At 33.0% G+C, this 40,968-nt stretch carries 36 protein-coding genes, 1 tRNA gene and 1 pseudogene; 14 read left to right on the top strand and 24 right to left on the bottom strand.

What is annotated here, in order from left to right; all coding sequences use genetic code 11:
* Positions 1-4: 4 nt before the first annotated feature.
* From AAC053_RS03535 to AAC053_RS03490, 10 genes are all read right to left on the bottom strand, one after another.
* On the bottom strand, positions 5-937 hold the full coding sequence (locus tag AAC053_RS03535; protein ID WP_339752873.1) for a DUF547 domain-containing protein: 933 nt from the start codon (positions 935-937) through the stop codon (positions 5-7).
* An 11-nt stretch (positions 938-948) separates the two neighbouring features.
* Positions 949-1,851: a sterol desaturase family protein gene (locus AAC053_RS03530; RefSeq protein ID WP_339752877.1), complete on the bottom strand. Its 903-nt coding sequence runs from the start codon at positions 1,849-1,851 to the stop codon at positions 949-951.
* A 12-nt stretch (positions 1,852-1,863) separates the two neighbouring features.
* On the bottom strand, positions 1,864-2,721 hold the full coding sequence (locus tag AAC053_RS03525) for an inorganic phosphate transporter (RefSeq protein WP_339752876.1): 858 nt from the start codon (positions 2,719-2,721) through the stop codon (positions 1,864-1,866).
* Positions 2,722-2,762: 41 nt separating this feature from the next.
* The gene (locus AAC053_RS03520; RefSeq protein WP_339752871.1) at positions 2,763-2,975 is read right to left on the bottom strand and encodes a hypothetical protein; all 213 of its coding nucleotides are present in this window, start codon (positions 2,973-2,975) and stop codon (positions 2,763-2,765) included.
* 182 nt (positions 2,976-3,157) lie between these two features.
* Positions 3,158-4,126 (bottom strand): arsenosugar biosynthesis arsenite methyltransferase ArsM, encoded by a 969-nt coding sequence (arsM, locus tag AAC053_RS03515; protein ID WP_339752868.1) that lies wholly within the window; start codon positions 4,124-4,126, stop codon positions 3,158-3,160.
* An 82-nt stretch (positions 4,127-4,208) separates the two neighbouring features.
* On the bottom strand, positions 4,209-5,021 hold the full coding sequence (locus AAC053_RS03510) for a purine-nucleoside phosphorylase (protein ID WP_339752865.1): 813 nt from the start codon (positions 5,019-5,021) through the stop codon (positions 4,209-4,211).
* Positions 5,014-5,643 (bottom strand): TIGR04282 family arsenosugar biosynthesis glycosyltransferase, encoded by a 630-nt coding sequence (locus AAC053_RS03505; protein WP_339752863.1) that lies wholly within the window; start codon positions 5,641-5,643, stop codon positions 5,014-5,016. The genes AAC053_RS03510 and AAC053_RS03505 overlap by 8 nt, the downstream gene beginning before the upstream one ends.
* The gene (locus AAC053_RS03500; RefSeq protein WP_339752861.1) at positions 5,636-6,130 is read right to left on the bottom strand and encodes a rhodanese-like domain-containing protein; all 495 of its coding nucleotides are present in this window, start codon (positions 6,128-6,130) and stop codon (positions 5,636-5,638) included. Before AAC053_RS03500 ends, AAC053_RS03505 begins: the two co-directional genes overlap by 8 nt.
* A gap of 31 nt (positions 6,131-6,161) precedes the next feature.
* Positions 6,162-7,217 (bottom strand): arsenosugar biosynthesis radical SAM (seleno)protein ArsS, encoded by a 1,056-nt coding sequence (gene arsS / locus AAC053_RS03495; protein WP_339752859.1) that lies wholly within the window; start codon positions 7,215-7,217, stop codon positions 6,162-6,164.
* Between the two features lie 56 nt (positions 7,218-7,273).
* Entirely contained in the window at positions 7,274-7,609 is a 336-nt protein-coding gene (locus tag AAC053_RS03490; RefSeq protein WP_339752857.1) for an arsenosugar biosynthesis-associated peroxidase-like protein, read from the bottom strand.
* A 190-nt stretch (positions 7,610-7,799) separates the two neighbouring features.
* On the opposite strand from AAC053_RS03490, the gene xdhC reads away from it, so the two are divergent.
* From xdhC to AAC053_RS03475, 3 genes are read left to right on the top strand one after another with little or no spacing between them, the layout of a single operon-like run.
* Entirely contained in the window at positions 7,800-8,579 is a 780-nt protein-coding gene (gene xdhC / locus AAC053_RS03485) for a xanthine dehydrogenase accessory protein XdhC (RefSeq protein WP_339752856.1), read from the top strand.
* 35 nt (positions 8,580-8,614) lie between these two features.
* On the top strand, positions 8,615-9,622 hold the full coding sequence (locus AAC053_RS03480; RefSeq protein ID WP_339752854.1) for a hypothetical protein: 1,008 nt from the start codon (positions 8,615-8,617) through the stop codon (positions 9,620-9,622).
* Positions 9,619-10,107, top strand: coding sequence for a nucleoside-triphosphatase (locus AAC053_RS03475; RefSeq protein ID WP_339752852.1), 489 nt, complete (start codon positions 9,619-9,621; stop codon positions 10,105-10,107). The genes AAC053_RS03480 and AAC053_RS03475 overlap by 4 nt, the downstream gene beginning before the upstream one ends.
* Positions 10,108-10,111: 4 nt before the next feature.
* Here AAC053_RS03475 and AAC053_RS03470 read toward each other — a convergent pair whose 3' ends face one another.
* From AAC053_RS03470 to AAC053_RS03430, 9 genes are all read right to left on the bottom strand, one after another.
* Positions 10,112-11,545: a hypothetical protein gene (locus AAC053_RS03470; protein ID WP_339752850.1), complete on the bottom strand. Its 1,434-nt coding sequence runs from the start codon at positions 11,543-11,545 to the stop codon at positions 10,112-10,114.
* Positions 11,546-11,563: 18 nt separating this feature from the next.
* Complete coding sequence (gene uraD, locus AAC053_RS03465; RefSeq protein ID WP_339752848.1) at positions 11,564-12,433, bottom strand: 2-oxo-4-hydroxy-4-carboxy-5-ureidoimidazoline decarboxylase; 870 nt, start codon at positions 12,431-12,433, stop codon at positions 11,564-11,566.
* A gap of 109 nt (positions 12,434-12,542) precedes the next feature.
* Positions 12,543-13,946, bottom strand: coding sequence for a urate hydroxylase PuuD (locus tag AAC053_RS03460; protein ID WP_339752846.1), 1,404 nt, complete (start codon positions 13,944-13,946; stop codon positions 12,543-12,545).
* A 5-nt stretch (positions 13,947-13,951) separates the two neighbouring features.
* The gene (gene alc / locus AAC053_RS03455) at positions 13,952-14,950 is read right to left on the bottom strand and encodes an allantoicase (RefSeq protein ID WP_339752843.1); all 999 of its coding nucleotides are present in this window, start codon (positions 14,948-14,950) and stop codon (positions 13,952-13,954) included.
* A gap of 93 nt (positions 14,951-15,043) precedes the next feature.
* Complete coding sequence (gene allB, locus AAC053_RS03450) at positions 15,044-16,381, bottom strand: allantoinase AllB (RefSeq protein WP_339752840.1); 1,338 nt, start codon at positions 16,379-16,381, stop codon at positions 15,044-15,046.
* An 84-nt stretch (positions 16,382-16,465) separates the two neighbouring features.
* Positions 16,466-18,790, bottom strand: coding sequence for a molybdopterin cofactor-binding domain-containing protein (locus AAC053_RS03445; protein ID WP_339752838.1), 2,325 nt, complete (start codon positions 18,788-18,790; stop codon positions 16,466-16,468).
* Positions 18,783-20,195, bottom strand: coding sequence for an FAD binding domain-containing protein (locus AAC053_RS03440; RefSeq protein WP_339752836.1), 1,413 nt, complete (start codon positions 20,193-20,195; stop codon positions 18,783-18,785). The genes AAC053_RS03445 and AAC053_RS03440 overlap by 8 nt, the downstream gene beginning before the upstream one ends.
* Positions 20,196-20,198: 3 nt before the next feature.
* Positions 20,199-20,678 carry a nucleoside deaminase gene (locus AAC053_RS03435; RefSeq protein ID WP_339752833.1) on the bottom strand — a complete coding sequence of 160 codons (480 nt, stop codon included), beginning with the start codon at positions 20,676-20,678 and terminating at the stop codon, positions 20,199-20,201.
* Positions 20,679-20,790: 112 nt separating this feature from the next.
* Positions 20,791-20,863, bottom strand: a tRNA-Phe gene (locus AAC053_RS03430).
* A gap of 102 nt (positions 20,864-20,965) precedes the next feature.
* Here AAC053_RS03430 and AAC053_RS03425 point away from each other — a divergent pair.
* The 7 genes from AAC053_RS03425 (at position 20,966) to AAC053_RS03395 (ending at position 28,741) form a co-directional block, all read left to right on the top strand.
* Complete coding sequence (locus AAC053_RS03425; protein WP_339752831.1) at positions 20,966-21,694, top strand: type III pantothenate kinase; 729 nt, start codon at positions 20,966-20,968, stop codon at positions 21,692-21,694.
* Positions 21,694-23,016, top strand: a complete 1,323-nt coding sequence (locus tag AAC053_RS03420; protein ID WP_339752828.1) for a hypothetical protein — start codon at positions 21,694-21,696, stop codon at positions 23,014-23,016. The genes AAC053_RS03425 and AAC053_RS03420 overlap by 1 nt, the downstream gene beginning before the upstream one ends.
* Positions 23,017-23,030: 14 nt before the next feature.
* A complete protein-coding gene (locus tag AAC053_RS03415; protein WP_339752826.1) occupies positions 23,031-24,395 on the top strand; it encodes a hypothetical protein in 1,365 nt (454 codons plus the stop codon).
* On the top strand, positions 24,395-24,967 hold the full coding sequence (lptC, locus tag AAC053_RS03410) for an LPS export ABC transporter periplasmic protein LptC (protein WP_339752824.1): 573 nt from the start codon (positions 24,395-24,397) through the stop codon (positions 24,965-24,967). The genes AAC053_RS03415 and lptC overlap by 1 nt, the downstream gene beginning before the upstream one ends.
* Before the next feature lie 36 nt (positions 24,968-25,003).
* Positions 25,004-25,195 carry a hypothetical protein gene (locus AAC053_RS03405; protein ID WP_339752821.1) on the top strand — a complete coding sequence of 64 codons (192 nt, stop codon included), beginning with the start codon at positions 25,004-25,006 and terminating at the stop codon, positions 25,193-25,195.
* 3 nt (positions 25,196-25,198) lie between these two features.
* Positions 25,199-26,488, top strand: coding sequence for a hemolysin family protein (locus tag AAC053_RS03400; protein WP_339752819.1), 1,290 nt, complete (start codon positions 25,199-25,201; stop codon positions 26,486-26,488).
* 105 nt (positions 26,489-26,593) lie between these two features.
* The gene (locus AAC053_RS03395) at positions 26,594-28,741 is read left to right on the top strand and encodes a SurA N-terminal domain-containing protein (protein WP_339752817.1); all 2,148 of its coding nucleotides are present in this window, start codon (positions 26,594-26,596) and stop codon (positions 28,739-28,741) included.
* 179 nt (positions 28,742-28,920) lie between these two features.
* Here the strand turns inward: AAC053_RS03395 and AAC053_RS03390 are convergent, their stop codons facing one another.
* Complete coding sequence (locus tag AAC053_RS03390; RefSeq protein WP_339752815.1) at positions 28,921-29,844, bottom strand: GYDIA family GHMP kinase; 924 nt, start codon at positions 29,842-29,844, stop codon at positions 28,921-28,923.
* A 1-nt stretch (position 29,845) separates the two neighbouring features.
* Complete coding sequence (locus tag AAC053_RS03385; RefSeq protein WP_339752812.1) at positions 29,846-31,147, bottom strand: hydroxymethylglutaryl-CoA reductase, degradative; 1,302 nt, start codon at positions 31,145-31,147, stop codon at positions 29,846-29,848.
* Between the two features lie 240 nt (positions 31,148-31,387).
* Here AAC053_RS03385 and AAC053_RS03380 point away from each other — a divergent pair, with 240 nt between their 5' ends.
* The 4 genes from AAC053_RS03380 to AAC053_RS03365 all read left to right on the top strand — a co-directional run bounded on the left by AAC053_RS03380 (position 31,388) and on the right by AAC053_RS03365 (position 37,773).
* Entirely contained in the window at positions 31,388-33,619 is a 2,232-nt protein-coding gene (locus tag AAC053_RS03380) for a S9 family peptidase (protein WP_339752811.1), read from the top strand.
* 33 nt (positions 33,620-33,652) lie between these two features.
* Positions 33,653-35,215, top strand: a complete 1,563-nt coding sequence (locus AAC053_RS03375) for a peptide MFS transporter (RefSeq protein WP_339752809.1) — start codon at positions 33,653-33,655, stop codon at positions 35,213-35,215.
* A 69-nt stretch (positions 35,216-35,284) separates the two neighbouring features.
* A complete protein-coding gene (locus tag AAC053_RS03370) occupies positions 35,285-37,036 on the top strand; it encodes a peptide MFS transporter (RefSeq protein WP_339752807.1) in 1,752 nt (583 codons plus the stop codon).
* A 176-nt stretch (positions 37,037-37,212) separates the two neighbouring features.
* Entirely contained in the window at positions 37,213-37,773 is a 561-nt protein-coding gene (locus AAC053_RS03365; RefSeq protein ID WP_339752804.1) for a thioredoxin fold domain-containing protein, read from the top strand.
* Between the two features lie 6 nt (positions 37,774-37,779).
* Here AAC053_RS03365 and AAC053_RS03360 read toward each other — a convergent pair whose 3' ends face one another.
* From AAC053_RS03360 to AAC053_RS03350, 3 genes and pseudogenes are all read right to left on the bottom strand, one after another.
* A complete protein-coding gene (locus AAC053_RS03360; RefSeq protein ID WP_339752801.1) occupies positions 37,780-39,810 on the bottom strand; it encodes a ComEC/Rec2 family competence protein in 2,031 nt (676 codons plus the stop codon).
* Positions 39,811-39,851: 41 nt separating this feature from the next.
* Positions 39,852-40,361, bottom strand: coding sequence for a C40 family peptidase (locus AAC053_RS03355; RefSeq protein ID WP_339752799.1), 510 nt, complete (start codon positions 40,359-40,361; stop codon positions 39,852-39,854).
* A gap of 1 nt (position 40,362) precedes the next feature.
* Positions 40,363-40,968, bottom strand: a pseudogene (locus AAC053_RS03350) (lipid-A-disaccharide synthase); the annotation flags it as partial.

The following is a 40,968-nucleotide window of genomic DNA, read 5'->3' as shown; positions in this document are numbered from 1 at the left end:
AAAATTAATCATTCAAATCCCAATTATAATCTTTGAAATTTTTCTTTGCTTTGTCGGAAATTTCTACATCAGAATATTGATTTAGAAAATCAATCAAACTTCCATTTTGCTCAAAATCTCCTTTAAACCATTTAAAGATTTTAGAGAGTTTAATTCTATCTTTTGAAAGTTCGTTTTTGGACGTATCTGCCAAAAATTCTTTGGTAGCATTAGTCAGCTGTTCTTCTAAATTGGCTGCAGTAAATGCCTCATTTTGAAGTTTTGGACAAGATACTGAAGCACAAACAATTGCAAAATGAATACGTGGTTCATTCATTTTACGTAATATTTTATGCTCAATGTCATTAAGATTCTGCCATTTATCACCGAATTGCCATAATCGCTGATCCCAAGGGTCTTTTATATTTTTAATGCTTTTTGTTGGATGATTACGAATGATTAAATCTACAGTTAATGCATTGTAAGCGTTTATCCAATAGGCAAGTTTGTCGTTTTTTATCCACTTTTCAGTTGGTTGGTTTTCAGACAAATAATTGATGTACTCTTTCAATTCAGTTTTGTCTTTTTTAAACCCTAAATAATTGACATTACCTTTTTCTGAAACATTTTTTTGCAAGAGTTTTTGCCACTTATCATGACTTGCTACTTTGATAAAGTAAACACTATCGTTAAGCTTTTTGGTTTCTATATTTTTTAGAACCTCTATTGCTTCATCTTCATTCTCAACTTCTGCTATAGTATTTCCTTCGTTATCAACAACTTCAACCATTTGTTGGATTTCACCATCATCACTAGATGGTTCAGTTTCAACTACATCAGGTACTTCTGTTACAACAGCAATTTTTTTTACTGGTTCAGGCTGCGTTTCAGTTACATTTTTTGTTCCGTAACATGAAGAAACAAATAATATTAATATTAAAGTTGAAATATATTGCATGTTTTAATGTTCTATTCATCAGATTCCCGCTTTCGCGAGAATGCAGGATATAATTCCTGATTCACAAAATCTTTAGGAAATGTTTCATCACCTTCAAAACCTAACTCAATATCTCTGCCATTATAAGGCACAAAATTAGTTTTAAAGATGTAATCCCAAAGACTTAATGTTAGTCCGAAATTAACACCATACCTTACATGCTTTGGTAAATCTTTAGCGTGATGCCAAATATGCATTTTAGGATTATTAAATATGTATTTTAATAAACCATAATCCCAGCCTAAGTTAGCGTGATTTAAATGACCAATAGCAATGCAGAAGAAATAAACAATAGCTACATCTTGAGCATCAAAACCACCGATTATTGCAATAGGAATATATAATAAAGACTTATAGACTATAGGTTCCATCCAATGGTAACGTAAGTGCGCTGCAAAGCCCATTTCTTTTACTGAGTGGTGTACTTTATGAAAATTCCAGAGCCATTCTACACGATGTAAAAGACGATGTGTATTCCATTGTACAAAATCAGAAACTATAAAGAAGACTAAAAGACCTATCAATTTAGGTAATTTGTCTATATCGAAAATTTGAAAACTAGAAATAGTCAGCCCTATTTTAAACAGTATATCATTAAAAAATTCTGAAAAGGTATTTGATAAAACAATTAAAATAATGAGGTTTAGAATAAAAAAATTAAAGAACATATAGAATGCGTCTAACCAAAAATCTTTTCTAAATAAAGCTTGCTCTTTCCTCCAAGGGAATGCAACTTCTAGTATCCAAACTAAAATAGAGATAGCAATAAGTCCATAGAAAAAATTGTCCCAGTGATTAAGGTCTATCAGCTCGTATTTGAGATAGTTCCAATATCCCGAATATGAATTTTTTATTATGTCTATGTATTTTTCGATAAGATATAATTATTAAAGTGTTTCTAATAGTTTAAATAATAAACCACTAATAATTGCTGCAATTGGAAGCGTGAGCAACCAAGATAACAATATTTTACTTATCATTTTGTAATCAGCTTTTTTTGTAGCAGTTCCAATGCCAAAAATAGAACCTACAGAAACATGCGTGGTAGAAACTGGCAAACCATGAATACTTGCAGTGGTAACCAATAAACCAGTAATAATGTTTGCTGTAAAGCTTTGGCCAGCATTCATGGGTGTAATTTTTTTACTCATTGTAATGCCCACTTTTTTCGAATTCATTAAACCACCAATAGCCATAGTTATAGCTATAACAATCATGCTCCATTTTATGTCAATTACGTTAATGATTAATAATAATCCAACAATTTTTGGTGTGTCATTTAAGCCTCTTGCAAAACTCACAATTCCTGCACTTAAATAATGCAATACGTCTAACACTTTTTGAGAACTCAATCCTAAAATCTCACCTTCATAAGTTTCTACATTATTTTCTATAGTTGCCTCTAGTTTTGTTGTTGTTCTTAAAGTTGATGTGTTATCTATATTTAGTGTAGCTATTTCTACTTCTTGTTTTTTATGAATGTTTAGTTGTGTGTGTTTTGTGATACCCAATTGCTTTCTAAAGAATCTAAAAATTAAATACGCTACTAAACTTAAAATGGCAGCCATTAAAGGGCTAATTATAAGAGGTATTAAAAATGTGCTACCTAATTTCTCAAAGTTAAATTGTGAGCCAACAGCTACTACGCCAGCACCAAATAATGCTCCAACTAAACTGTGTGTTGTAGAAATGGGCATTCCAATTTTAGTGGCAAGAAAAACTGTTGAAGCTGCTCCTAAAGCTATTGATATAGCAAATATTGGTAGTGTGATAAGTTCGTCTGGTACTAATCCTTTCCTGAAAAATTCTTTACCAATTCATTGGCTAAAAATATTGCTGCAACAGAACCCGAAAGTGTAGTTATAGTTGCCCAGTTTATTGCTTTTTTATAATCAGTCGTTCCACTTCCAAAAAGCGTGGCAACACCTTTGAAATTATCATTTGCTCCATTGCTATAAGCTAAGAAACAAGCAGAAATAAAAAGAAGAATTAAAATCATAGAGATGTATATAATTAAGTTTGACGCATATGCCCTTAATTACTTACGAAGAATGTGAAATTTAGGTTCTAAAAAAGGCATCTAACTTGATAGATGCCTTAAAATTTTCGATATGCCTTTTATATTTTCAGACCTGCTAGGTTTTAAAAACCTGACAGGACTAAATAAATGGCGATTATCGCCTAGCAACAACCACCTCCATCATAATGAAATGTAGATTCTGAGAAATAAATATCATCTCTACCCAAATCTTGTAAAGCTCCTGCCGTTTTATCGCAAATAGCTAAAGGTTGATTCTTTAATAAGATATGACCAGCCTTATCATCAAAATAATCTTCATCTCCATAATAAATAGCTGCTTTACCAGTAAATATACAAGGGCCATCTGCTGGCATAGGATCTTTAATAGCTGCAACTTCGATAGATTCTATATAAATCAATTCATCAGTCGGATAGTTTTTAGTATCTAAAATTCTATACGGTTTTCTGGCTCTAATCTCAATAGTACCAAATCCAGCATCAGTTAAAGCCTTTACGTATTTAGCAATTGGTAAACTACCACTTAAGCACAATGCTCTAAGACGATCGTCATTGCGCAATTCGTCATTCATTGGTTGCTCACAAGTTGGATCACTCATTACCAATTTACCATGTGGTTTTAAAACACGATACATTTCTTCTATAGCTTTCTTTAAATCTTCAGCTTTAAAAATGTTGAATAAACAGTTTTGTGCGGCAACATCAACAGAATTATCTTCAACATTTAAGTTTAATGCATCGCCTTTTACAAGGTTTACAAATTCAGATTTAAACCAATCGTTTTGTTCTTCAGCTTCTTTAAAGTTTTTACGAGATGCTTCTAACATTTCATCAACCACATCAATACCAACAACTCCACCTTTTTGCCTGTTGAAATATGCGAATTGTAGTAATTCCATTCCTCCACCAACACCTACATAAAGCATTTTAGGGTTATTGGTTAAATCTCTTGCATGTACAGTAGAACCACAACCGTAGTTCATTTCTTGCATAATTTTTGGAATCTTTAAACCAGGCAATTCCCAAATAGGATTTGTAGTACAGCATAAACCAACATCTGGTGTTAATGCAGCTTCTTTATATAAATCGTTTGTAGCTTCTAAGTAACTCATAGTCTTTTTTTATGTCTTTGCGAGGAATGAAATGACGTGGCAATCTCATTAAAGAGATTCCTTCACTTCTTTCGGAATGACGTTATAACGTTTTTATTAATTCTTTAAATAATGTAATCATATTCGGTTCGGCTTTTCCTGCCATTGCAATAATTTCGCCTATATTAACTGGTTTTAAATTATTTGGGTCGCATTCATCTGTTAAAACAGAGACAGCAACAGCTTTTAGATTCAAATGATTGGCAACAATAATTTCTGGAACTGTACTCATACCAACAGCATCAGCACCAATTGTTTTAAGCATTCGGTATTCTGCTCTAGTTTCTAATTGAGGACCAACCACACTAGCATAAACACCTTTATGTAATTTTATATTATTGGCTTTAGCAATGTTTTCAAATTTTGCATTTATTTCAGCATTATAAGGAGCACTCATATCTGTAAAACGTTCACCAAGTTCTGAAACACCTTTAAAAGCTAAAGGAGAACCTCCTTGTAAATTGATGTGATCGTCAATAAGCATTAATTCTCCTTTTTTAAAGTCTAGATTAATAGCTCCAGAAGCATTTGAAACTAATAAGGTTTTTATACCTAATTTTTCCATGATACGAACAGGAAACGTAACATCTTGTAATGTATAACCTTCATAAACATGAAAGCGACCTTGCATTACCACTACTTTTTTACCTGCTAAAAGACCATAAATTAATTTGCCTTTATGAAACTCAACAGTTGCAGCAGGAAAGTTAGGTATATGATTATAACTCGCTTCTGCTAAAACTTCGATTTCATCAATAAGCTGCCCTAATCCGGTGCCTAATATGATGCCAATTTCAGGATTATTAAAGCCTTTGCTTTGTAGATATTCAGTGCTTTCTGTAATAATTTTAATCATTAAACTGTTGTATTTTTTCTTGTAATTTTAAATTTAATTTATAAAAGTTGGAAGCAATTAAATCTTCATAAGTGTCAATATCATTTAGAGGCTCTAAGGTACTAACCGTTATTTGAAGTCTTTGTAACTCTTGTAACGTTTGCTTTAGTAAATTTGGCTGACTCCAAGGTTTATTTTTAAAAATGGATTCTTCAATTTTTGATAAACCAATAAGATAGTAGCCTCCATCTTCCGCAGGTCCGAAGACAACATCATTTTCATTTAAGGCTTCGATACCTTTTGTTATGTAAGTCTCATTTAAGTCTGGCAAATCAGAGCCAATTAAGACTATTTTTTTATAGCCAACTTCAAATCCTTCCTTAAAAGCATTTAACATTCGTTCACCTAAATCAACGCCATTTTGAACTGTCTTAAAATCATTTTTCCATTTTGTATCAACTACAGCATTAGAAAAATAAATCCGTTTATCAATATCTAATTTCTCTGTCGCCTTTTCTGTTATTTTTACGAGTTCAGAATACACTTCAAAGGCACCAATATCTCCTATAGTTTTAGCCAGTCTTGTTTTTACAGTTCCTAATTTTATGTTTTTCACAAAAACAATTACTAGTGCATCAGTCATAAATCTTTATTCCTTTTAAAAGCCATTTACTCCATTCTTTTGAAAATGCATGCACATTTTCTGTTGGCTTATCTTCATTATCATAAACCGTAAAACCTTTGTTTTTCCATTCAAAAATGCCACCAAACAGATTATATACATTTGTGTACCCAGCTTTTTTAAGGCGTTCAGCAATATCTTCTGAGCGAATACCTAAAGAGCAATACACAACTATTTTAGATGATTTATTTGTAAATTTCTTAGTAACAGTTGAAATATCAAAATCATCATAACCAACATATATTGCATCTTGTAGATGGCTTACTTTATATTCAGAAATTTCTCTTGCATCTAAAAGAATAGCTTTAGTTTTTGGCATCGCTAATTCTTGTACTGAGATGTAAGGAATGCTTTCAGAATTGTGTTTTTTTAGTAATTCTGAAATGCTTTCTTGTGCGAACCCAGTGCTCGAAAGAAATATGAATATGTATAAAATTTTGTTTTTCATAGTAATGAGATTCCTGCCTTCGAAGGAATTTTTAAGCTACTGATCCTTGGCAACTACTTCCTGCTCCTGCAGTACAACCATAACAATGTTGTGAAATAACTATATCTCTACCTTCAAGCAGTTCTTCGTTATATTGAGAAATATGTTTCACTTTACTATTTACGGGTAATTCTAACATTTGATTAAAATCACAATCAAATAAATAGCCATCCCAACTAATAGAAAGTGTATTGTTACACATTACATTTTCTACAGCTGCAGGATTGTATGCTTCCACAAGAGAATACATGTAATCTTCGTAATTCTCAGAGGCAATTAAGTAATCTAAGAAACGCGCTATCGGTAAATTTGTAATGGCAAAAAGATTATGAAATTGAATATCAAAATCTTCAGATAATGCTTTTTTGAAATCCTTTTCCATAGACGTTTGGTCTCCGGGCAAAAATGCACCAGATGGATTATAGACTAAATCTAGTCGTAAATCACTATCTGGCATGCCATAACCAATTGCATTCAGTTCTTGTAATGCCTTAATTGATTTATCAAAAACACCTTCACCGCGTTGTTTGTCCGTTTTCCCTCTTGTCCAGTGCGGCATTGAGCTCACTACATGTACATTGTGTTTTTTAAAGAATTCTGGTAAATCGTAATATTTTTTATTAGCGCGAATAATAGTTAAATTAGATCTTACTATAAAATCTTTAATTCCTGCTTTTGCAGCTTCTTCTACAAACCATCTAAAATCCGGATTCATTTCTGGTGCTCCACCTGTTAAATCTAAAGTATGAGCTCCAGTATTTTTTATGACATCAAGGCACTGTCTCATGGTGACTCTAGTCATTATTTCTTTTCGATCTGGACCAGCATCTACATGGCAATGATTGCAAACTTGATTACACATGTAGCCTACGTTGATTTGTAAAATTTCAAGTTTTTTTGCCGTTAGCGGAAACTGACTCGTTTCAGAAATTTTGTTTTTAAAAGTTGGTAATTCACCACTTTGAAAAATACCATTGGACAGAATTTCTAGTTGTCTATTACTATTTGCTAAATCGCTATGTCTTTTTTTAAGGGACTTTGTTGCCATTAATTTGGGTTGTCTGTTTGTATTACTTGGGGATTAATTAATGGTTAGTATGGTTTCTAACTATCTAATTTATTAACCTTGTTCATCATTTGCACTCCATGTACTAATGTTGCACCACTTTTTATAGCAGCACCAACATGTATAGCCTCCATCATCTCTTCCTTTGTTACTCCACGTTGCAAGGTGTCTTTTGTATAGGCATCTATACAATAAGGACATTGTTCTGTATGAGATACGGCTAAGGCGATTAATGATTTTTCGCGTGCTGTTAAAGCTCCTTCTTCAAAAACTTTCCCATAATATTCAAAAAACTTGTTTCCAAGTTCTTCATTCCACTCTGTGATATTTCCGAATTTTCTTAGATCCGCTGGATCATAATAAGTCTTAGACATGTATTATTATTTATAAATTTTACGAAAAATCAATATAGTAATTTTTGTCGAAGTTAATTCTTAAAGATTACAGAAAAAAGGCAAAATTTTTCAATTCTGAAATAACATTTAAATTATCAAAGTCTAGATTTTAAAATTAAAGATATCTTCAAGTAAAAAACCTTATTTTTAAAGTTTCTTTTTATACAGCATGAAGAACTGGATTGAACGTTTATCAGAATTTAAGTCAAAGCGACAACCTGTTGCTCTGGTTACTGTTACCAAGTGTTTAGGTTCAGCGCCTTGTGTGGTTTCGTCGCGTATGATTGTAACAGAAGACAAATCTATATATGGAACAATTGGCGGAGGAAAACTAGAATTTAAAGCCATAGACGAAGCCATTACTGCTCTTAAAGAGAATAGAATAATTGAGTCGTCTTATACTTTAGGTCCAGAGTTTGAACAATGCTGTGGTGGAAAAGTGGAATTTATAATAGAACCTATGAATCTATCTCCAGAATTATTTTTATTTGGCGCAGGACATATTGGTACTGAAATCGCCAAATTATTAGTCGATACACCTTTTAAAGTGAAACTTATTGACTCTCGTGAGGGTTGGTTTTCTGAAATAGATGTTGATGAAAGTATTATTAAATGCCAGGTGAAGGTAACGGATTTTAAAACCTTTAGCGATGCAGTAACTTGGGGAAATAATTGTTATGTTTTGGTACTGACTCATAATCACGCTATAGACTTTGATATTATTGCAATGGCATTAGAAAACCAAACCAAATTCTTAGGTCTAATAGGCAGTAAAACGAAGAAAGTTCGATTTAATAATATGCTTATTAAAGAGATGAATATTGAAGAAGGTATGAGTAATGTCATTTGTCCAATAGGATTACCAATTGGTGGTGATACACCAAAGGAAATTGCTATTAGTGTTGTAGCACAATTACTTCAAGTGCATTATCAACCAGTAACAAAATAGATAGTGCCATTCAGAGCATAGCGAAGAATCTCTACATGAAAAATAACAAATCTATCATAGATAAATTAACTGCACTTTGGGCTCTGAATGAATCTGGTTTAGGTGGTTTCTTGCATGTATTTAGCACACCTTTTACTGGATTAATTGTTGGTGGAATTGCAATTTTACTAATTAGTCTAATTGCCTATTATGCCGAAAATAAGTGGCAAGCAATTTTAAAGGCACTCGTAATTGTCCTAATAATAAAAATGGCAGTAAGTCCTTATTCTCCTTTTGGTGCTTATGTCGCAGTTAGTTTTCAAGCACTTTTTGGTGCTCTGCTATTCTCTAAGTTTTCTTGGAAAGGTGTAACGTTAATGATTTTAGGAATCGTAACATTTTTAGAGTCAGCACTTCAGAAATTATTAATACTCACTATTGTTTATGGAACAGAATTATGGGAGGCCATTAATATCTATGGTGCTTGGGTTCAGAAAAAAATGAATTTTGTTTCAGAATCTTCCACGACTTCAATGCTAGTGACCTTTTATTTAGTGGTTTATGGAATTGCAGGTTTACTAGCAGGATTATTTATTAGAAGTGTCATTAAAATAATTTCAGAGCGAAAGGAAACTGTTTTTTATCTCGAATCTGTTGAAGTGTTATTAACTAATGAAAAACCTAAAGTCTCATTCAAAACCAAAGTAATTTGGGTTTGGTTAATTACAGTCGCCATTATTGTATTGGCATTTTCACTTTTTGGTGGAAACCTATTTGGTTGGCAAAAAGCCATTTATATATTATTACGTAGCTTTTTAATTTTGATGCTTTGGTATTTAGTTTTAGGACCGTTTTTATTGAAATTAGTTCGTAAATATTTGAGTAAAAAGGAATCGCAGTACAAAGAGGATATCACTAATGCGATGGATTTGTTTCCTTATTTTAGACAGATATTGTCACATACATGGAAAGAAACATCACACCTAAAAGGCTATACACGTTTTAAATATTTTATGGCAAATAGTATTTCTAATTGTATTCATTTTAAAGTGTCTTCAGAATGATTTATATACTTACGGGTGATATACGAACAGGAAAGACAACAGCGCTTTTAGACTGGTGTAAAAATCGAAATGATGTCGATGGTGTGTTATGTCCTGATGATGAGAAAGGAAAGCGCTATTTCTTAAACATTAAATCGAAAGATACGTATCCTCTTGCAGCGAATTCTGATACTAAAGACCACAATATAATCTCAATTGGGCCATTTCAATTTTTAAAATCATCGTTTCAGAACGCAAATGATTATTTGCTTAAGAGTAATGACCAAAGAGATTATTTATACTTAGTTGTTGATGAGCTTGGTAAGCTTGAACTTAAAAACATCGGTTTACACGATTCAGCTAAAAGCATAATTGCTCAGCATAAAAACAGGAAATCTCATCATCTAATTTTAGTCGTTCGTGAATCTCTATTGAATGACATTATTGAGCATTATCAGATTTATATATATGAAGTCATTAATAAAGAAGATTTAGAAAGCCTATAAAAATTTACTTCAATTTAGCACGTCTATCCTTTAATATTTTAGCAAAAGACCGTGTTCTAATTTCATCTAAAGTTAATCCAGTAGCTAAGACTTCGTCAATAGTAATGGCTCCACTATTTAATGCTTTTAAGAAATAATTTAATAGACCTTGTCCAGTTGCTGCATCATCAAAGGTATCACCAATTAAAGTGGCTTGAGCAGCTTTTTCTACAAAGGTTTTTAAACGCAACACTGCGTCATCATAGCTTTCTAAAAAGAAGGCGTAAACTGCAGTGTAGCGCATTGGTAATTGCGCAGGATTTAAATCCCAACCTTGGTATAAACCTTTATATAATGAATGACGAATATGCTCATAACCTTTTAACCATGCACGATGAACAACTTTTTTATTTTCTTTCTCTTGCGCTTTTGTTAAATCACCACGATGTGGTCCAATTGGCATCGTATTAGTTGCTCCATCAGAAAGCCAAATACCTGTGTGTGCTAATGCAACTTTAGTTGTGTAATGTGCAAAATCACAAACATCGTGATCCATTTCTTGATACGATGCTGTAATGTTATTAGAAGCTGTATAATCGTAAGTTCCAAAATGAGTTGCAATACAACGCCCTTTACTTGCTGCTATAAATCTGAACAATGGATTTGTTCCATTATGATCCATAATAGATTGTGTAGTCTCTACCATCATCTCCATTTTGAGTGTTCCAGATTCTAAATTGAATTTTTCTTCTATCACTTCAAAAAAGGATACCAAAGCTACAATTTGTTCTGGAATGGTCACTTTAGGTAACATCACTATAAAATTATCTGGTAGTTTTCCGTTAGATTCAGTTAGTAATGTTGTTAAGAACAAATCGAGTGTTCTTTGTCCACGATGTTTTAATTCTTCAGTAAAAGGTTTAATGCGAATTCCAATGAATGGAGAAAGCGTTTGGTCTTTAATTCCAATAGCAACTTGTTTTGCTGCAAAAACTGCAGTATCATCTTCTTCTTTATCTGAACGATTACCGAAACCATCTTCAAAATCAATTCTAAAATCTTCAACACCTTCAGTTTCTAATTTTGCAATTACTTTTTGATAGATATTATATGAAAAGCCTGCAGGATGATTTTTTAAGTCTTCTTTAGATAAACCTTCTAATTCTTTTATAAGCTTTAGTTGCTTTTTAGTTTTTGATGGTAACTTTTTACTTCCTTTTAATTTAAACGCTTTACCAAATTCAATAAAATTTGGAGCATAATGCAACAATGATTTTAAAGCAATATTCCCTAAAACATCTGTAGTATTAGACTTGAAAAGGTTGGCTCCACCATAAACTGTATGAATAGGTTGTCTGTCTTCTCTGTCTCCTCTGTATATTTTATTGAACGTTTGATTTGCCGTTTTTAAATCGTCAAAAATATTCGCTTTTTTATCTTCTGAAATACTTAAATTCATGCTTAAATATATTTAATTCTAACTACCTCTATAAGTTGAGTATCCAAATGGATTAATTAATAATGGAATATGATAATGGCTACCATCAGTGACTTCAAATTGAATTGAAGCTTCAGGATAAAAACCTTTTTGGTTATTGTTCTTGTAATAGTTTGCGGTGTCAAAAGTCATACTGTAAACTCCAGGACTTAAAAATCGACCAGGAGGTAATACATCTGAAATTCTACCATCAGTATTGGTAATACCAACACTCATTGGTTTCCATTGATTTTTACGTAAGCCTTTTAAGGTGATGAGCATATGTTTTGCTGGTGATCCTATTGATGTATCAAGAGCATGTGTTGTTAAATGACTACTTAAATCTGCGTTTGCAGACAAACCTTCTATAAGTTTCACCAAACGAATCACAGTGATTTTATGTTGCTCATTCATGGCTACATAAATTTCATCATCTCGTTGGTTCTTCAATCTAGAATTTATAATAGCTAACATTTCATCAGCAGATTTTCCGCTGGCACTTACAATAAATATATAGCCAAATCTATCTTCATAAAACTTGTTAGCTTCAGCTAAAGCTTCAATCGTTTCCACATTTGCTTCAGCCATTTTAGACTGCTCATTTTCTGCCCACTCTGCTGTATGCGAAAACTTTTCTTTTAAGCTATCTACATTTCCTATTTTTGGATGACCAGTGAAAGCTTCTTCAAAATCTTCAATGGTACAATCGTTATACCAAATAGAAGCTGCTTTTTTTATCAGTTCATTTTCAGAAGAAAATGGTCTGCTCTCAATTATGCTATTCACCCAAGTTTTAGAAACACAGCATTGTTCTAAAAGCATAAATAATTTTTGCTCTGAAAGTGAATTAAGTTGACTTAATGTAATCATAATCGTTATTATTGGTTGAACACAGATGACACTGATTTAGCAGTTACTCATTGATTTTTATATTTTAATCTGTGCGAATCTTAATAAATCTGCGTTATCTGCGTTTCATTTATTTTGGCGCACCTTGATTAATCCAGCAATTAATCATGTCACGTTCTTCTTGTGTCATTTGGGTTTGGTTGTTGTTAAATGGCATATTCTTACTCACAACTACCCGTTGAAAAATCTTATCTCGTAAATTATAAATCTGATCCGCTGTGTCATATTTCACTCCATTTGGTGCTACTTTCCAGATAGCATCTGTAGGATTTGATGAATGACAAGCCGTACATCTTTTATTTACAATAGTTTGAACTTCTGTAAAGGAAACAATTTCTTGGCAATTTTCATATTTTGGAGGTGTAGGAGCGGTCATAAATGCCATTCCAAATAGAATAATTACAGAAATAGGCATTACCCAAACGGATAGCTCTCCTTTCTCTCTAATATTCAAATAATGTTTTACACCAGCTGTTCCTAAAGTAATTCCAATTAGTACTAGCCATTGGTAGCTATTTCCAAAGGTACTAGGAAAGTGATTACTAATCATCACAAACAACACTGGAAGCGTAAAATAATTATTAGTGTACGATCTTAAAAATGCAGCTTTGCCATCTGCAGGATTAGGTGGTAACCCTTTTTTTGCGGCAGCGACCATTCGTTTTTGACCTGGAATTATAATAAAAAACACATTGGCTGCCATTAATGTTCCCAGAAAAGCACCAAAGTGAATATATGCAGCTCTGCCACTAAATACTTGTGAATAGAACCAAGCAAAAAGAAAAACTAAAGCCGTAATGGCTAAAGTAAATACGACTTTATTATTGCTTAATAGTTTACATATCTGATCGTATAAAACCCAACCAATAATTAAGGAACTTATACTAATTGTTATAGCAGTTGATGGCAGAATATCTAAAACTTCTGGATCGATTAAATAAGAACTGGCATTAAAATAATAAACTATGGCAAGCAAACAAAAACCAGATAACCAAGTAAAGTAAGCTTCATATTTAAACCAATGTAAATGCTTCGGGATTTTTTTAGGAGCGAGTTTATATTTTTCAACATAATAAAAACCACCACCATGAACTGCCCATAAATTCCCAGCTAACTCATCTCTTACACCTTCAGTTCTATTTAAGGCATTTTCTAAAAACACAAAGTAGAATGAAGCTCCAATCCAAGCAATACCAAAAGTAATATGGATAAGTCTAACCGTAAGATTTAACCATTCAAAAAAGTGGCTTTCGTAAATAGTTCCTTTAAGAAAAAGATACAAGATACCGATACCACAAACCGAAGCAATTACTATTAAACCATAAAACCAGTTTTGAGAAGTTTGAAGTGTATCAGCCTTTTCATAATTTTCTTGAGCCTTAAGTGCTTTAATAGAATGATGTAATTGATAGGTAGCAGCAACTATTACAGAAAAAATAACAAGCCAAGCTAAAAGTAAAATTACTTCAATCATTCAATTTATTTAATAGTTCCTAGGATACGTAATCTACTGATACCACCATCTGGATATATTTTTAACTTTACATGAGTCACTGGGTGTTCAGTTGGTAAAATTTCTTTTTCGAAATGATGCTCTTTATCAGCCTCAAGTTTTTGTTGCGGAAGTAGTGGTTTCCATTCATGTTTACCACTTAAAACATCCTCATCATTATCACAACTACAAACATCAATTGCACAAGAATCTGGATAGTTACCTTTAAAATGTTTTGTATCTACAATAATTTTATGAACCATTCCAGGATGTCCTAATCTCAGAATTACAAAATCTTCATTGTTTGGTGTTCTATTACGTTTAGTTTCCCAGCCGTCTCCCATGTTTTTTCCCTTTGTCGGTGAGATGAGATTGTCCATAACACTAAAAAACATATCATTGCAATGCAATGCTTTTCCGCAGTTGTTTACCAATGCTAAATCAACTATTTCATCCGAATCAACTTTAGACCAATCTTTATAAACTTCACCATAAACTCTAAAACGAGCAACTCCACCATCTGGATAAATATGAAGGCGAACATGCGTGAAAATTTCATCAGAATTGATTTCAAAAAAATGCTGGCTTCCTGGATCTAATGGTGATTTTGGTAAGACTTCTTCCCACTCTAGTTCGTCTGCTTTGCTCCAATATACATGAGAATCTCCTAAATTAATAGCTTCAACAGAAGCATGAGGAGGATGATTACCTAAAAAATGATTGGTATCAATATCGAAGCCTTTAATTTTTCCTTCGGCACCTAATTTTAAAATTGCCCAATCATGTCCAGAAGTACGCTTGCGTCTAGATTCCCAGCCGTCCATCCATTTACCAAATTCGGTGTATTTGTCTGGAATAAAAATGCCTCGTCCTTCTTTAATTAGATTTTCTTTTTCAGCAAAAAAGTCATCAGTACAGTATAAAACTTGACCTCCAATTTTCTCTGATGCTAAATCTGTATATTGTTTTAATTTATCTTCTATCATTTATTTTTCAATATATCTATTTTTCAACACTGATGACGCTGATATTTTATTCATTTATCAGTGAAAATCTGCTAAATCTGCGTTATCTGTGTTCTAATTTTTTATCAATAGTTGTCCTTGTTGAAGCGTCTTTAGTTTTGAATTTTCAACGACTTGAACACCATTAACAAATGTATGAATTACTTTTCCAAAAACGGATTCGTTTAAATAAGGCGTTGCTTTATGTTTATGTTGAATAGAATCTTCTGAAATAGTAAATTCTTCCGAATCATCCCAAATAGTGATATCTGCATCATATCCAACTTTTAAATCACCTTTTATATTATCGATTCCTAAGAACTCTGCTGGCTTTTTTGTTAGCAGTGGAATTAGTTTTTCAGTTTGTAAGCCTCTTTTTTTGCCTTCTGAAAATAATATAGGAAGCGTGAATTGCAAACCTGAAATTCCTCCCCAAGCTTTAAAAAAATCACCACTTTCTAATTGCTTAAGCTCTGGTGGAGCAGGTGAGTGGTCTGACGCTAAAAAATTAAAACCATCGTCTAATAAAAACTCCCAAAGCTCATTATTGTTTGCTTTTTCTCTAATTGGTGGTGCACATTTAAAAATTGGAGACGCATCTGGAATGTTCTCAGCATTAAAGTATAAATATTGCGGACAGGTTTCAACTGTGAGTTTATTGGTTTCTTGTTTGCGCTTTTTGATGCGTTCAATTCCTTTTGAAGCAGAAAGGTGAACGATATGTACTTTTATATCAAATTGTTTTTGAATATCTAAAGCTAAATCAATAGCATTTGTTTCCCAATGTTGAGGTCGTGACTCTAAATAGGCTTGATAATTTTTTGGGTTCGTTACTTCCGGAACATTATCATCAGTTAGCTCACAATGCAATAATAGCGGAATATTATATTGTTTTAAAGTTGGAGCAATAGCTTCTAAATCTGCTTTTGAAACATTAAGGAATTCATCGATTCCTGAATGGGTTAAAAAGCCTTTAATTCCGAAAACACCAGCATTTAATAAGTCTTCAATATCGTTTTTATTTGCAGGAATAATGCCTCCATAAAACCCACAATTCACATGAAGTTTGCCCTTCGAAGCGTCTTGTTTTAGCTTAAAAGCGCTGACGTCAGTTGTAACAGGACTCGCATTTAAAGGCATTTCAATTAATGTGGTGACTCCACCAATTGCCGCTGCTTTTGTAGCAGTATCAAAACCTTCCCAAGTCTCTCGACCAGGTTCGTTTATATGAACATGTGCATCAATAATGCCTGGCATGACGATGAGGTTGTTATAATCTAAAAACGGGATGTTTTCAATTTTATGAATCCCTTTATAAATCTGAAGTATTTTTTCGTTTTTTATATGTAGCGTTGCCTCAATAAATTGTGAGTCGATAAAACAACGAGAGCTATAGATTAGGAATTCTTTCATTTTATACTATTGGAACGCAGATAAACATGATGAAATATGATTTTTTTATCTGCGAAGATCATATATATCTGTGTCATCAGCGTTCTATTTTTTATACAAACCCATTAATACTTTCTCAGGAGTCATTGGTGCATGAAATTTTAAATCATAGTTTGGGTTAAATGCTTTTATCGCATTCTGAATCGCAAAATAAGCACCAATACCATACATTAAAGGTGGTTCTCCAACGGCTTTAGATTTTAAAATGGCCATATCGTTTCCTTCGGTTTCAACAGGTATAACTTCTACTTCTTTTGGAACCGAAAATATATCAGGAATCTTATACGTTGATAAGGCATTTGATAGTAAGCGACCTTCATCATTGTAAGCAATTTCCTCCATCGTCATCCAACCAATACCTTGTGCTAATGCTCCTTCAACTTGTCCTAAATCAATACCTTCACTCATACTTTTTCCGTAGTCATGAACAATTTTGACGGAATCAAATTCGTAGATACCACGAGTACAATCAACAGTAACAGTTGTGATTGCTGTTCCGTAAACATGATAGGCAAAAGGATGTCCTTTTTCTAAGGTTTTATCAAAGTGAATTTCTGGTGTGGCGTAATGTGCGTTTTCAGTTAAAGCTACACGTTTTAGCATTGCTTTACTAATGAGTTCTGTCCAAGATAATTCTGATTTTTTACCATTGACATAAACACATTCATCTTTTAAAGTGATGTTGTTTTCTGAAGTGTTTAAGTCTTCTGACGCTACAGTTTTTAAGCGTTCTAAAAGTGAATTACAAGCCATTAAAGTTGCTTTTCCATTTAAGTCAGCTGTAGAACTTGCGGCAGAAGGAGAGGTGTTGGCGACTCTAGTTGTATTGGTAGTTTCAATCTTAATTTTTTCAATTGGAATCGAAAATACTTGCGCTGCAATTTGCATCATCTTCGTATTGACACCTTGTCCCATTTCTACTGCAGCGGTACTAATTCCAATACTGCCGTCAAGATAAATATGAACTAACGCTCTCGCATGATTCATTGGTGTGTTGGTAAACGAAATTCCAAACGTAATTGGCATAAAAGCCAATCCTTTTTTGAAACTTGAATTATTCTTATTGAAATCTTCAACCTCTTTTTCTAGTGCTTCAATATTAAATATCGATTTAGCCGAATCCCAAGTGTTTTTTGCTTCTACTTTTTTAGCAATCTGCCCATAAGAAAAGGTGTCGTCTTCGTCTAACAAGTTCACTTCTTGAATTTCTCTTGAGGACACACCAATTTCTGAAGCTGCTTTAGCAATAGCCGATTCTATAACAAACATACCTTGTGGCCCACCAAAACCTCTAAAGGCTGTGTTTGGTGGTAAGTTGGTTTTACAACTAATCACTGTCGTTGTTACATTCGGAACAAAATAACTATTCGTAGCATGAAACAAAGTACGCTCAGCAATAGCAGGAGATAAATCAGCTGCTGCTCCAGAATTTTGAAGGAATTCAGCCTCGTAAGCTAGTATTTTTAAATCTTTTGAAAGTCCAATTTTATAGCTGCTTTCATAAGGATGACGTTTGCCAGTCATTCGTAAATCGTCATGACGATTCAGTATTAATTTTACGGACTGATTTAAATGATAAGTCGCTAAAGCAGCCATGACTGCCCAAGGTGTCGCTTGGTCTTCTTTACCACCAAATCCGCCACCTAAACGTGTGACATCGACTTCAATTTTATGCATAGCAACTCCAAGAACATTTGCCACTGTTTTTTGAACAGCTGTTGGTCCTTGAGTTGATGAGGTGATTTTTATATTGCCATTTTCTAAAGGTTCTGCATAAGCACCTTGTGCTTCAATGTATAAGTGTTCTTGTCCGTTTGAAAAGGTTTCACCTTCAAAAACGTATTCACAATCCTTAAATGCTTTTTCTGCATCTCCGAGACTAAATGATCTTGGTGCATTGATAAAACTACCTTTTGCTTTGGCTTGTTTTGCAGTTGTGATGACTGGTAATTCTTCAATATCTATTTCTATTAATCCTCTAGCTTTTCTAGCGATGAATTCAGACTCAGCAACAATTAATGCAATTGGCATTCCCCAAAAATGAACGTCGTGTTCTGCGAATAAAGGTTCATCTTTAATAATGCCTCCAATTTCATTTTCACCAGGAACATCTTTATAGGTAAAAATGCGTTCAACACCTTCTAAGGCTTCTGCTTTAGAATAGTCGATATGTTTTATTTTCCCATGGGCTTTTGGAGAATCAAAAACCACAGCATGAAATGTGCCTTGTCTCACATTAACATCATCTACATACAACGATTCACCGCGAACATGTGTGTAAGAATCTAAGTTTTTAATGCTCTGCTTTAAAGCAATAGAAACAGCATCTAATTTCGAATTAAGAGAAGTATTTGAGTTGTTTTTATGCATGCTGAACAAAATCGTTTAAGGCGAATACTTCAGGAAATAATTCTGTGAAATGTGCAAAGAATAATTGTCGTCCTAATAAGTGTTTATAGTCGCTTGTGCCACGAACGTCACTAATTGGTGAGATTTCGTTTTGAAGTATATCACTTGCATTTAGTATGGTTTCGGAAGTCAATGATTTTCCTATTAAGAATGCTGATGTTTCGTGTAAATATTTCGGAATGGCGGCTACACCACCAATAGACACATGTGCTTCTGTAATTGTATTGTTTTCTACTGAAATATGAATAGCAGAGTTTACAGTTGCAATATCTAAATGGGTTCGTTTACAAACTTTTTCAAAGTTGAAATACGATTGCTTAGTTGGGAGTTTAAAATGAATTTCTTTTAAGAGTTCACTTTCTTTTAAATCGAAAGTTTTATAGCCTTGATAGAAGTCTTTTAGTGCTAAGGTTCGCTCTTGGTTATCCTCAATAAGAATCGTGACTTCGCTGTTAAGGGCTAAAAAGAGAATAGTCATATCACCAATTGGAGAGGCGTTTACCAAATTACCTCCAATGGAAGCCATATTTCTAATTTGTTCTGAAGACACCAATTTTAAATGCTTTTTTAAGTTGGGTAGAATAGAATTTAATTCAACATGATTCCATAAATCGGAAACTGTTGAGTTAGTTCCAATTGTACAAACATCGTTTTTAATAGAAATGCCTTTTAGGTAATCTTTTTCAGCAATAAGATGCACATCGTTGTCTGCTAAATGATCTGCTTGTTGCACATATAAATCAGTTCCACCAGACACATATTTTCCTTTAGGTTGATTAAGATCTTTGAATTCTATGTCTCTTAAACGTTGTGGAATATCCGAGAAGTACTCAGGGATAAAACCGTTTGCGATTAGCCAATCAAACCTGTTTTCTTGTTTGTAATTTTCTAGTTTTTCAACAACTTGATGTGCTGCCTTTTCAATAGCCTTATACCCAGTGCAACGACAAATATTCCCACTTATGGCATCTAATGCATTACTATAATTCTTTTCAGAATTTGATAAGGCAAAACCAGTCAGTGAAACCACAAAACCAGGAGTGCAGAATCCACATTGCGTGGCATAATTAGCTTTCATCGCTTCTTGAGCTGTTGTTAGCTTATTTTGAAGATTGGTGCCTTCAACAGTTACAATATGTTTACCATGTGCATTTCCTAAAGGAGAAATACAAGAGGTGATACTTTGGTATGCGATAGTATCATTTTTCAATTCTCCAACTAAAACGGTACATGCAGCACAATCTCCTTCGCGACAACCAATCTTGGTTCCTGTGAGACGTTGTTCGTAGCGTACAAAATCTAATAAGGTCGTCCCAGAATGTTCTGACGTTGTTATGGTTTTGTTATTTAGGATGAAGGTGATCATTTACTAGTATTCAGTTTTATCTTCTTTCTTAGACCATTCTTGAAAAGGTTCTAAAGCAATCTCACGAGCTAACTGCTCAAAAGGGATGCTGCGTTCTGCATATGGTAATGGAATTTCTTTATAAATAAACTCATCATCAAACCCAATATTTGCAGCATCTTCTTGATTACTTCCATAATATACTTTATCTGGTCGCGCCCAATAAATAGCTCCTAAACACATTGGGCAAGGTTCGCAAGAGGTGTAAATCTCGCAACCATCTAATTGAAATGAATCTAGATTTTTGCAGGCATCTCTTATGGCAGTTATTTCAGCATGTGCTGTTGGGTCATTTGTGGAAGTAACTTTGTTGTTTCCTCGTCCGACAATTTTACCGTCTTTTACAACGACGCAACCAAATGGTCCACCTTCATTATTGCTCATGCCTTTTAAAGCTGTGTTTACAGCTTCTTTCATGAATTGTTCTTTATTGTTATCTGACATTATAATTAATTCTTTTTGAGTAAAGTTCAGTTATGACTTAGTGAAAGCCGAACAAGCTAATATACTATTTTTACATAAAAAAACCCGATTCAATTGAATCGGGTTTTTAAGGTGGTGCCTCCAGGAATCGAACCAGGGACACAAGGATTTTCAGTCCTTTGCTCTACCAACTGAGCTAAGGCACCAATTGCTTAATTAAGCGGATGCAAATATATATGCAATTTTATTATTCACAAAAAGAAACTTGTAAAATTTGATTTTATAAATTTGCACAATACACAAAGCTTATGAATCTTATTGTAGATGTGGGAAATACGTATGTTAAGTTTGCAGTTTATAAAGACAAAAACTTAATTCATAAAGTTAGTTTTGAGCTTTCTCAGTTTAAAAAAGAATATAAAATACTAAAAAAGGACTTTCCAAAGTTAAAGTTTGCAATCATTTCTTCTGTTGGGCGTTTGTCTAAAAAACAAGTTGAAGTGGTAGATGAAGATTTAAAAATGATAGAGTTAAGCTCTAATACAGAACTACCTTTTAAGAACCTGTATAAAACACCAAAAACACTAGGTGTTGACCGTATAGCTTTAGTTAGTGCATCTGTTAGCCAGTTCACAGATAAAAATGTCTTAATAATAGACGCTGGTACTTGTATTACATACGACTTCATAACCGACAGAAACGATTATTTGGGTGGTGCAATTTCGCCTGGTATAAGATTGAGGTATAAGACCTTAAATAATTTAACGGCTAATCTTCCGTTATTAGAAACAAACCTGCCTCAATCAATTATAGGAGACTCAACAGAATCGTCGATTCATTCTGGTGTTGTATTTGGAGTTATTAAAGAAATTGATGGTGTTATTGACCAATATCTGCTAGAATATTCGGATTTAACAGTTATTTTAACAGGAGGAGATACCAAATTTTTGTCAAACCAATTAAAAAATAGCATATTTGCGAATTCAAATTTTCTATTAGAAGGTTTAAATTTTATTCTAGATTATAACTCAAAATAATGATAAAGCGACTCATTGTAATTTGTATTACAATTATTAGTTCTTTTGCATATGCGCAAACAGGAACGGCATCTCCATATTCATTTTATGGAATAGGTAGTCTTAAGTTTAAAGGAACTGTAGAAAATCGGAGTATGGGAGGTATTAGTGTTTACTTAGATAGCATACATGTAAACCTTAGAAATCCGGCGTCATATGCTGGTAAAAATGTTGAGACTATCCCTTTTGATAACGAAAGCAGACCAGTAAAGTTTACTGTCGCTGGTACCATGTCTGGTGCCACTTTAAAGAGTGATTCTGGTGAGGCTAAAACAAACAGTTCTAATCTTGACTATTTAGCATTATCCGTACCTGTAGGGAAGTTTGGTTTTGGTTTTGGTTTATTGCCATTTACCTCGGTAGGTTACAAGCTCGATGACGTTAATGATGATGATGGGTTGGTAAATCGTTACAGTGGTGAAGGAGGTGTTAATAAAGTATTTGCAGGTTTAGGGTACCAAATCTCTGATAAATTGAGTTTTGGGGTAGATTTTAATTACAATTTTGGGAATATTAAAAATACAGCAATTGAGGTAGCATATACACCTGAAGGTGATGTTGTACAGTATCAAACCAGAGAATTTAATAGATCAGATTTGAGTGGGCTAAATATAAATTTTGGAATGGCATATAAAACCATGATTTCTGATAAGTTAGAACTGTCTGCTACTGCAACATATACACCGGAAAGTAAATTGAATTCTGAAAATATAAGGTCGTTCTCAACTGTTGTTTTAGATGGAAGTACTTTCGATGTGTTAGCTATCTCGACTACATTAGAAGCAGACCTGCAAGTCCAAAATCTTGAAAGCACAAAACTAACAATGCCTTCGCGTTTATCCTTAGGTGCAGGTTTAGGAGATCCAAAATCATGGTTTGTAGGTGCGGAATATACATTTCAAAATACAAGTAATTTTTCTAACCCAGTTTTTAACAACGAAATTTCTACCTTTGAGAATGCGTCTCAAATTTCTTTAGGTGGATTCTTTATACCCGATTACAATGCCTTTTCAGGTTACTTTAAACGAGTGGTTTACAGAGCTGGTTTTAACTTCGCAAATACAGGTTTAGTAATAAAAGATGAATCTATAAAGGAGTTTGGCATATCTTTTGGTCTAGGTTTACCAGTTGGAAAACGAAGTCTGTTTTCTAATGCAAATTTTGGATTTGAATTTGGACAACGAGGAACAACTAACAAAAACTTAATTCAAGAGAGTTTTGTAAACTTCAATGTAAGTTTATCTTTAAACTCTAGATGGTTTAGACAAAAGAAGTATAACTAACAATAATAATTAAGATGAAGACGAGAATTACTATACTGCTACTGGCACTTTTTGTGAGTTTCAACATAGGTTTTGCTCAGCAAGATGAAGAATGTATGAACAATCTATCAATGTTTGATAGCTATGTGAAAAGCAAAAAATACGATGACGCTTATGGACCGTGGAAAATTGTACGCGATAAGTGCCCGAGATTTAATAGAGCCATTTATGCACATGGAGAGAAAATATTATTACATAAAATTAAAAGCGCAACAGGTGTAGATCAAGTCGCTTATATTAATGATTTAATGTTATTATACGATCAAAGTAGAGAATATTTTGCATCTAAGTACGATTTAGGCGAAATTTTAGCTGATAAAGCAAACTTGGCTTACAAGTATAGAAAAGAATTAAACAAAACTAACGACCAAGTCTATAACATGTTTGATGAAGCTTATGTGAAAGATGCAAAAAATTTTACTAGCGCTAAAGGACTTTACACGCATTTTTCACTTATCGTAGATTTGTTTGACGATGGTAAAAAGGAAGCTCAACAGATGTTTGATAAGTATGATGATGTTAATGAACTTATAGAGGGAATCGTTAGTGAATATACAACCAAGCTAAATAAACTTGTAGAGAAAGAAGAAGCAGGTGAGACATTAGGTAAAAAAGACACACAGCGTAAAAAATTCTATGAGTCAAGCATTGAAGTATATGAAACTAAGATATTGCCAAGTATGGATCAAAAACTTGGAAAAAGAGCCACTTGTGCAGTTTTAGTGCCATTATATCAAAGAGACTTTGAAGAAAACAAGAACAATGGAGTTTGGTTACAACGAGCAATGAATAGAATGTATGCTAAAGGTTGTAAAGAAGATCCTTTATTTCTTAAGTTAGTTCAACAAAAAAATAGTATTGAGCCAAGTGCAGACACAGCATTCTATTTATATTTACTTACTGGTGAACAAAAGTATTTTAACCAAACAGTACAGTTAGAAACAGATCCTTTAAAAAAGGCAAAACTTTACAAGAAGTTGGCTCAAGAGTTTAAAGCTAAAGGTAGTTACGGTAAGGCTAGACAATATTTCATGGAAGCTTTAAAGCTAAATCCTTCAGATGGTTCACCATATTTAGCAATTGCAGCAATGTACGCTAAGAGTGCTAATAATTGTGGTGACACTAACTTTAACAAAAGAGCAGTATTTTGGCTAGCAGCTAATGAAGCAGAAAAAGCTGGTAGAGTAGATGGTCGTTTAAGGTCTGCTGCCGCTAAAACTGCTACAAGTTATAGAGCTAGTGCACCATCTAAAGCAGATATATTTAACTGTAGCTGCTCAGGTACAGTAATTAAAATTGGATGTTGGATAGGACGTTCTGTAACTGTCCCAAATATTTAATGTCAAGATATTATTTACATATTATAAAAAACTTAGTCACAGCAATTGTTGTGACTTTGTTTTTTTCATGTAAAAATGATTTTAGCGAAGTTCAAAAAGTTGGTATTTTACAAAACCAACCTATTGGCGAAGCAGAAAATATCGATTTAAAATATACGGAACTTCAAGATGATACTACAGAAGTAAAGCTTCTAGCAAATCTTCTAAGCCCAAAAATGCTAGATTATTCCAATAGAGGTTTTGCTTTTTCGGAATTTCCAGATGGCATAGAGCTTAAGGTTTACGATGATGATAATAATAAGACCACAATAACCTCTAAATATGCCATTTTCTATACAGAAACCGATATTATAGACTTAAGTGGTGATGTGGTTATTGCAACTCAAAATAAAGACACCTTATTTACAGAACAACTCTACTATAACCAAAAGTTAGAATGGGTGTTTACCAATTATCCTTTTTATTTTAAAAGAACGACTGGTTTTACAAAAGGAAACGGTTTTGATTCTGACAAAGATTTCAAGAACTTTCAGATGTTAGAAATGGGTGGCGATTTTGAATTCGATAATTGATTACCTTTGTTTAGAAATAAACTTTACTTCTAACTCATGAAAATATTAAACTTCTTTCAATACGCCTACCTTATTTTTGCCGTAATGTTTATATGGAAAGCTACATCTATATGGTCTGAGGATAGAGGCAGGTCTTATTTAATGTTATTCTTAGCAGCTCTGGCTCTATTTATGTTTTTCTTTAGAAAGCGCTTCAAAAAAAAGATTGAAGACAGTAATAAACAGTAATTTATGACTGTTGATATAGTCATTATCATCACTACGCTTATACTTTCTGCCTTTTTCTCAGGTATGGAAATAGCTTATGTTTCTTCTAATAAAATTCACATAGAATTAGAGAAGAAGCAAGGTGATTTTTTAGGAAAAATTCTCGGTAAACTTACAGCAAAACCATCCAAATACATTGCGACCATGCTTATTGGCAATAATATTGCCTTGGTTATTTATGGATTTAAAATGGGTGATGTTTTAGTGCGCTGGTTTAAATCTATATTACCAACAGATAGTACATTGCTAACGTATTTGTTTACGGATTTACAATTATTAACTCAAACAGTAATTTCGACGTTAGTTATTTTAATCACAGCAGAATTCTTACCTAAAGTGTTTTTTCAAATTTATGCAAATACCTTATTAAAGGTGTTAGCACTTCCAACATATATATTCTATCTCATTTTTTCAGGAGTTTCAGATTTTATCCTTTGGATTTCAGATGCGGTTTTAAAAAACATCTTTAATGCTACAGGTGAAGATGTTGCTCTAGCCATGACAAAAGTTGAGCTTGGTAATTATATCAGTGAACAAATGGAATCGGTTGAAGATGATGATGATGTAGATAGTGAGATTCAAATTTTTAAAAATGCATTAGAGTTTTCAGAAGTAAAGGCACGAGAAGTTATGGTGCCTCGTACAGAGATTACTGCAGTCGATATTTCAGAATCCATAGAAAATTTAAGTCAACTGTTTATAGAAACAGGCAGAACTAAAATCATTGTTTATAAAAATAGCGTGGATGATATTTTAGGTTATGTACACGCGTTTGAGTTGTTTAAAAAACCGAAATCGATAGAATCAATTATTATTTCTGTTGGTTTTGTTCCTGAAACAATTCTTGTTAAAGATGTGCTTAATATCCTCACCAAAAAACGTCGCAGTATGGCTGTGGTTATTGATGAATATGGTGGGACATCGGGAATTATGACTGTTGAAGATATTATTGAAGAATTATTCGGTGAAATTGAAGACGAGCACGATACTATTAAAATGATTGAAGAAGAAATTAGTCCAAATACTTATAAATTTTCAGCAAGATTAGAAGTTGATTATATTAATGAAACCTATAAACTTAACCTTCCTAAGAGTGAAAATTATGAAACTTTAGGTGGTTTAATAGTTAATGCAACAGAGGAAATTCCTCATGAAAATGATGATGTACAAATAGAGAATTTTAGGTTTACCATCGAAGAGGTGTCTTCAACAAAAATAGACGTAGTTCTTCTAAAAATCCTAACGACGGACTAATACACTTTCAACACGCATAAAAACTACACTTCTCCTTTTATAATTTGTTAGAAAGTACTATTTTCGCAGACTTATTTACACCAAAATATACTATACAAAAAGACTATGGCAGTTTTAAATAAAATTAGACAACGCTCACTGATATTGATATTAGTTATCGCATTAGCATTATTTTCATTCGTAATTGGCGATTTGTTCAAGAATTCTGATGCCTTAACTGGTGGAGCACAAGATGTTGTTGCTACTATTAATGGGAAAGATATCAATCGTACAGAATTTCAGCAAAAAGTAAAAAACTATCAAGACAGGTCTGGTGGAAGACAAACTTCCACGCAGTCTATGAATGCAATTTACAACCAAGAACTTCGTAAGATTGTTTTACAATCAGAGTTTGACGCGTTAGAATTGTCTGTTGAGAAAGATGAAATGAGAGATTTATTGAAAACCAGTTTTTCTTCATATCCTGAGTTTCAAGATGAGAATGGGACTTTTGATGTCAACCGTTTAAATGCTTTTATTGCAAATTTAAGGGACTTAAAAGGTGATACAGCTCCTCTTGGAAACTTCTTAGTTAATTATGATAGTTGGACAAACAATGAACAAACTATTGCTGCAAATGCTGTTCAGCAAACGTATTATAATATGATTAAAGCTGGTGTTGGTACAACTATAGCTGAAGCTGAAGATGATTACTTGGGTGATGCTAAAACTGTAGATATACGCTATGTACAAGTGCCATATACAAGTATTGCAGATAGCTTAATTGAGGTTTCAAAAAGCGATATTAAAGCTTACATAAAAGACCATGCGGAGAAGTTTAAAGCAGATGCAACCAGAGAAGTGGTTTATGTAGAGTTTAAAGAAGTAGCTTCTAAAGCAGATGAAGATAAAATTAAAACAGATTTATTAGCTTTAAAGAGTGATAGAACGGAGTATAATGAAAGCAGTAAAAATGCGGATATTATTTCTGGTTTCGATACAGCAACTGATATAGCAGAATTTGTAAACTCTAATTCAGATATAAAGTACGACAATACATTTTGGCGAGCAGCGCAATTGCCAGCTGTAGCTAAAGATACTTTAATAAAGCTTAGTGTTGGTGATTATTATGGGCCATATAAAGAAGGGGAGTACTTTAACTTATCTAAAATCATTGCTATAAAGCAAATGCCAGATTCAGTTAAGGTACGTCATATCTTAATTCCTTTTGCAGGAGGACAAAGAGCAGATGCGTCTATTACTAAAACACAAGAGGAAGCGAAAGAAACAGCAGATAGTATTTTAACTCAGATAAAAGGTGGAAAGCGTTTTATGGATTTACTAGAGTTATCATCTGATAAAGTGAGTAATGAAAAAGATGGTGAGATAGAATTTGCTTACAATGCTGGTATGGCACCAGAATTTAAAACGTTTGCCTTTGATAATAAAAGAGGTGATATTGATGTTGTTGGTACATCTTTTGGTTACCACGTTATTGAGATACTAGAGCAAAAGAGCTTTAGTAAAACAGTACAAATAGCAACTATAGCAGATAAGATTGAACCATCTGATCAAACACTAAGTGATGTGTTTAATAAAATGTCTAAGTTCGAAATTTCTGCCAAAGATAGTGACTTTAATGAATTAGCCAAAGAGCGCAAATTAACAGTGAAGCCAATGACATTTAAGGAATTAGATGAAAATATTCCTGGCTTAGGTAGTCAGAGAGAAGTTGTGCGTTGGGCATTCAATGAAGATACAGATGTAGGTGAGTTTAAAAATTTCCCAGTTTCTAATTTCGGATTTATTGTAGCAAAAGTAGTAGAGAAAAAAGAAGAAGGTTTAATGAGTGTTGAAGATGCTTCTATAACTGCTCTACCAGAAATAAGAAAAGAAAAGAAAGCGAAAATGATTCGTGGAAAAATTACAGCGACTACGATAAATGATATTGCAAAAAACCAAGGTCAAAGCACAAGAACTGCTGCTGCTGTAACTTTAAAAAACACAACCTTATCTGGCGCAGGAGTTGAGCCTAAAGTTGTAGGAGCAGCATTTGGATTAGCAGAAGGAGCAACATCTAAGCTTATTGATGGTGAGAAAGGTGTTTATGTTATTGAAGTGACAAAAATCAGTGAAGCAACCAAGCTAGAGAACTACACTGCAATTATGAATAGATTAAGTACTGAACGTAGAAATGCAGTACAAAATAAAGTATATCAAGCATTAGAAAAAGCTGCTGATATCGAAGATAATAGAGCTAAGACGGTTTACTAAACTGAGCTTAATTATATAAAAAAGGCTTTACAGAAATGTGAAGCCTTTTTTAGTTTATATAATTTTTAAAAACACCCCAAAAGTCCCCTCAAGGGGACAATTCTAAAAAGTATCACTGGAAGAGTGTCCCCTTGAGGGGACTTTAGGGGTGTGAAATCAGGATTTGTAAGAGCATCTTTTTAACCTAAAACCATTTCAGAATATGGAATCACAACATCAAAACCTTTCTCATTAAAATAAAGATTCGGATCTATTTCAGAAGTCACTAAAACAAAATCTCCTCCCCAAGCACCTAAACTTTTTATAGCTCCTTTAAAATCCTTAAATAATCTAGTCTTTATTGATTTTTGGTCAATGAGTTTAGAAATAATAGCTTCATGCGTGTTTATAAGCTTTTCAAATTCTAAAAGTGATTCACAGGATATTATAGCTTCGGTAATTGTATTAATCTCTTCTATTATTATAGGGTCAACTTTAGCTTTCTTTCTGTAAGCAGCAATGCCATCTCTACTGTTTTGCTTCTGGTTAAGATATACAAAGTAAAGTTGTGATTTAAACTTAGGGTCAAAATCACAAGTCTCAACTAATGGTTTTCTAGCAAATCTTAATTGATACGCTATAGGAGTATTATTTTGCGCGCAGGCAATATCATAACCACTTCCTTTAAAAGTCTTTTCTAAAAGCTTGTAAGCGTCAACTTGTGCCCAATCAGCTATATTATTAATAAGTGTTGAAGATGTACCCAAACCCCAAAGTCTATTAAAATCTTGATGTGTTGTAATAGTATAGCCTTGTTTAGAATTTAAAAACCCTGAATTTAGATTGTAAGTTTCTCTTAAGATTTGAATCAATCGTTTAGAAATATCAGTATAATTTTTGGCCTTTAATCTAAGTCTCGTAGCACTGTCATTTACTAAAAACTCATCCTCAAACCAAACTTCGTCTAATTCATTATAACTTTTCCAAACGATATTTTTCGTTGCATTTTTTTCAACGGTTAAATTTTGCCCATACTTTGTTGGTATTGCTAAAGCTTTTGCTCCATCTAAAACGACGTACTCTGCAGTAAGTAATAACTTACCGTTGCTTCTAAAGGTTTTCAAATTATTTTCTTAGTTTTTCTATTGCTTCAACTACCGCACTATGGGTTACCACATTGGTTTTAAAGTGTTCTATAATGTTAGTTTTCTCATCTACACTAGCTTCAAACTGATTTAAGATATTCATCAAATGCATTTTCATGTGTCCTTCTTGAATACCAGTAGTAGTTAAGGATTTTAAAGCTCCAAAATTCTGCGCTAAACCAGCAACTGCCACAATTTGCATCAAATCTTTTGCGGTAGGTTTTTCGAGCATTTCTAATGAAAACTTTACTAGCGGATGTAAACTTGTTAAACCTCCGACCGTGCCAAGTGCTAAAGGGATTTCAATCCAAAACTTAAAAATGTCATTATCAATATTGCAATGTGTTAAACTAGAATAGCTTCCATTTCGAGAAGCATAGGCATGCACACCAGCTTCAACAGCTCTAAAGTCATTTCCAGTAGCTAATACGACAGCGTCAACACCATTCATAATGCCTTTATTATGTGTGACAGCTCTAAAAGGTTCTACTTCTGCAATATTTACAGCTTGTTTAAATTTCTGAGCAAAGATTTCAGGATTACTAATGTCTTTACTTTTTAAATCTGAAATGGAACAGGAGACTTCGGCTCTTACAATACAATTAGGAACATAGTTAGAGAGGATACTCATAATTATAATTATATCATCTTCTAAGTTTTCTTCAACTTCTGTCTTAAAAGTTTTTGCAAATTGCTCTAAACACGAGTTTATAAAATTGGCTCCCATTGCATCCAAAGTTTCAAATGTTGCATGCAATTGATAATAGTTGTTTAAATCTTCTGATTTGTTTCGTAATTCAAGATCTAAAATACCACCACCTCGTTGTTCCATATTTTTAGTAATATGAGAAGTTGAAGCAATTAATTTAGGCTTTACAGTTTCAAAAAAACTTTCTAATTTTTCAAAGTCGCCTTCATACATAAAATGAACCTGACCAATTTTTTCAGTTGAAATCACCTCTGCTTTAAAACCACCTCTGTCATACCAAAATTTGGCTGCCTTACTCGCAGCAGCAACTACAGAGCTTTCTTCTATAGCCATTGGTATCGTAAAAAGGGAATCATTTATAAGAAAGTTGGGTGCAACACCTAAGGGTAAATAGTAGTTTGTGATTGTGTTTTCTATAAACTCATCATGCAATTTCTGAAGCTTTTGGTCTGTATTCCAATACTGTTTTACCAGTGTTAGCGCTGCTTTTTTATCCGTAAAATAGGTGTCTAAAAGCCATCCAATCTTTTCAGATTTTGAAAGCTTAGAAAAGCCAGAAATAGCGTTTGGCATATTTGTTTTAAATTTAAAGGACAAAGATACTTAGGATTGGTATAAAATGTGTGCATTAACTCTCATTAATTGCCGATTTCCTGTTAATAATAGCGATTTTTTGCATAATTTTTAGTAAACTTGGCATTGCTATATTGAAAAATGACATACATGAAACATCCGTGTTCTGATATCAATTTCAGAATGCATTGTAATAAGGATGTTCCGTGTGACTTTTAAAAGGAAAATCAAAACGCTCAAATGAAATTAAGACACGTCGTTGCAATTGTAGGATTTTTAACCACCTCTTTAATTTATTGTCAAGAAAAACAAATTTCACTCGAAGATATTTGGAGTGGAACTTTTAGAACCGAAGAGATGCAAGCCTTGCATTCTTTGAAGAATGGTAAACAGTATTCGGTTTTAAATTTCGATAGGCAAAATAGAACAGCTACAATCGATATTTACGATTATAAAACTTTAGAAAAAGTAAGAACCTTGGTGTCTTCTGTTGATATAGCAGAGATTCAAGGTTTTTTTGATTATAGCTTTAGTGATGATGAATCTAAAATCATTTTAACGACGAATTCTAAACCTGTTTTTAGACGCTCAACTCTAGGTGAGTTTTATATCTATGATATTGCTTCCAAAAAGGTGACTAAAGTATCTGATGATTTGGTGCAAGAACCAACATTATCGCCAGATGCTACAAAAATTGCTTATGGTTTTGAAAACAATCTTTACGTAAAAGATTTAGCTTCTGGTAAAGTAGAACAAATCACTTCTGATGGTGAGAAGAACAAAATCATAAATGGAATCACCGATTGGGTTTACGAAGAAGAGTTTAGTTTTGTAAGAGCTTTTGACTGGAATGCAGATAGCGACCAAATTGCATTTATTCGTTTTGATGAAACAGAAGTTCCAGAATTTTCAATGGATGTTTTTGGGTCGGGTTTATACCAAACCCAGCAAGTTTTTAAATACCCAAAAGCTGGCGAGGCAAACTCTAATGTGTCTTTACATTTATACGATTTAGAGTCTAAAAAACTTCAAGAACTTAAAGTGAATAAAGAGTATAAAGATTTTTATATTCCAAGATTAGAATGGACTAAAGATGCTAATGTATTAAGCATTCAGTACATGAATCGTCATCAAAATGAACTAGATCTTTGGATGATAAACTCTAAAAGCATGTCTTCTAATTTGGTTTTGGCTGAAAAAAATGAAGCCTATATCAACGTTACATTTAATCTAACATTTTTAAAAGATAATAGTTTTATATGGACGAGTGAGAAGGATGGTTACAATCATATTTACCATTATGCAAAGGACGGTACGTTAATTAACCAAGTTACAAACGGAAACTGGGAAGTGACCAACTACTATGGTTTTAATGAAAAGCAGAATACTATTTATTATCAATCTGTTGAAAACGGTTCTATAAATAGAGATGTATATTCTATAAAGTTAAATGGAAAGAACAAGAAACGATTAACCAAAACGGATGGCACCAACAGTGCTTCTTTTAGTGCAGATTTCACCTATTTTATAAACACACATTCTAGCGCGACATCTCCACCAGAATATACATTGAATAGCTCAAAATCTGGTAATGTTGTAAAAAGTATAAAAGACAATGATAAACTAGCTAAGAAAGTAACTGGTTTTGTGACTTCAAAAAAAGAATTTAGTAAAATAAATGTCAATGGTAACGACTTAAACATGTGGATGATTAAACCAGTAGATTTTGATGCTAGTAAAAAGTATCCATTGTTTATGTATCAGTACTCTGGTCCAGGTTCTCAGCAAGTAGCAAATAGATGGAATGGTGCAAACGATTATTGGTACCAAATGTTAGCACAACAAGGCTATATTGTTGCTTGTGTAGATGGAAGAGGAACAGGGTTTAAGGGTGCTGACTTTAAAAAAGTGACTCAAAATGAATTAGGTAAATACGAAGTTGAAGACCAAATCGCAGCAGCTAAAAAATTAGGTGCTTTACCTTATATAGATGAAACTCGAATTGGAATTTGGGGCTGGAGTTATGGAGGTTTTATGAGTAGTAATGCTTTGTTTAAAGGAAAAGATGTTTTTAAAATGGCAATTGCTGTGGCACCTGTGACGAGTTGGAGATTCTATGATACGATTTATACTGAGCGTTACATGACAACGCCACAAGAAAACCCGAGTGGGTATGATGAAAATTCTCCAATCAACCATGTAGATAAATTAGAAGGGGATTTCTTGTTAATTCATGGTTCTGGTGACGATAATGTTCATCTACAGAATACCATGCGAATGGTCGAAGCTTTGATCCAAGCAGATAAGCAGTTTGAATGGATGGTGTATCCAGATAAAAATCATGGTATTTACGGAGGAAATACAAGATTACATTTATATAAAAAGATGACTAATTTTATCAATAAAACTTTAGGAGATAAACTCGAAAAGAATGATAAAGAAGAAGACGCATCATCTAAAATTAAAGGCTAAAATCTAAACTAACAACTAACTAATATAAATTTTATGTCAACAACAATTAAACAACCGCATCAAAAAGAACTTTTTGGGCATCCTTTAGGATTATATGTTTTATTCTTTACCGAAATGTGGGAGCGTTTCTCTTATTATGGAATGCGAGCATTACTTGTAATTTATATGATTGCACAAGCTAGTCATGCAGATGGACCAGGTTTAGGTTGGACAAAATTAGAAGCTTATCAATTATATGGTTGGTATGTGATGTTAGTTTATGTTGTTTCGATTCCTGGTGGAATTTTAGCAGATAAAGTTTTAGGACAAAAAAAGACTGTAATGTTAGGTGCCGTTATTTTAGTCTTAGGACACGGAACATTAGCAATTGAAGCAGATTGGGCCTTTTTTATAGGGTTAGGATTAATTATTTTAGGAGTAGGTTGCTTAAAGCCAAATATTTCAACTATGGTTGGTGGCTTATATAAAAAAGGAGATATCCGTAGAGATAAAGGGTTTTCAATATTTTACATTGGTATTAATTTAGGCTCTTTGTTAGCAACTACTTTTGTAGGAATGGTAGTTGCAAAATGGGGTTGGCATGCTGGTTTTGGTATGGCAGGAATAGCAATGTTATTAGGCTTATTAGTATATATTTGGGGACAAAAATACATCATTCATGTAGGTAATAAACCAACTGAGGAGGATAAGAGAAATGATATTTCTATGGTAAAAATCTTCTCTAATATATTTAAATCGCCTATTCATTTAGTGATTTTTATAGTGTTAATAGTGTTATCCCTTTATGCAGGGTTTACATTTGAAGGAGTAGATCATTGGGGTTATGGAGCTTTATTTATTTTCCTTTCGTTCGTTGTAGGATTAATGATGATGATTTTTAAAAGCCTGGATACTCAAATAATGAAAGATCGTTTCTTAGTATTATTATTATCTTTTTTATTGGTAATCGTTTTTTGGGGAGCTTTTGAGCAAGCAGGTGGATTAATGAGTGTTTATACCGAAACAAAAACAGATAGAATTTTATTTGGCTATTTAATACCAACACCAATGTTTCAAGGATTAAATGCTGGGTTTATTATTTTGCTAGCTGTTTGGATTGCAAACATTTGGGCTAAACGTAAAATAAAGAATAAAGAGGCATCTTCTTTGTTTAAAATGGCAACTGGAACAATTATAATGGGGTTAGGTTTTGTGTTTATGATTTTTGCTGTAAGTGAATATGAAACAAATGGAAGCTCAGGAATGCAATGGTTAGTTTTAGCATATTTATTTCATACTATTGGAGAATTATGTTCTTCGCCTGTATCGTTATCATTTGTCACAAAATTAGCACCAGTGAAATATGCTTCTTTAATGATGGGATTATATTTCGCGGCAACTGGTCTTGGTGGTAAAGTAGCTGGAATTTTAGGTGAAAAATCCGAGCATTTTGGCGAGTACACAATCTTCACAGGAATTGTAATATTTACAGTAGCCTTTGGTCTTTTAGTAATAGCGTTATTAAAACCCTTAAAACGATTAACTCATGGAGCAGAAGATAATGAAGTTGAAATGCATAATGATGAAGCCGAAGGTTTCGAATTGGCAGATAATTAAAAAACAATCATATAAAACCCTTGCGAAATTTACTTGTAAGGGTTTTTCCTTTACTAAAAATTCAATTTTATGGAGTCAAAATTAGATCATCTTTTTAAGGATAAAGTCCTAGGGCATCCTGCCGGATTATTTGTGTTATTTTTTACTGAAATGTGGGAGCGTTTCTCGTATTATGGTATGCGAGCACTATTGGTTATGTTTTTTACGGCATCATTGATGGATGGTGGTTGGGGCTGGCCAAGAGAACATGCATTTGCCATTTTTGGAACTTATACATCTTTAGTTTATCTATCAACTCTGCTTGGTGGATACATGGCTGATAAAGTAATTGGCTTTAGATGGGCTGTTGTAGTTGGTGCATTGTTAATGACTTTGGGTCATGCTTCTATGGCTATAGAAACTCCCTTTTTTATATATTCGGGATTGACTTTATTAGTGTTTGGAAGTGGTTTTTTTAAACCTAATATGACATCCATAATTTCTGAAATGTATGAAGAGAAACCAGAAAAAAAGGATGGAGCCTATACGATTTTCTACATGGGAGTTAACTCGGGTGCATTTTTAGGGATTTTACTTTGTGGGTATTTAGGTGAAAAAGTTGGCTGGTCTTGGGGATTTGGATTAGCTGGTGTATTTATGCTATTTGGGTTATTGCAATTCTGGTTTGCACAAAATATTTTTGGTGATATTGGGTTAAAGCCAGAGAATCAAATTGAAGAATTAGAAGATGAAACAGAAGACAAAGGTGAAAAATTAAACCCATTTACAAGTTTTCAATTGGTTTTAATTGCAATAGCTTCTGTTTTAGGGCTGGCATGGGTTTTAAACGATCCAATATCCAAAATTTCTGAAGGTGCTTATAATTTATTTGATTTTTCTTTTTTCGGATTGTCAGGATCAAACTTTGTAATACTATTTGCACTCGCTTTATTTATACTGCTGCTGGTAATTAGAATACCTAAATACGAAAAGGTAACAAGAGATAGAATGCTAGCTGTTGTTTTCTTTGCGTTTATCACTATCTTCTTTTGGGCTATTTTTGAACAAGCACCAAGTTCTCTTACTATTTTTGCAAGAGATTATACAGAGCGAGTTTTGGAAGGTAACTCTGCTCTTACCTTTAAGGTTGTAAATTCACTGATGACAGTTATTCCATTGTCTATTATTACTTGGGTGCTATGGAAATTATTCAAAAGAACATTTAGTAAATATGCCTTATCAAATATATTGCTTGCTACTAGTTTTGTAATTATTTGGATAATAGCTATTTGGATGTTATATACAGAATATTTAAAAGATATTGCTGAAGTACCAGCTTCTTGGTTTGGGGTTTTAAACTCACTTTATATTATTGCTTTTGCACCTCTTTTTTCTAAGTGGTGGGAGAGTAAGTACAATCCAAATGCAAATATGAAGTACGCCATAGGAATGGTTTTATTAGGAATAGGAATGGCATGTGTAGCAATTGGTTCTGCAGATATTCCGGTTGGTGCTAAAACGGCATCAGTAAGCATGGTATGGTTAGTATTAGTTTACTTTTTCCATACAATGGGTGAGTTGTGCGTTTCGCCAGTTGCCTTGTCTTATGTTAGTAAACTAGTACCAGGTAGAATGATAGCTATGATGTTTGGAATATGGTATTTAGCTGTTGCAATTGGTATGAAATTGGCTGGTGTTTTTGGAGAAGCTTCAGAAGGAATAGCAAAAACAGAAGGATTAAGTTATTTCTTTTGGTTGCTAACAGCCGTTGCTGTAGGTCTAGGAGTATTGTCTGCAGCATTATATCCCGTAATTAAAAAACTAATGCATGGAGTGCGCTAACCTAAAACAGTTAAAATAATGTAAAATGCTCCTAGAAAAGGAGCATTTTTTGTAAGTTCGAATCAACTTTTGCAACAAATAAGTTATGAATTGAGGAGAGTTAGTTTTATTAAGACTATCTAATATAGTGACTAACAAATTGCATTTGCCCTTATTAATAAAATGAAAATCTACAAATGAAAAATTTTGGATATTTAGTACTTATAGTTATACTGGCATCCTTTAAGCCAATTACTAAAAAAACTACAAAAGAGATTAATTGGGTGACGATAGAAGAAGCCATGGAGCTTCAAAAAACAGCACCAAAAAAAATAATTATGGATGTCTATACCAATTGGTGTGGGCCTTGTAAAATGTTAGATAAGAATACCTTTCATAACGAAGATGTTGTGAATTATGTAAATGAGCATTTTTATGCTGTAAAGTTTAATGCAGAAGGCAATAAATCGGTTTCTTATAAGGGTAAAATATTTGAGAATCCAAATTATGATGCCACAAAGGCGAACCGTCGTAATAGCTCACACGAATTTGCAAGATATCTTAAGGTAAGAGCTTATCCGACTATGGTGTTTTTTGATGAAGAGGCTAATTTTATAACTCCAGTAACTGGCTATTTAAAACCACAACAGTTAGAGTTGTATTTAAAATTGTTTCAAAGTGATAAATACAAGGAATTGACAAAACAAAAGCAGTTTAATGAATATTATAGATCTTTTAAACCAACGTTTAAAGAATAAGATTTTTTAATCTAAAATAAAAGCTCCCTTTTCGTTAGTTTGATGGAAAGGGATTTTTTTATGCTCGCAAGTAGCTTTCCAACGTTTTATATAAGATTTGTAATTGCTGGCATCAGCAATGATTTGTTCAGCATTTAAACTATCAATAGCGCGATTGAGGTTGAGTTTTGGTGAATTTCGTAATAGAATTAAGTTAGGTTTAAAAGAAAGACCTTTAAAGACAGCTAAACTATCAATTACTAAAATGATTTTACCACCAAATTTATAAACAGAATGAAGACTATCGTTCATGATACTCTCAATAGACTCACCAACTTTATAATTTCTAATCACATTGTCAGTTTCTTGTTTTATAGAATCTAAATTATGATGGACGACCAATTGATTACTTTGTCGATGCCCAATCATTGAATAGCGACTTTTGTTAAAAACTATGAAAGCATCATTTTGTGCTTTGTCTCTATTGTAGAATAAAATACCTTGAAAGCAAAGAATTCCAATCAAACTAAGAGCAATCCACTTAAAGCTCTTGAATTTATAGACTTGTACCAAAGCCATGATAATGAAATAGCTTACAATGACCTGAAATATTGTAAACGGAATATCTCGAAACAGAAAGTTTTCAAATTGTGCAACCCAAGCTATAAAAGCATTTAAACTATCAATGATATAACCATAAGTTACGACCATAAAGTTTGGTAATATATTCAGTAGTGCTAAGGCAATTACCAATAAGCCAAACCCTAGAATTAATCCGAGAAAAGGAATCACGACAATATTAGAAATAAAGAACAATCCGGGAAACTGATGAAAATAGAATAAACTTATAGGAACAACTCCAGCTTGAGCAGCTAAAGTCACTGTGAAAATTTGCCAAATTTTATCAAAAATCAGATTTTTTGGCTTCCACAATTTATAGATTATTGGCTGTACACTAACAATACCTATAACAGCCAAATAACTCATCTGAAAACCAACTTCAAACAAAAAAGTAGGTTTAAATAGAAGAATTACAAATGCCGAAATCACTAAAGTGTTGTAAATATTTGCTTGCCGTTTGAGATGCATTGCTATACTAATAATGCTAAACATGGTAACTGCACGAGTAACAGAAGGCGATAAGCCTGCAATAACAGCAAACGACCAAAGGATAGTAACCAAGATTATGGGTCTTATATAATTTCCGTATTTAAGATAGAGTAGAGGTTTGAACAAAAAATTTAGAATCCACAATATAATTCCAACATGAAGCCCAGAAACAGCCAATATGTGAATTGTTCCAGAATTCACATAATCATTATAAATCGTTTTATCAATGGTTTGGCGTTGACCTAATAGTAAAGCATTCATAATACTGAGTGCTTCACTTTTGAATCCTGCTTCGATTAATTTTGAGTTGATGCGAGTTCTCAATGCATCAGCATAACCATAAATTGTGGTTTTAGAATCTGAAAGCAATACTATGTCATCCGATTTTAAATAGAGTTGATGATAAACTTGCTTTAATTCTAAATATTTACTGTAATCAAATTGATGCGGATTTAAAGGTTTTTGAATATCTTGTAATTTTGAAGACACAAATAAAACGTCATCAACAAATAGTGTTTTATTCAAACTATCTCGTTTAATGTTTATTAGCAATTTACCAGATGCTATTTTATAATTAAATGATGTTACAGAAACAATATACTTCTCATTATAATTGTCTGGTTTTAGACGCTCTTTAATTTTAAATTCTATTGAATTGAAATCTGTATATGACTTAATTTGTGTGTAATGATTAGTTTTAAGTCTTTCATCTTGAATGGAATAGGAGGTCATTCCAATACCAATCATGCATAAATAGGTTAGCAAAGCAAAAGCAGGTAATCGATCTATTTTCTTGCGAAGAAATACCCAATATAGACTTAGTAAAACAACCAGACCAACAGTAGTGTATAAAACTGTTTGAAAATCAATACTAGCATAATGCGCCAATACAATTCCAATAACCAAACAGATGGTGAGTTTTATTATGGTGAAATTCAGTAACTTCATGATAATGAGTTACTAATATAATAAAAAATATAAGAAAAGAATTACAGAACACGTCGTGCCTGTACAAAAGCAAAATACCAATACTTTTCTGCTAAAGAAGATATCATAACACCTCTACTACTAGAAGCGTGTATAAACTCTACATTTCCTGTTCTTACATTGGTTACAATACCTACATGGTTCACCTTACGACTGTTTTTTTTTGTGGCAAAAAAGATTAAATCACCAACATTTACTTCTTTAAGGTCAATCCAACTCCCAGTGCTTTGAAGTGCTGCTGTAGTTCTGGGTAAATTGATGTTATGTTCTTTAAAACTTGTGTAGATTAAACCAGAGCAATCCATACCGCGTTTTGTAGTACCACCATATTTATAACGCGTACCATCAAAAGTCTTAGCATATTTTACAATACGTTCTGCTTCTTTAGAAGGTTTTGTAGGCGTATTAACTTTAACAGTATGTGTTTGCCTTTTTTTACTGGAATATGATTTTTTAGATTTACAACTACTGGCAACTAATAGTAAGAATAAAACAGGTAAAATTCGCTTCATATTATGTAATAGCTTTATAAATCAATTCAGCGGCATTATCACTAGCACCTTTTCCACCAAGTTTTTTTTCTAACTCGTAATAATCTAAAAAGAGCTGTTCGCGTTTTTCAGTTTCTAAAATTGAAGTCAATTCTTTTTTAAGACGTTTTTTGTTTAAACCTCCTTGAATTAACTCTGTAACCACCTCGCGATCCATAATTAAATTAACCAACGAAATATACTTTAATGTAATAATACGTTTTGCAATTTGGTAAGAAATGGCATTAGCTTTATAGCAAACCACTTGAGGAACTTTAAATAAAGCTGTTTCTAAAGTAGCAGTACCAGAAGTGACTAAAGCCGCATTAGAAATACTTAATAAATCATATGTTTTATTAGGGATATAGCTAACGTTCTCTTGTTTTATAAAACGTTTGTAAAAATCATAATCTTGACTTGGAGCTCCTGCAATAACAAACTGGTAATCCTTAAAATTATTAACCAAACTCAGCATTACTCCAAGCATTTTAGTAATTTCTTGTTTTCGACTCCCAGGTAATAAGGCAATCACTGGTAGGTTACTCAGTTGATGTTCTTTTCTAAATTTGGTTTCATCAACTAGAGGTCG

Source organism: uncultured Winogradskyella sp. (genome assembly GCF_963975125.1).
GTDB lineage: Bacteria > Bacteroidota > Bacteroidia > Flavobacteriales > Flavobacteriaceae > Winogradskyella.
Note: the sequence above shows the minus strand (reverse complement) of the source record. Positions and strands in the feature narration are given on the sequence as shown.

Bases quoted from the DNA above. Each gene is read 5' to 3' on its own strand.
- AAC053_RS03535 (WP_339752873.1), bottom strand. From the start codon at position 937: ATGCAATATATTTCAACTTTAATATTAATATTATTTGTTTCTTCATGT.
- AAC053_RS03520 (WP_339752871.1), bottom strand. From the start codon at position 2,975: ATGATTTTAATTCTTCTTTTTATTTCTGCTTGTTTCTTAGCTTATAGC.
- arsM (WP_339752868.1), bottom strand. From the start codon at position 4,126: ATGAGTTACTTAGAAGCTACAAACGATTTATATAAAGAAGCTGCATTA.
- AAC053_RS03510 (WP_339752865.1), bottom strand. From the start codon at position 5,021: ATGATTAAAATTATTACAGAAAGCACTGAATATCTACAAAGCAAAGGC.
- AAC053_RS03505 (WP_339752863.1), bottom strand. From the start codon at position 5,643: ATGACTGATGCACTAGTAATTGTTTTTGTGAAAAACATAAAATTAGGA.
- AAC053_RS03500 (WP_339752861.1), bottom strand. From the start codon at position 6,130: ATGAAAAACAAAATTTTATACATATTCATATTTCTTTCGAGCACTGGG.
- arsS (WP_339752859.1), bottom strand. From the start codon at position 7,217: ATGGCAACAAAGTCCCTTAAAAAAAGACATAGCGATTTAGCAAATAGT.
- AAC053_RS03490 (WP_339752857.1), bottom strand. From the start codon at position 7,609: ATGTCTAAGACTTATTATGATCCAGCGGATCTAAGAAAATTCGGAAAT.
- xdhC (WP_339752856.1), top strand. From the start codon at position 7,800: ATGAAGAACTGGATTGAACGTTTATCAGAATTTAAGTCAAAGCGACAA.
- AAC053_RS03480 (WP_339752854.1), top strand. From the start codon at position 8,615: ATGAAAAATAACAAATCTATCATAGATAAATTAACTGCACTTTGGGCT.
- AAC053_RS03475 (WP_339752852.1), top strand. From the start codon at position 9,619: ATGATTTATATACTTACGGGTGATATACGAACAGGAAAGACAACAGCG.
- AAC053_RS03470 (WP_339752850.1), bottom strand. From the start codon at position 11,545: ATGAATTTAAGTATTTCAGAAGATAAAAAAGCGAATATTTTTGACGAT.
- uraD (WP_339752848.1), bottom strand. From the start codon at position 12,433: ATGATTACATTAAGTCAACTTAATTCACTTTCAGAGCAAAAATTATTT.
- AAC053_RS03460 (WP_339752846.1), bottom strand. From the start codon at position 13,946: ATGATTGAAGTAATTTTACTTTTAGCTTGGCTTGTTATTTTTTCTGTA.
- alc (WP_339752843.1), bottom strand. From the start codon at position 14,950: ATGATAGAAGATAAATTAAAACAATATACAGATTTAGCATCAGAGAAA.
- allB (WP_339752840.1), bottom strand. From the start codon at position 16,381: ATGAAAGAATTCCTAATCTATAGCTCTCGTTGTTTTATCGACTCACAA.
- AAC053_RS03445 (WP_339752838.1), bottom strand. From the start codon at position 18,790: ATGCATAAAAACAACTCAAATACTTCTCTTAATTCGAAATTAGATGCT.
- AAC053_RS03440 (WP_339752836.1), bottom strand. From the start codon at position 20,195: ATGATCACCTTCATCCTAAATAACAAAACCATAACAACGTCAGAACAT.
- AAC053_RS03435 (WP_339752833.1), bottom strand. From the start codon at position 20,678: ATGTCAGATAACAATAAAGAACAATTCATGAAAGAAGCTGTAAACACA.
- AAC053_RS03425 (WP_339752831.1), top strand. From the start codon at position 20,966: ATGAATCTTATTGTAGATGTGGGAAATACGTATGTTAAGTTTGCAGTT.
- AAC053_RS03420 (WP_339752828.1), top strand. From the start codon at position 21,694: ATGATAAAGCGACTCATTGTAATTTGTATTACAATTATTAGTTCTTTT.
- AAC053_RS03415 (WP_339752826.1), top strand. From the start codon at position 23,031: ATGAAGACGAGAATTACTATACTGCTACTGGCACTTTTTGTGAGTTTC.
- lptC (WP_339752824.1), top strand. From the start codon at position 24,395: ATGTCAAGATATTATTTACATATTATAAAAAACTTAGTCACAGCAATT.
- AAC053_RS03405 (WP_339752821.1), top strand. From the start codon at position 25,004: ATGAAAATATTAAACTTCTTTCAATACGCCTACCTTATTTTTGCCGTA.
- AAC053_RS03400 (WP_339752819.1), top strand. From the start codon at position 25,199: ATGACTGTTGATATAGTCATTATCATCACTACGCTTATACTTTCTGCC.
- AAC053_RS03395 (WP_339752817.1), top strand. From the start codon at position 26,594: ATGGCAGTTTTAAATAAAATTAGACAACGCTCACTGATATTGATATTA.
- AAC053_RS03385 (WP_339752812.1), bottom strand. From the start codon at position 31,147: ATGCCAAACGCTATTTCTGGCTTTTCTAAGCTTTCAAAATCTGAAAAG.
- AAC053_RS03380 (WP_339752811.1), top strand. From the start codon at position 31,388: ATGAAATTAAGACACGTCGTTGCAATTGTAGGATTTTTAACCACCTCT.
- AAC053_RS03375 (WP_339752809.1), top strand. From the start codon at position 33,653: ATGTCAACAACAATTAAACAACCGCATCAAAAAGAACTTTTTGGGCAT.
- AAC053_RS03370 (WP_339752807.1), top strand. From the start codon at position 35,285: ATGGAGTCAAAATTAGATCATCTTTTTAAGGATAAAGTCCTAGGGCAT.
- AAC053_RS03365 (WP_339752804.1), top strand. From the start codon at position 37,213: ATGAAAAATTTTGGATATTTAGTACTTATAGTTATACTGGCATCCTTT.
- AAC053_RS03360 (WP_339752801.1), bottom strand. From the start codon at position 39,810: ATGAAGTTACTGAATTTCACCATAATAAAACTCACCATCTGTTTGGTT.
- AAC053_RS03355 (WP_339752799.1), bottom strand. From the start codon at position 40,361: ATGAAGCGAATTTTACCTGTTTTATTCTTACTATTAGTTGCCAGTAGT.